The organism is Paracoccus sp. L-17 (assembly GCF_056857655.1).
This window is the reverse complement of record NZ_JBSXNM010000033.1, coordinates 57,672-114,873: the sequence shown is the minus strand read 5'-3', so window position 1 is coordinate 114,873 and position 57,202 is coordinate 57,672. Positions and strand designations below refer to the sequence as shown.

At 60.6% G+C, this 57,202-nt stretch carries 54 protein-coding genes (2 of these 54 only partly in view); 40 read left to right on the top strand and 14 right to left on the bottom strand.

What is annotated here, in order from left to right; all coding sequences use genetic code 11:
* From AC13CR_RS07480 to AC13CR_RS07410, 15 genes are all read left to right on the top strand, one after another.
* Positions 1–1,182, top strand: the 3' portion of a protein-coding gene (locus AC13CR_RS07480) for a CaiB/BaiF CoA transferase family protein (protein ID WP_035367056.1). 30 nt of this gene lie to the left of the window's left edge; only the last 1,182 of its 1,212 coding nucleotides appear in the window; its start codon lies off the left edge, out of view; the stop codon is at positions 1,180–1,182.
* Entirely contained in the window at positions 1,179–2,345 is a 1,167-nt protein-coding gene (locus tag AC13CR_RS07475) for an acyl-CoA dehydrogenase family protein (protein ID WP_482900551.1), read from the top strand. Before AC13CR_RS07480 ends, AC13CR_RS07475 begins: the two co-directional genes overlap by 4 nt.
* Positions 2,346–2,450: 105 nt before the next feature.
* Positions 2,451–3,305, top strand: coding sequence for an SDR family oxidoreductase (locus AC13CR_RS07470; RefSeq protein WP_028095203.1), 855 nt, complete (start codon positions 2,451–2,453; stop codon positions 3,303–3,305).
* Between the two features lie 37 nt (positions 3,306–3,342).
* Positions 3,343–4,149 (top strand): ABC transporter ATP-binding protein, encoded by an 807-nt coding sequence (locus AC13CR_RS07465; protein WP_258095910.1) that lies wholly within the window; start codon positions 3,343–3,345, stop codon positions 4,147–4,149.
* A complete protein-coding gene (locus tag AC13CR_RS07460) occupies positions 4,142–6,061 on the top strand; it encodes an AMP-dependent synthetase/ligase (RefSeq protein ID WP_088652431.1) in 1,920 nt (639 codons plus the stop codon). The genes AC13CR_RS07465 and AC13CR_RS07460 overlap by 8 nt, the downstream gene beginning before the upstream one ends.
* Positions 6,062–6,949, top strand: a complete 888-nt coding sequence (locus AC13CR_RS07455) for a branched-chain amino acid ABC transporter permease (RefSeq protein ID WP_100931416.1) — start codon at positions 6,062–6,064, stop codon at positions 6,947–6,949.
* Between the two features lie 3 nt (positions 6,950–6,952).
* Positions 6,953–8,026, top strand: a complete 1,074-nt coding sequence (locus AC13CR_RS07450; protein WP_100931415.1) for a branched-chain amino acid ABC transporter permease — start codon at positions 6,953–6,955, stop codon at positions 8,024–8,026.
* 10 nt (positions 8,027–8,036) lie between these two features.
* On the top strand, positions 8,037–8,846 hold the full coding sequence (locus AC13CR_RS07445) for an ABC transporter ATP-binding protein (RefSeq protein WP_100931425.1): 810 nt from the start codon (positions 8,037–8,039) through the stop codon (positions 8,844–8,846).
* Positions 8,847–8,879: 33 nt separating this feature from the next.
* Positions 8,880–10,118, top strand: coding sequence for an ABC transporter substrate-binding protein (locus AC13CR_RS07440; protein ID WP_338054574.1), 1,239 nt, complete (start codon positions 8,880–8,882; stop codon positions 10,116–10,118).
* A 97-nt stretch (positions 10,119–10,215) separates the two neighbouring features.
* Positions 10,216–11,466 carry an ABC transporter substrate-binding protein gene (locus AC13CR_RS07435; RefSeq protein ID WP_088652428.1) on the top strand — a complete coding sequence of 417 codons (1,251 nt, stop codon included), beginning with the start codon at positions 10,216–10,218 and terminating at the stop codon, positions 11,464–11,466.
* 78 nt (positions 11,467–11,544) lie between these two features.
* Positions 11,545–12,321 carry an enoyl-CoA hydratase/isomerase family protein gene (locus AC13CR_RS07430; protein WP_088652427.1) on the top strand — a complete coding sequence of 259 codons (777 nt, stop codon included), beginning with the start codon at positions 11,545–11,547 and terminating at the stop codon, positions 12,319–12,321.
* Between the two features lie 11 nt (positions 12,322–12,332).
* Positions 12,333–13,115 carry an enoyl-CoA hydratase/isomerase family protein gene (locus AC13CR_RS07425; RefSeq protein WP_028095212.1) on the top strand — a complete coding sequence of 261 codons (783 nt, stop codon included), beginning with the start codon at positions 12,333–12,335 and terminating at the stop codon, positions 13,113–13,115.
* 42 nt (positions 13,116–13,157) lie between these two features.
* Entirely contained in the window at positions 13,158–13,916 is a 759-nt protein-coding gene (locus AC13CR_RS07420; RefSeq protein ID WP_028284925.1) for an electron transfer flavoprotein subunit beta/FixA family protein, read from the top strand.
* Positions 13,916–14,842, top strand: a complete 927-nt coding sequence (locus AC13CR_RS07415) for an electron transfer flavoprotein subunit alpha/FixB family protein (protein WP_482900550.1) — start codon at positions 13,916–13,918, stop codon at positions 14,840–14,842. Before AC13CR_RS07420 ends, AC13CR_RS07415 begins: the two co-directional genes overlap by 1 nt.
* Positions 14,843–15,063: 221 nt before the next feature.
* Positions 15,064–16,221: an acyl-CoA dehydrogenase family protein gene (locus AC13CR_RS07410; protein WP_482900549.1), complete on the top strand. Its 1,158-nt coding sequence runs from the start codon at positions 15,064–15,066 to the stop codon at positions 16,219–16,221.
* Between the two features lie 21 nt (positions 16,222–16,242).
* Here AC13CR_RS07410 and AC13CR_RS07405 read toward each other — a convergent pair whose 3' ends face one another.
* A complete protein-coding gene (locus AC13CR_RS07405) occupies positions 16,243–17,409 on the bottom strand; it encodes a CaiB/BaiF CoA transferase family protein (RefSeq protein ID WP_482900548.1) in 1,167 nt (388 codons plus the stop codon).
* Positions 17,410–17,442: 33 nt separating this feature from the next.
* Positions 17,443–18,588 carry a CaiB/BaiF CoA transferase family protein gene (locus AC13CR_RS07400; RefSeq protein ID WP_482900547.1) on the bottom strand — a complete coding sequence of 382 codons (1,146 nt, stop codon included), beginning with the start codon at positions 18,586–18,588 and terminating at the stop codon, positions 17,443–17,445.
* 104 nt (positions 18,589–18,692) lie between these two features.
* Here AC13CR_RS07400 and AC13CR_RS07395 point away from each other — a divergent pair, with 104 nt between their 5' ends.
* The 10 genes from AC13CR_RS07395 (at position 18,693) to AC13CR_RS07350 (ending at position 27,802) form a co-directional block, all read left to right on the top strand.
* Complete coding sequence (locus tag AC13CR_RS07395; RefSeq protein ID WP_482900546.1) at positions 18,693–19,070, top strand: Zn-ribbon domain-containing OB-fold protein; 378 nt, start codon at positions 18,693–18,695, stop codon at positions 19,068–19,070.
* A gap of 3 nt (positions 19,071–19,073) precedes the next feature.
* Entirely contained in the window at positions 19,074–20,225 is a 1,152-nt protein-coding gene (locus AC13CR_RS07390) for a thiolase (protein ID WP_482900545.1), read from the top strand.
* Positions 20,226–20,248: 23 nt separating this feature from the next.
* Positions 20,249–21,106, top strand: coding sequence for a MaoC/PaaZ C-terminal domain-containing protein (locus AC13CR_RS07385; RefSeq protein WP_482900544.1), 858 nt, complete (start codon positions 20,249–20,251; stop codon positions 21,104–21,106).
* 10 nt (positions 21,107–21,116) lie between these two features.
* Positions 21,117–22,253 (top strand): CaiB/BaiF CoA transferase family protein, encoded by a 1,137-nt coding sequence (locus tag AC13CR_RS07380; protein ID WP_482900543.1) that lies wholly within the window; start codon positions 21,117–21,119, stop codon positions 22,251–22,253.
* Between the two features lie 62 nt (positions 22,254–22,315).
* On the top strand, positions 22,316–23,035 hold the full coding sequence (locus tag AC13CR_RS07375) for a transglutaminase-like domain-containing protein (RefSeq protein ID WP_482900542.1): 720 nt from the start codon (positions 22,316–22,318) through the stop codon (positions 23,033–23,035).
* Positions 23,032–23,481 (top strand): MaoC family dehydratase, encoded by a 450-nt coding sequence (locus AC13CR_RS07370; protein ID WP_088652416.1) that lies wholly within the window; start codon positions 23,032–23,034, stop codon positions 23,479–23,481. Before AC13CR_RS07375 ends, AC13CR_RS07370 begins: the two co-directional genes overlap by 4 nt.
* The gene (locus AC13CR_RS07365) at positions 23,468–24,592 is read left to right on the top strand and encodes an acyl-CoA dehydrogenase family protein (RefSeq protein WP_088652415.1); all 1,125 of its coding nucleotides are present in this window, start codon (positions 23,468–23,470) and stop codon (positions 24,590–24,592) included. Before AC13CR_RS07370 ends, AC13CR_RS07365 begins: the two co-directional genes overlap by 14 nt.
* Positions 24,589–25,740, top strand: coding sequence for an acyl-CoA dehydrogenase family protein (locus AC13CR_RS07360; protein ID WP_088652414.1), 1,152 nt, complete (start codon positions 24,589–24,591; stop codon positions 25,738–25,740). The genes AC13CR_RS07365 and AC13CR_RS07360 overlap by 4 nt, the downstream gene beginning before the upstream one ends.
* 28 nt (positions 25,741–25,768) lie before the next feature.
* A complete protein-coding gene (locus AC13CR_RS07355) occupies positions 25,769–26,578 on the top strand; it encodes an enoyl-CoA hydratase/isomerase family protein (RefSeq protein ID WP_088652413.1) in 810 nt (269 codons plus the stop codon).
* Positions 26,579–26,605: 27 nt separating this feature from the next.
* The gene (locus AC13CR_RS07350; protein ID WP_482900541.1) at positions 26,606–27,802 is read left to right on the top strand and encodes a phenylacetate--CoA ligase family protein; all 1,197 of its coding nucleotides are present in this window, start codon (positions 26,606–26,608) and stop codon (positions 27,800–27,802) included.
* Between the two features lie 71 nt (positions 27,803–27,873).
* On the opposite strand, the gene AC13CR_RS07345 is transcribed toward AC13CR_RS07350, so the two are convergent.
* The gene (locus AC13CR_RS07345; RefSeq protein WP_482900540.1) at positions 27,874–28,839 is read right to left on the bottom strand and encodes an NAD(P)H-dependent flavin oxidoreductase; all 966 of its coding nucleotides are present in this window, start codon (positions 28,837–28,839) and stop codon (positions 27,874–27,876) included.
* 193 nt (positions 28,840–29,032) lie between these two features.
* Here AC13CR_RS07345 and AC13CR_RS07340 point away from each other — a divergent pair, with 193 nt between their 5' ends.
* The 8 genes from AC13CR_RS07340 to AC13CR_RS07305 all read left to right on the top strand — a co-directional run bounded on the left by AC13CR_RS07340 (position 29,033) and on the right by AC13CR_RS07305 (position 37,243).
* Entirely contained in the window at positions 29,033–29,833 is an 801-nt protein-coding gene (locus tag AC13CR_RS07340; RefSeq protein ID WP_482900539.1) for an enoyl-CoA hydratase/isomerase family protein, read from the top strand.
* On the top strand, positions 29,830–31,020 hold the full coding sequence (locus AC13CR_RS07335; protein WP_482900538.1) for a CaiB/BaiF CoA transferase family protein: 1,191 nt from the start codon (positions 29,830–29,832) through the stop codon (positions 31,018–31,020). Before AC13CR_RS07340 ends, AC13CR_RS07335 begins: the two co-directional genes overlap by 4 nt.
* Before the next feature lies 1 nt (position 31,021).
* Entirely contained in the window at positions 31,022–32,197 is a 1,176-nt protein-coding gene (locus tag AC13CR_RS07330; protein WP_482900537.1) for an acyl-CoA dehydrogenase family protein, read from the top strand.
* Between the two features lie 17 nt (positions 32,198–32,214).
* Complete coding sequence (locus AC13CR_RS07325; protein ID WP_350080640.1) at positions 32,215–33,357, top strand: acyl-CoA dehydrogenase family protein; 1,143 nt, start codon at positions 32,215–32,217, stop codon at positions 33,355–33,357.
* Between the two features lie 28 nt (positions 33,358–33,385).
* Positions 33,386–34,162, top strand: a complete 777-nt coding sequence (locus AC13CR_RS07320) for an enoyl-CoA hydratase/isomerase family protein (protein WP_482900536.1) — start codon at positions 33,386–33,388, stop codon at positions 34,160–34,162.
* Positions 34,159–34,725 carry a TRAP transporter small permease subunit gene (locus AC13CR_RS07315; protein WP_482900535.1) on the top strand — a complete coding sequence of 189 codons (567 nt, stop codon included), beginning with the start codon at positions 34,159–34,161 and terminating at the stop codon, positions 34,723–34,725. Before AC13CR_RS07320 ends, AC13CR_RS07315 begins: the two co-directional genes overlap by 4 nt.
* A 10-nt stretch (positions 34,726–34,735) precedes the next feature.
* Positions 34,736–36,043, top strand: coding sequence for a TRAP transporter large permease (locus AC13CR_RS07310; RefSeq protein WP_482900581.1), 1,308 nt, complete (start codon positions 34,736–34,738; stop codon positions 36,041–36,043).
* 66 nt (positions 36,044–36,109) lie between these two features.
* The gene (locus tag AC13CR_RS07305) at positions 36,110–37,243 is read left to right on the top strand and encodes a C4-dicarboxylate TRAP transporter substrate-binding protein (protein ID WP_482900534.1); all 1,134 of its coding nucleotides are present in this window, start codon (positions 36,110–36,112) and stop codon (positions 37,241–37,243) included.
* Positions 37,244–37,311: 68 nt separating this feature from the next.
* Here AC13CR_RS07305 and AC13CR_RS07300 read toward each other — a convergent pair whose 3' ends face one another.
* From AC13CR_RS07300 to AC13CR_RS07265, 8 genes are all read right to left on the bottom strand, one after another.
* Complete coding sequence (locus tag AC13CR_RS07300; RefSeq protein WP_482900533.1) at positions 37,312–38,457, bottom strand: thiolase; 1,146 nt, start codon at positions 38,455–38,457, stop codon at positions 37,312–37,314.
* Entirely contained in the window at positions 38,454–38,849 is a 396-nt protein-coding gene (locus tag AC13CR_RS07295) for a Zn-ribbon domain-containing OB-fold protein (protein ID WP_482900532.1), read from the bottom strand. Before AC13CR_RS07295 ends, AC13CR_RS07300 begins: the two co-directional genes overlap by 4 nt.
* Position 38,850: 1 nt before the next feature.
* Entirely contained in the window at positions 38,851–39,627 is a 777-nt protein-coding gene (locus AC13CR_RS07290; protein ID WP_482900531.1) for an SDR family NAD(P)-dependent oxidoreductase, read from the bottom strand.
* Positions 39,628–39,687: 60 nt separating this feature from the next.
* Positions 39,688–40,101 (bottom strand): PaaI family thioesterase, encoded by a 414-nt coding sequence (locus AC13CR_RS07285; RefSeq protein WP_036051569.1) that lies wholly within the window; start codon positions 40,099–40,101, stop codon positions 39,688–39,690.
* Between the two features lies 1 nt (position 40,102).
* Entirely contained in the window at positions 40,103–42,070 is a 1,968-nt protein-coding gene (locus AC13CR_RS07280; protein ID WP_482900530.1) for a TRAP transporter permease, read from the bottom strand.
* Between the two features lie 68 nt (positions 42,071–42,138).
* On the bottom strand, positions 42,139–43,284 hold the full coding sequence (locus AC13CR_RS07275; protein WP_482900529.1) for a TAXI family TRAP transporter solute-binding subunit: 1,146 nt from the start codon (positions 43,282–43,284) through the stop codon (positions 42,139–42,141).
* Between the two features lie 49 nt (positions 43,285–43,333).
* Positions 43,334–44,560 carry an acyl-CoA dehydrogenase family protein gene (locus tag AC13CR_RS07270; protein ID WP_482900528.1) on the bottom strand — a complete coding sequence of 409 codons (1,227 nt, stop codon included), beginning with the start codon at positions 44,558–44,560 and terminating at the stop codon, positions 43,334–43,336.
* 16 nt (positions 44,561–44,576) lie between these two features.
* Positions 44,577–45,689, bottom strand: coding sequence for an acyl-CoA dehydrogenase family protein (locus AC13CR_RS07265; RefSeq protein WP_482900527.1), 1,113 nt, complete (start codon positions 45,687–45,689; stop codon positions 44,577–44,579).
* Between the two features lie 320 nt (positions 45,690–46,009).
* On the opposite strand from AC13CR_RS07265, the gene AC13CR_RS07260 reads away from it, so the two are divergent.
* Positions 46,010–46,492, top strand: coding sequence for a MaoC family dehydratase (locus AC13CR_RS07260; RefSeq protein WP_057796790.1), 483 nt, complete (start codon positions 46,010–46,012; stop codon positions 46,490–46,492).
* Between the two features lie 28 nt (positions 46,493–46,520).
* Positions 46,521–47,345, top strand: coding sequence for an IclR family transcriptional regulator (locus tag AC13CR_RS07255; protein WP_482900526.1), 825 nt, complete (start codon positions 46,521–46,523; stop codon positions 47,343–47,345).
* 40 nt (positions 47,346–47,385) lie between these two features.
* Here the strand turns inward: AC13CR_RS07255 and AC13CR_RS07250 are convergent, their stop codons facing one another.
* From AC13CR_RS07250 to AC13CR_RS07240, 3 genes are read right to left on the bottom strand one after another with little or no spacing between them, the layout of a single operon-like run.
* Positions 47,386–48,534: an acyl-CoA dehydrogenase family protein gene (locus tag AC13CR_RS07250; protein ID WP_482900525.1), complete on the bottom strand. Its 1,149-nt coding sequence runs from the start codon at positions 48,532–48,534 to the stop codon at positions 47,386–47,388.
* Positions 48,531–49,589, bottom strand: coding sequence for an acyl-CoA dehydrogenase family protein (locus tag AC13CR_RS07245; protein ID WP_482900524.1), 1,059 nt, complete (start codon positions 49,587–49,589; stop codon positions 48,531–48,533). Before AC13CR_RS07245 ends, AC13CR_RS07250 begins: the two co-directional genes overlap by 4 nt.
* Entirely contained in the window at positions 49,589–51,019 is a 1,431-nt protein-coding gene (locus tag AC13CR_RS07240; protein ID WP_482900523.1) for an MmgE/PrpD family protein, read from the bottom strand. Before AC13CR_RS07240 ends, AC13CR_RS07245 begins: the two co-directional genes overlap by 1 nt.
* Before the next feature lie 509 nt (positions 51,020–51,528).
* Here AC13CR_RS07240 and AC13CR_RS07235 point away from each other — a divergent pair.
* The 5 genes from AC13CR_RS07235 to AC13CR_RS07215 all read left to right on the top strand — a co-directional run.
* Entirely contained in the window at positions 51,529–52,956 is a 1,428-nt protein-coding gene (locus AC13CR_RS07235; RefSeq protein WP_482900522.1) for a hypothetical protein, read from the top strand.
* Between the two features lie 224 nt (positions 52,957–53,180).
* A complete protein-coding gene (locus tag AC13CR_RS07230) occupies positions 53,181–54,041 on the top strand; it encodes a CoA transferase subunit A (RefSeq protein WP_482919990.1) in 861 nt (286 codons plus the stop codon).
* Positions 54,038–54,805 (top strand): CoA-transferase, encoded by a 768-nt coding sequence (locus AC13CR_RS07225; RefSeq protein WP_482900520.1) that lies wholly within the window; start codon positions 54,038–54,040, stop codon positions 54,803–54,805. Before AC13CR_RS07230 ends, AC13CR_RS07225 begins: the two co-directional genes overlap by 4 nt.
* A 45-nt stretch (positions 54,806–54,850) precedes the next feature.
* A complete protein-coding gene (locus AC13CR_RS07220; protein ID WP_482900519.1) occupies positions 54,851–55,822 on the top strand; it encodes a TAXI family TRAP transporter solute-binding subunit in 972 nt (323 codons plus the stop codon).
* Positions 55,743–57,202, top strand: partial view of a TRAP transporter permease gene (locus AC13CR_RS07215; RefSeq protein WP_482900580.1) — the 5' portion only. The gene runs 652 nt beyond the window's last position; only the first 1,460 of its 2,112 coding nucleotides appear in the window; its start codon is at positions 55,743–55,745; its stop codon lies beyond the right edge, outside the window. The genes AC13CR_RS07220 and AC13CR_RS07215 overlap by 80 nt, the downstream gene beginning before the upstream one ends.

Sequence of the window (57,202 nt, the reverse complement as noted above, 5' to 3'; positions counted from 1 at the left end):
ATAGAACTTGGTCACGTAATTGCCGGACCACTTGCGGCAGCTTTACTCTCGGATTTTGGTGCAGATGTCATCAAGATCGAAGCCCCCAACCGGACGGATATGATGCGCGACCTTGGACCCAAGGCAGAGGATGGGGTGGGCGTCTGGTGGAAGACTTTGGGCCGCAACAAGAAAACACTAGGCCTGGACTGGAAGTCCGACGAGGGCCGGGACATCCTGCGCAGGTTGGTTGAAGATGCCGACGTGCTGATCGAAAATTTCCGTCCGGGTGTGCTAGAACGTGCTGGTGTTGGGCCAGACGTCCTGCACGATTGGAACCCGGACTTGGTTGTCTTGCGGGTTTCAGGTTACGGACAGGACGGTCCGATGCGCGACGTGCCAGCGTTTGGACGTGCTGCGGAGGCCATGAGTGGTTTAGCACATCTGACCGGTTTTCCCGACGGGCCGCCGATGCACCCCGGGTTTCCGGCAGCCGACAGCACGACAGGGCTGATGGGCGCTTTGGGAGTCATGATCGCGCTATTTGCTCGCGAAAAGGGCATTGCACGCGGTCAGGTCGTCGATCTTGCGGTGTTCGAGGCGTTGCTTCGGTTGATGGACTATCCTGTTCCCGCATTGACGGGCGCGAAGCTCTCGCCGCGGCGCAATGGGCTGCGCCAGCCGATGGACTTTGCTCCGGGGGGGATGTTCCGAACGTCCGATGGGGTGTGGCTGACCGTTTCCGCAGGAAGCGCGGAAACCGCGCAACGACTGTTGCGGGCAGTCGGCGGGGACGCCCTTGCCGATGATCCGCGGTTTGCGACACTTGGCGAGATGTCGCAGCACATGGCGGTGGTCTTCGATGCGATCAATGATTTTGTCATGCAGCACACAGCTAAGGAAGTGGAGGCGGTATTCGCCCGCCATGATGCCGTTGCCTCGCGTGTGTTGAGTGTCGAGGAAATCACGACGAACGAGCAGATAAGCCATCGCGGGGATATCGTGTCGGTCGCTGGCGAACAGACTCAGGTCATTGGCCCGGTCCCTCATCTCAGCGCGACGCCCGGTCAGCTTCGTTGGCTGGGACGACCGCCTGGCGCAGACAGCCAAAGCATTCTGCGTGATCTTGGTTTTAACGATGAGCGGATCACGGCCCTATGTGAGGCTGGGCTCGTAAGATTGGAAGGAGGGCGCGCGCTATGACATTTCGATTGACCGCCGACCAACAAGAGATTCGCGACCAGATTCTGCGGATTTGCGGAAGGTTCGACGACGACTATTGGCTGGATCGGGATCGCAACGGTGGTTTTCCCCATGAACTGCACAGGGCAATGGTCGATGGCGGCTGGCTAGGTATCGCCATGCCAGAAGCTGTCGGCGGCGCGGGTCTGGGGATCACCGAGGCGACCATAATGATGCAGGCAATCGCCGAGTCGGGGGCCGGCGCGAGCGGAGCCTCGGCCATCCACATGAACATTTTCGGGCTCAACCCGGTGGTGAAGTTCGGGACCGATGAGCAGCGCGCGCGTATGCTTGGCCCTCTGATCGCGGGTGACGAAAAGGCGTGTTTCGCCGTGACCGAACCGACGACGGGGCTGGATACCACAAAGCTGAAGACCATGGCGGTGCGGCAGGGGGACAGATATGTCGTGCACGGACAAAAAGTCTGGATTTCTACCGCGCAGGTGGCCCACAAGATGCTGCTTCTGGCCAGGACAACGCGGCTTGAAGATGTGAGCAGCCCGACCGAAGGGCTGAGCCTGTTCTATACAGATCTCGACCGAAATTTCGTTGACGTGCGAGAGATCGAAAAGATGGGTCGAAAAGCTGTCGATTCGAATGAAGTTTTCATCGATGGGTTGCCGATTCCGGCTGAGGACCTGATCGGGGAGGAAGGCAAAGGCTTTAGACAAATTTTGCACGGGTTGAATCCCGAACGCGTCCTGGTGGCCGGCGAATGTATCGGTATTGCGCGCAACGCACTGGCGCGCGCGGCGCATTATGCAAACGAACGTGTGATTTTTGACCGCCCAATCGGCCAAAATCAGGGTGTTCAGCATCCGCTCGCCAAAGCCTGGGCGCGGGTGGAATCTGCCAATCTCATGGTGATGCACGCTGCAGCCCTCTACGATGCGGGAGAATCCTGCGGCGTCGAGGCGAACGCTGCCAAGCTTTTGGCCGCCGACGCCGCGGTCGAGGCGACCGAAGCCGCGCAAATTACATTTGGCGGATTCGGATACGCCAAGGAATATCACGTGGAGCGACTGGTACGGGAGGCTCTGCTGTTCCGCATCGTACCGGTGACACCGCAGATGCTTTTGTCGTTCATAGCAGAAAAAGCCCTTGGGCTTCCAAAGTCTTACTGATCGGAGATGACGGGCGGGGCTGGTGGGAAAAGGTGTCTTGACCATTTTTCTAACACCCGTTAGATTACTGGCAACTGCCCCTAATGGGGAATGGGAGGAGGCGTCATGAATAAGACGCAGTTTGGGTCTTCGAGGGAGGACCTATCAAAACGTGCAACCGTTTACGCAAGCGGTTTATTCACCGGCAAAATCGTTGTGGTGACCGGCGCTGGAGGCGGATTGGGGCTGGCAATTGCGACCCTGTTCGCAAGGCTCGGGGCCAATCTGGCGATCAATGGACGCAACGAAGAGAAACTGGCTTTGGCCAAGGAGTTCCTTGAAAGTTTCGGGGGCGAAGTTTTCGCTGTGCCTATGACCATCCGGGAGCCTGAGCAGGTCGAGGATTTTGTCGCCAAGACGAACCAGGAGTTCGGGGCGATTGACGTTTTGGTGAACAATGCTGGGGGTCAGTTTCCGCAAGCTGCGTTGGAGTTCAGTCCAAAGGGCTGGAATGCGGTCATAGACACCAACCTCAACGGCACCTGGTGGATGATGCAATCCGCGGCGCGCCACTGGGTTGCCAACAAGCAACCAGGCTCCATCGTCAACATCGTGGCCGATATCTGGCGCGGCATGCCCGGCATCGCGCATACCTGTGCGGCCCGGGCAGGGGTAGTTTACCTGTCCAAGTCGGTTGCGGTGGAGTGGGCCCCGCACGATATCCGAGTGAACTGCGTCGCGCCGGGTTGCTGCGAAAGCAACGGTTTCGGGAACTACCCTCCGGAGGGTTCTGCGACATTTCAGGACTCCAACCCGATGCGGCACGCCGGGGACGAATGGGATGTCGCTGAAGGGGTTGTCTATATGGCGGCCAATTCAGGGAAATTCGTAACCGGTGAAGTTCTGAACATCGACGGTGGGCAGCAATTGTGGGGGGATCCATGGCCAACGGGGCGGCCGGACTACTTCCGGATTACCTGATGTTGGCCGTGAACCTTAGGGGGACAATGAGATCTAGATGACGACAAAGATTAAAACAGCAATCGGAGCCGATGATGGGGCGATACTGGAGTGCAGCGGGATCGAGCGACGGTTCGGCGGCATCGTCGCTGTCACCGGTGTTGACCTCGTTATTCGACAAGGGGAAATCTTTGGACTTGTCGGTCCGAATGGCAGCGGCAAGACAACGCTAACAAACGCAATTACCGGATTTTACCCGCCAAACGAGGGCAGGGTCCGGCTGGCAGGAAACGACATTACGGGTACGGCGCCTCACAAGGTTGCCAAGCTCGGCGTTGCAAGAACGTTCCAAAATCTTGCTCTGTTCAACGGGATGAGCGTTCTGGACAACATCCTGCTCGGGCGGCACATCCACATGAGCCCAGGCGTTTTGCGTACGGCGCTATATTGGTTGGCAGCACAGCGTGAAGAAATCGAGAACCGTAAAATCGTCGAGGAGGTGATCGAGTTTCTACAGCTCGAGAGCATTCGGCATGAGTTGGTCGATGGTCTTCCGATCGGGTTGAAAAAGCGGGTCGAGCTGGCGCGGGCATTGGTGGCCGAGCCACAGATGCTGATTCTCGATGAACCGATGGCCGGCATGAACCAGGAAGAGAAAGGGTATATGTCCCGTTTCATTCTGGATGCCCGTGCCGAACGCGGCGTCAGCGTTCTGCTGATCGAACATCATATGGATGTCATCACCGGCATTTGTGATCGGATGCTGGCCCTGAATTATGGTGAAATGATCGCCAGTGGCATCCCCAAGGAGGTTGTGAAGGACCCGCGGGTCATCGAGGCATATATCGGAGGGTCGCATGACTGATTTGACGAAGAAACAGTCTTCGGGCAGCGACACGATCGGCGCAATTCTGGCGCGGAACGCCTCGAAACACGGTTCGGAAATCGCGCTTCGCGAAAAAGAGCGTGGGATCTGGAAGGAAACCACATGGGCGGAATACGCCGAAGAGGTGCTGGCCTGCGCGGCCGGGCTTGAGAAAATCGGCGTAACACCGGGCAAGGCGGTGCTTATCCTGGGCGACAACCGGGCGCGGCTGTATGGCGGAATGCTGGCTATTTCGTTGCTGGGTGCCTATGCAATGCCTGCCTATCCCGGCGCGACGCTCGAAGAACTCCGGCACTTTCTTGGCGAAGTCGAAATCGTCGCGGCCATCGCCGAAGATCAGGAACAGGTTGACAAGATCCTGGAGCTGAAGGACGCGGGCGCCGAGGGGATCGACCACATCATTTATGACGAAGCGCGGGGCCTTGGTTTCTATGAGGTCGAAGGGCTGATGTCCTGGGATCACCTGATCGAAGTCGGTCAGCACGATCTGAATGAAGCCCCCGGCCTGCGCGAAGAGCTTTACGGTCGTGCAAAACCCGAAGATCCGGCCATCTTCATGCATTCGTCAGGGACCACGGGCGAGCCGAAAGGTATCGTTCTAAGTCAGAAAAATGTTCTTGCTGCCGCTAAGAACGGGCATGCAGCGGGCGCATTCGACGAAAACGAGGAAATCCTGGCCTATCTGCCGATGGCCTGGGTGGGCGATTTTGCCATTACCGTCGCGGCGGCCCTGCTTTGGCGGTTCACCGTGAACGTGCCGGAACGTCAGGAAACGGTTGTGCGCGACATGCGCGAAATCGCTCCGACATTCTATCTGGCGGCGCCAAGAAGCTGGGACCAGATGCTGACGACGATCCAGGTCGGTATCGAGAATTCGACCCCGGTCAAGAAATGGTTGTACCATTTCTTCATGGATCGGGCCATCGCAGCTGAAATGAACAAGCTGAATGGCAAAAGCGGCGGTGTACTTGAGCCATTGGGCCGGCTTCTGGGCGAGGTGATGGTTTTCGGACCGATCAAGGACCAGTTCGGGATGAGCCGCCTAAAGAATGCGTTCACCGGCGGTGAAGCGATCGGGGAAGACACCTTTGTGTTCTACCGCGCCCTGGGGATCAAGTTGCGTCAGCTCTACGGCCAGACCGAGAACAGCGCGATCAACGCGATTCAGGCTCCGGGCGAGGTCCGTCTTCATACGGTTGGCAAACCGGCGCCTGGCGTCGAGGTCAGCATTGCCGAAGACGGTGAGATCCTGGTGCGCTCGGACAGCGTGTTCGAAGGGTATTTCAACAAACCCGAAGCGACCGCCGAAGCGCTTGAGGGCGGGTGGCTGCATACCGGCGATGCCGGCTATCTGGAAGACGACGGACACCTGGTTGTTCTGGGCCGTGTCTCCGAGGTCATGCACACCGCCGACGGTGAACGTTACGTTCCAAACTACATCGAGAACCGGTTGAAATTCAGCCCGTATATCAAGGATGCGGCCGTGATTGGCGCCGGGCTGAAGGAACTGACGGCGATGGTCTGCGTGGATTTCGAGGCCGTGGGGCACTGGGCCGAAGTGAACGGCGTACCTTACGTGTCATATGCCGATCTTTCTCAGCGTGAAGAGGTCGCGACGTTGCTTCGCGAGGCGTTCCAACGGGTCAACAAGGCCGTCACCGAGCCATTGCGCCTGCAACGCTTTGTCAGTCTGCCGAAAGAATTCGACCCGGACGATGGTGAAATCACACGGACACGAAAACTGCGGAGGAAGGTCGTTCAGGAACGCTATGCCGACGTGATCGCGGCGCTCTACGACGGTTCAAAAGAGGTCCATGTAAGCGCGCAGGTGACTTACGAGACCGGGGAAGTAGGGAAGGTCGAAAGAAGCCTTCCCATCAGGGAGGTATAAATGGACTGGGTCTTTCTATCAGAGCTTGCGATCAACGGAGCCTTGACGGGTCTGCTGTATTCGCTATTCGCCATCGGCCTTGTGCTGATTTACAAGGCATCTTCGGTGCCCAATCTGGCGCAGGGCGGGTTGACCATGGTCGGGGCCTATGTGGTCTTGGCGCTGGCGCGCGATGTGGGTTTACCCTTGTGGCTGGCCATCCCTCTGGCTGCGGTTGTCATGTTCGGCCTTGGGTTCGGCATTGAGCGTGTTGCTCTGCGCCGTCTCGCAGGTCGGCCGGTCGTCATGATCTTGATGCTGACACTCGGCCTCGACATTTTCCTGCGGGGTACAACGCTTGCGATTTGGGGCGGGACGTCACGTTCGATGGAGTTGGGCGTCAGCTATGATCCACTGTTTTTGGGCGACATCTTCATCAGCCGCATCCATCTGGTTGGTGCCGGTGTTGCGCTCGCCTTGTTTGTCGCATTCATGCTGTTTTTCCGAACCCGGACCGGGATCAAGTTGCGGGCGATCGCGGATGATTACATGGCTTCGTGGTCGGTAGGTATCTCGGTTGAGCGCGGCGTTGGGTTGTCCTGGGCATTGGCATCCGTTGTTGCCGTCGCCGCTGGCGTCATCTGGGGTGAGATTCAGGGTGTCGATCAGGCGCTGTCGCTGTTGCTTCTCAAAGGACTGACGGTTGCCGTTCTCGGTGGTCTCGACAGTATCCTTGGCGCCGTAATCGCAGGCATCATCCTAGGTGTCGTCGAAAACATTGGCGCTGATTTCCTCGATCCGCTTGTCGGAGGCGGAAGCCGTGAGCTTATCGTCGCTGCCGTGCTCATTCTCACGGTCATGATCCGTCCGCACGGACTATTCGGTCGTCACGACATCGAAAGGGTGTAAGGGATGTTTTACAGACTTTCCGGCGTCCATCACGCCGACTACGTTTCGGACAGCCGTATCTTCAAGGTGCCTGCCGACAGAAATCTGACAGCATTCATCTTTCTGATCGGTCTTGCCGCGCCGTTCATCATCCCGTCGCTTTACCTGAACAGCTACTTGCTTCCCTGGCTGATCTGGACGGCCGCCGCTTTGGGGCTGAACCTGGTGACAGGTTGGGCGGGGCAGCTTCACCTGGGCTATGCCGCGGTCATGGCTGTCGGCGCCTATTCGGCGATCCATGCCGCGCGTTTCGGGGTGCCGTGGGAATTCGCCCTGATCATCGGCGGGTTGACGTCATCCGTGATCGGCAGCCTGTTTGCTTTTGCCGCTTTGCGGGTCAAGGGACTGTATCTCGCCCTTACCACTCTTGCGATGCAATTCGTGATGGACTGGGTTCTGACCCACTCTCCGGCGATCTCGGGGGGCTCACACGCGTCGCTCCAGTCACCGACATTGGCGCTGCTCGGGCAAGAGATTACCACTGATACTGGCTTCTACTATGTCGCCTTCGGCTGGTGTGTGTTGGTGACGATCTTCATGCTTAATCTCAAGCGTACTGGACTCGGTCGCGCCTTGGTCGCTGTCCGGGAAAAAGACTTTGCGGCCGCGATCCTGGGTGTGAACAGTTTCTACTACAAAATCCTCGCATTCGCGACTTCTTCGTTCATCGCAGGCGTCAGCGGTGCGTTGCTTGTTGCCACCTTTTTCTTTCTCGCCGCACCCGAGCAATTCTCGGTTGCCGTTTCGATCCAGGTTCTTGCGATGGTGATTGTTGGCGGCCTTGGCAGCATTATCGGTTCCTATTTCGGTGTTGCCCTGATCCTTCTTGTTCCGGGTATCGTGAATGGTCTCGTCGTCACGCTGAGTGACGGGCTTGGCATGCAGATCGATGTTGAAACACTCGCTCACATCCCGAACGCAGTCTATGGCGCACTGATCGTCATTATCCTTCTGATCGAACCACTCGGTTTGGGAAAACTCTACGGCAACATCAGAGACTATCTGATGGTTTGGCCCTTCGATCAGTTCAAGAAATAGGGGAATGCCGATGCAAGAAAAAGTTGAAGCCCAGAACATTCTATCCATGAACAGCGTCGAAGTACTGTACGACAATGTAATACTGGCGATCAAAGGTGTTTCGGTCCAAGTCCCAAAGGGCGAGATGATCGCACTCTTGGGATCGAACGGAGCTGGAAAAAGTACCACGTTGAAAGCGATCAGCGGTCTTTTGAAGGCCGAGCGCGGACGCATCAGCCGAGGTGAGATAACGTTCCAGGGAACGGACATTACCGAAGCGCCCGCGCAAAAACGCGTCGAGATGGGCATCTGTCATGTCATCGAAGGGCGGCGGGTCTTTGAACATCTGACCCCCGACGAGAACCTGACCGCCGCCGCGCCGCGCGGAATGTCCCGATCGACGCTGAATGCGGAAAAGGACAAGATTTACGCCTATTTTCCACGGCTTGCCGAACGCAAAAATTCCCAAGCAGGCTATTTGTCGGGTGGTGAGCAACAGATGCTTGCCATTGGGCGGGCCCTCGTGACCCAGCCGAAGCTTTTGATGCTTGATGAACCAAGCCTCGGGCTTGCTCCGTTCCTGGTCGAGGAAATCTTCGGCATCCTGCAAAAGATCAATAAGGATGAGGGCCTGTCCGTCCTGCTGGTGGAACAGAACGCCCTGGCAGCTCTGGAGATCGTTTCGCAAGGGTATCTTATCGAAAACGGCCGCGTCGTTATGCACGGCACGGCCGAGGCGCTCAAATCCAACTCCGACATTCAGGAGTTCTATCTAGGCGGCGGAGAGACCGATTTTCACAACGTCAAGCACTACAGCCGACGCAAACGTTGGCTGAGCTAACGTACTATTCGAAAACTGTTCAGGGAGGAAAAAATGAAGAGACTTACCAAAGCGCTGGCAGTATTTTCAATGGTTGGCGGGGCGCTGTTCGGCACCCAGGCGCTGGCCGAGCCATTCAAGATCGGCATCTGCTACGATCTCAGCAAGGCCTATACCTTTGCCACGCCGCAGGTTTCGCAGGCCGCGATGGACCTTGCCAAGCTCATCAACATGAAGGGCGGCATCGGTGGGGAACCGGTCGAAGTCATCGTGCGTGACCACGGGAACGAACCGCAGCGCGGAATCGAGTGCTACTCGAAACTCAGCCGCGAGGGCGTCTTTGTTTTCGATACCCTGTCCACTCCGGTCTCTCTGGCTATCCTGCCGCGGGCCATGGAAGACGGGCGTATCCTGATGCAGTCGCTTGTCGGCCGAGGCGATGCCGTCGACGGCACCGTTTTCGAATGGGTCTATCCGATCGGACCGACCTATTGGGGACAGGCGGCCAATGATGTTGCCTACATAAAGCAATTGCATGATGGCGACTTGTCGGACGTGAAGGTGGGGTTTGTGTATTTCGATTATCCTTTCGGACAGGAGCCGATCGAGATTCTCAAAACCTTGTCCGAAAAAGAGGGTTTCAAGCTTGAGCTTTACCCTGTGCCACTGCCTGGCAGTGACCAGGCCGGTGTGTGGTCCAAGGTGCGCCGGGACAACCCAGATCATGTGATTGTCTGGATGCTTGGCGGTGCGCATGTGGTTGCGTCGAAGGAAATGCAGCGCAATCGCATCCCGATGGACAAATACATTTCCGTCAACTGGCTGAACGAAGTCGATATCGCCAATATTGGCGACGAGGCCGCCAAGGGTATCAAGCGCGGTACCAATGTTGTGGGCGGTCAGGACGTCGCGCTGTATCAGGAGATCATGACCGAGCTCTACGACAAGGGCGAGGGTTCGGGCCCGATTGAGAAGACCCAGGACGTTTTCTACAACACCGGTCTGGCCATGTATTCAATCATGTTCGAAGCCGCGCGCAAGGCGGCAGAACTCGAAGGCCTTCCGATTACCGCAAAGTCCTACAAAGCGGGACTGGAGTCGCTTGAGGGATTCGACGCGAACGGGCTGATGGCCCCCATTACGGTGACGGCCGAAGATCATGGCGGCGGTGGCAAGACCCGGATCGAGATGTGGGACGGGGAGACTTGGGTGCCGCAAACCGACTGGATCTCTGAGTACACGGACGTCGTGTGGGACGTGGTGAAAGAAAGTTCGTCACAATACGAGCAGTGAAAGACTGGTAGCAGGAAGGGCGACGCTACGCGGGGCGGCAGCGGCGTTTACGAAACGGTATCACCGCCCCAAACCAAACCAACGGGAGAGAGAAAACATGAAAGTCAAACAGCACATTAAGGCAGTAGTCCTTGCTACTGCGCTGGCAGCAAGCGCGACTGTGGCCGCAGCGCAGGACAAGGAGCCGATCCGCTTCGGACTCTGCTTCGACCTTAGCAAATCCTACACTTTCATTTCGCCGCAGGTGGCTCAGGCCGCCCAGGATCTGGCGATGTACACCAACGAAAATGGCGGTATCGAAGGGCATCCGGTAGAAATCATCGTTCGCGATCACGGCAACGAACCGCAGCGCGGTGTGGAATGCTATGAGCAGCTCAAGCGCGAAGGTGTGTTCCTATTCAATTTTCTGTCCACGCCGGTCACGAACGCGGTTCTGCCGCGTGCCATGAAGGACGGCAACGTTCTGATGCAGTCCTTCGTTGGCCGTGGCGATGCAGTTGACGGGGAAGTGTTCGAATGGGTTTTCCCGGTCGGTCCGACGTACTGGCAGCAGGCGGCAAATAACGTTGCCTTCATCAAGGGCCAGATGGGCGGTGACCTGAGCAAGGCGAAGATCGGGTTCATCTATCTGGATTATCCCTTCGGTCAGGAACCAATCGAGATCCTGAAAACGCTTTCCGAGAAGGAAGGGTTCGAACTGGAGCTTTATCCCGTGCCGCTTCCCGGTTCGGATCAGGCCGGTGCCTGGAGCAATATCCGCCGTGATAAGCCAGATTACGTGATCAGCTGGCTTCTGGCTGGCGGGCATGTGGTTGCCTCGAAGGAAATGCGCCGCAACCGGTTCCCGATCGACCGTTACCTGTCGGTCAACTGGCTCAACGAGGTCGATATCGCCAACATTGGCGCACAAGAGGCAAAAGGCATTTTGCGCGGAACCAACGTGGCCGGTGGCCAGGAAGTTCCGATCGTCAAGACGATGCTGGAAACCTACTATGCCAATGGCAAGGGCAGCGGACCCGAGAATCTGGTGCGAGACGTGTACTATAACATGGGTATGGCGATTTATTCGGTCGGTTTTGAAGCCGCGCGTATCGCGATTGCCGAAAACGGTTGGCCGATCACACCGGAAAGCATGAAGAATGCCTATGAATCGATCGAGAACTTCGATGGAAACGGCACCATGGCCCCGGTTACAGTGACCGACAAAGATCATGGTGGTGGTGGCAAGACTCGGGTCGAGCAGTGGAATGGCGAAACCTGGGTTCCGCAGACCGACTGGAGCGCCGACTATCTCGACGTTGTGTGGGATGTCATCAAGCACAGCTCCGCGACTTTCAAAGTCGAGTAGGACACAGCTTCCCCGCGGTAAACATATCGCGGGGAAGCTTTACGCACCCAAGTTGTTCAGAGAAACGAAGCAGGTATCATGAGTCCCATTAACGTGAAGATTGAAGATGGCATTGCGACCGTCTGTATCAACCGGCCAGAACGCAAGAACGCGCTTTCTGTGGCGGCGACGAACGGGCTGACCGACGCCTGGGAGAAGATCGAGGCGGACGACAGCGTTCGCGTGGCCATTCTGACGTCGGCCGATTGCGGCGTTTTCAGCGCCGGATTGGATCTGAAGGAAGCTACACAAATCGCACGCGACGAGGGCGTCGATATTCTGACCAAGATGCGCGACCCGTTTCACGAGACCATGCGCGCCTGCAAAAAACCGATCATCGCGGCGATGACGGGGTCGCTGATGGCGGGCGGAATGATGCTGACGCTGAATTGCGATCTGAGGGTCGGTCTCAAGGGAACCAAGGTCGGCATTACCGAAGTAAAGATCGGTCGTGGATCGCCTTGGGCATCGCCAGCATTGTCCATGCTGCCGCAGCCCATCCTTATGGAAATTGTTCTGACCGGCGATTTGATGCCGATCGAGCGCCTGCACGAATACGGGTTCACCAACTATATCGAAGACACTCCCGATGCTGTCCGCGCACGGGCCTTCGACCTTGCCAAACGCATTGCCAGCGCGGCCCCGCTTTCGGTGATTGCGGCCAAAGGCGGCGTTCGCGCGACCATGGACCTGGGCTGTGCGGGTGGCCTGAAAGAGGGCAAGCGCCTGCACGAGGTGGTTTACGCCAGCAACGACGCGATTGAAGGCCCAAAGGCCTTTGCTGAAAAGCGAGCACCCGTCTGGACCGGGACCTGATGGAGACTTGAATGACTGAGCTTATTCGCCTGGACAGGGAAGGCCCTGTCGGAATCCTGCGTTTTCTTCAGCCGACAAAACGCAACCCTTACAGCATCGGGTTCGTCGAAGAACTGGTGGCGCTCCTGCGCGAAGCCGAACGGGACGCTACGATCCGTGCCGTTGTCATGACCGGCGGCGATCATTTCAGCAGCGGCGGCGATCTTGTCGGGTTTCAGTCCGAGATCGCCAAAGGCGCGCGGGCGACGTCGGAAATGGTGGACCTGGTTCACGATGGCGGACGCGCGGCCTATCTGTTTCGCAAACCTCTGATTTCTGCGGTATGCGGCGTGGCTTTTGGCGCGGGCCTCAGCCTGGCCTTGTCGGCGGACATTGTCGTTGCCGCCGAAGATGCCCGGCTGTGCGAAGTATTTGCACGCGTCGGCGGTTGTCCCGACACGGGATCAAGCTGGCTGCTTCAGCAGCGCGCCGGTGCGGGCGTGGCCCGGATGCTTGTGCTCACGGGCCGTGAAATCGACGGGCGCACCGCCAGGGACCTGCGCGTTGTCGAAGAATGCGTGCCGGCCAACCAGGTCGAGGTACGGGCGCTGGAAATTGCCCGCGAGATTGCAACGCACCCGATGTTTGGCGTTCAGACCGCCAAGCGTGTGATGCGCGCCGCAGCCGAGTGCAGCTATCTCGAGGCGCTGGATATCGAGCGCGATGCCCAAAGCGTTTTGCTGTGCGCGCATGACTTTCCCGAGGCCATGAAAGCGTTTTCGGAAAAAAGAACTCCAGAATTCAAAGACCGTTAGCTCGGTTGAAACCTTATCGCAAAACTCAAGGAGACCTCGCCAATGAAGGTACTCGTGCCTGTGAAACGCGTGATCGACTACAACGTGAAGGTTCGTGTCAAAGCGGACGGAAGCGGTGTCGATCTGGCCAACGTTAAGATGTCGATGAACCCTTTCGACGAAATCGCCGTCGAAGAGGCGATACGCCTGAAAGAGGCCGGCAAGGCCGAAGAGGTGGTCGCGGTATCCATCGGCGTCAAACAGGCGCAGGAAACCCTGCGCACCGCACTGGCCATGGGTGCCGACCGCGCCATCCTGGTCGTTGCAGCGGATGACGTGCACCATGATATCGAGCCGCTGGCAGTGGCCAAAATCCTTGCCAAGGTCGTGGAAGAGGAACAGCCTGGTCTGATTCTCTGCGGCAAGCAGGCGATCGACAACGACATGAATGCCACCGGCCAGATGCTGTCAGCCCTGCTGGGCTGGTCGCAGGGTACCTTTGCCTCGGAACTGGACATCGACGGTGACAGTGCCGTCGTGACCCGCGAAGTTGACGGCGGCCTGCAGACCATCAAGGTCAAGATGCCCGCGATCGTCACCGTGGACCTGCGCCTGAACGAGCCGCGCTATGCGTCGCTGCCCAACATTATGAAGGCCAAGAAAAAGCCGCTGGATGAGAAAACCGCCGATGATTACGGCGTTGATGTCACGCCGCGTCTGGAAATCGTCAAAACCTCCGAGCCCGTGGCACGCGCGGCCGGTATCATGGTCGGCTCGGTGGACGAGCTGGTCGCAAAACTCAAAGAAGCGGGGGCTGTGTAATGGCTGTTCTTCTTCTCGCAGAAGTCACCGATGGTGAACTGGCAATCGACGCAACCGCCAAGGCCGTGACCGCGGCCAAGGCCCTGGGCGATGTGACCGTTCTGTGCGCGGGCGCCTCTGCTGCTGCCGCAGGCGACGCCGCCGCCAAGATCGACGGTGTGACCAAGGTTCTGGTCGCCGAAGACGCATCGCTGGGTCACCGCCTGGCCGAACCGACCGCCGCGCTGATCGCATCGCTGGCCGGTGATTATGAACATATCGTCGCCCCGGCCACCACGGACGCCAAGAACGTCATGCCGCGCGTTGCCGCGCTGCTGGACGTGATGGTCTTGTCGGATGTCTCTGGAGTTGTGGACGGGTCGACCTTTGAACGTCCGATCTATGCCGGCAACGCCGTGCAGACGGTCAAATCCAAAGATGCCAAGAAGGTGATCACCTTCCGGACTTCGACCTTTGGCGCGGCCGGAACGGGCGGTTCCGCCCCGGTCGAAACCGTGGGCGCGGTGGACAATCCGGGCCTGTCCGAATGGCTCGAAGACAAGGTCGCCGCAAGCGACCGCCCCGAGCTGACCTCGGCCGGCATCGTGGTGTCGGGCGGCCGTGGCGTTGGTTCCGAGAAAGACTTCAAGATCATCGAAGCGCTGGCCGACAAGCTGGGCGCGGCGGTCGGCGCCTCCCGCGCTGCGGTCGATTCGGGCTATGCGCCGAACGACTGGCAGGTGGGTCAGACCGGCAAGGTCGTGGCACCGGATCTGTACATCGCCGCCGGCATATCGGGCGCGATCCAGCACTTGGCCGGGATGAAGGACAGCAAGATCATCGTCGCGATCAACAAGGACGAAGAAGCCCCGATCTTCCAGGTCGCCGACTTCGGACTGGTCGCCGACCTGTTCCAGGCCGTCCCCGAACTGACCGAGAAGCTGTAAGGGCCACGGCCCAACCCGCCAAAACGCATCAAAGGCCCGCCGAACCCCCGGCGGGCCTTTTTGGTACGAGCCGAATGGGCGGCGAGCGGATCGGACGGACCAGGATGCGCGCGGTCCTAAGCCTTGTGACGCCTCGTCAGAACGGCTCCGGTTCATTGTCAAGAAGCAAAACACTTGTTAGATTTTGGCTCAACACAAGCTTGAATCGATAGGAATAATTCATGTCTTTGATCAAGAACTCCCCTAGCTGGGTAGTGGATGAACACAAGATGTTCGCCGATAGTACACGCAGGCTTTTCGATGCAGAGATGGCTCCGAAGATTGAAAAATGGGCGGAGCAGGGAATTGTTGACCGCGACTTCTGGAAAACAGTCGGTCAGCAGGGTGTCATGGGTGGCTCGATTGCCGAAGAATATGGTGGGTTCGGTGGCGGCATCGGGTTCGACGCGATTACCGTCTACGAGCAGGGGCGCACCGGTGATACGGGTTGGGGCTATGGGATTCAGTCCATCGTAATCCATTATCTCAACGCATATGGCAGTGAGGAACAGAAGAAAAAGTGGTTGCCGAAACTGGTCAGCGGCGACAGCGTTGCGGCGATTGCCATGACCGAGCCTGGAACGGGCTCTGACCTCCAGAACGTACAAACCTATGCGGAAAAGGATGGCAACCACTACAAGATCAACGGTTCGAAGATCTTTATCACAAACGGGCACACGGCGGATCTCGTTGTTATCGTGGCAAAGACCGATCGCAACGCCGGCGCCAAGGGCGTTTCGTTGATCGTTCTGGAAACCGAGGGCGCCGAGGGCTTTCGCCGGGGACGGAACCTGAAGAAACTGGGCATGAAAGGTTCGGATACGGCTGAGCTGTTCTTCGAAGATGTACGCGTGCCTACGGCGAACCTGCTTGGTCCGGAAGAGGGGCAGGGGTTCTACCAGCTGATGAAGCAGCTGCCTTGGGAGCGGCTGATGATCGGCATTACCGCGCTCGGTTTTATTGATTTTGCGATCGATGAAACGGTCAAATATGTTCAGGACCGCAAGGCATTTGGAAGCCGGATCATGGACTTCCAGAATACGCGCTTCAAACTGGCGGAATGCAAAACCAAGGCCGAATTGCTACGTTCCTTCGTCAATGACGGGCTCGCGCGTCTTGAAGCGGGCGAACTTGATGCGGCCACGGCTTCGATGGCGAAATGGTGGGGCAGCCAGACGCAGAACGAGGTCATGCATGAATGCCTGCAACTGCACGGCGGTTATGGTTTCATGATGGAATACCCCATCGCGCGTCTTTATGCCGACAGCCGGGTCCAGATGATCTATGGCGGCACCAACGAGATCATGAAGGAACTGATCGCACGCTCGATGGATGTTTGATCCGTCCGGTGCCGGGTGGGGCTACTCCCTGCCCGGCCCCAGAATTTCGTCGCTGTGTTCCCCAAGTCGCGGGGCCGGGCGATGATCATGTTGCGCAGGGGTCGCCGAAAAGCGAACCGGCGGGCGTGTCGTCCAGATCGCACCTTCGGTCGGGTGATCAATCCGTTGAAAGAACCCGGTTGCGGCAAGATGGGGATCGTTCGGCAAATCTGACAGGTTGCGCACTGGCATGGCGGGTATGTCGGCCTGCTCCATGAGGTCAAGCCAGTCATCTGTGGTCCGGGTCAGCGCAATGTGCGCCACCATATCGTATACTGCGCCGATGTTGCGGCTACGGGCGTCCATGTCCGTGACCCAGACATGGTCGATCATGTCATTGCGCCCAACCGTCTTGAAAAACCGCGCCCATTGGGCGTTGGTATAGGGCAGGATCGTGACGAACCCGTCCGCCGTCTGGAGCGGGCGGCGGTGCGGCACCAGCATGCGGGCATATCCGAAATTCCTCGGTACCTCGTCGAATGTTGCGCCGTCCATGTGCTCGGCCAGCAGAAACGCCGTCAGCGTTTCGAACATCGGCACCTCGACATGCTGTGCCTGGCCCGTGCGTTCCCGATGAAACAGGGCTGCCATGACGGCATAAGCCGTGGTAACACCGCCAAGCTTGTCGGCAAGAATGGTCGGGGAATAATCGGGTTTTGCCTCTGGATCGCGAAGGGTGGGCAGGCTGGCCAAACCCGAAACCGACTGGACGGAATCGTCGAATGCTGGCTTGGCGGCATAGGGCCCGTCCTGTCCGAAACCGGTGGCGGATACCGTGATCAGGTTCGGGTTTTCCTGGCGCAGGGTTTCGGGATCCAAAAACAATCTGGCAAGCGCCGCAGGCCGGATGCTCGAAATCATCACATCGGCATCGACGAGCAACTTGCGCAGACGGTCGCGGTCGGCTTGCGTCTTAAGATCGAGTACGACGCTGCGCTTGTTGCGGTTGGCCCCTAGAAACGCAGCGCCCATCAACCTGTGCCGCGATGGCTGAACCTGGCGCAGAAGATCGCCCTCGGGCGCTTCCACCTTGATCACATCCGCTCCCAGATCTCCCAGCATCTGCGTGGCCAGAGGACCGAAGATGATCGACGTCAGGTCGATGATCCTGACGCCTTGAAGGATCCCCGGTTTGTTCTCAGCGGTCATTTGGTTGTCCACCCTTTTAGTTGCCCACCGTTTTTATGAACGACGGCCGAACTCGGCGCGAAGGGCTTTGCCTTGCGCATCGAAGGCCGGGCAGGGGCCCAGTGCCGTTTCGCCGAGGCTGCGCCGGATCGGGGGAGTCGGTACGTTGATCTCGCCCGAGGGTGTGCCTATCACGGATCGGTCAAGCTGCGGGTGATCGGACAGGGCCGCCACGTCGTTCACCGCGCCCGAGGCAATGCCCGCAGCGTCAAGCCGCTTCAGCATCTCGGCGCGGTCATGCGAGGCGAACACGGCCTTGATGAGAACTTCGAGCGCGGGTTTGTTTTCAATTCGCGACGTGTTGTCATGGAACCGGGGGTCGGTTGCCAAAGCCGCATCGCCCAGTATGTGTTCACAGAACCGTTGCCATTCGCCGCTGTGCTGAACGGTAATGACGACAAGCTGGCCGTCTTTGCACTGATAGGCCCCGTAGGGACAGATGACCGTGTGGTTCAGCCCGACACGCGGTGTCGGCTTGCCAAGGTAATCGTGATACAGCAGTGGAACCGACATCCAGTCGGCCATCACATCAAACATTGCCACGGAAACGCCGCTGCCCTTGCCGGTGCGATCACGCCCGACAAGCGCTTCGCAGATTCCGGCATGGGCTGTCATACCGGTGGCGATATCGCAGACCGACACGCCCACCCGTCCTGGTCCGTCGGGTGTACCGGTCACTGATGCCAGACCGCTTTCGCATTGCACCAGAAGGTCATAGGCCTTGGCGTTGCGCATCGGGCCGTCTTCGCCATATCCGGTGATGTCGCAGGTCACGAGACGCGGAAACCTCTCTCGCAGACTTGCGGAATCGAGCCCGAGCTTGGCCAGCGCGCCCGGCAGCAGGTTCTGAATAAACACATCTGCGTTTTCCAGCATCCTGAGCAGGATTTCACGGTCTTCGTCGGCTTTAATGTCCAAGGCGACCGATTCTTTGCCTCGGTTCAGCCATGTGAAATAGGCGCTTTCACCGTTGGCGGCGGTATCGTAGGCGCGGGCGAAATCGCCTGCGCCCTTGCGTTCGATCTTGATCACGCGCGCGCCGGCGTCGGCCAGCCGCGAGGAGCAAAAAGGCGCGGCGACTGCCTGTTCCAGCGCAACGACGAGTTTGCCGGAAAGGGGGGCTAAGTCTGAACCTGGCATGAGTTTCTCTCAATTGATCCTGAAAGGTTGACTAAATCTAACAATTGTTAGAAACATAATCAATACGATTAGACAAAGACTGGATCGCTTGAAGGAGAACGCCGGTGCAGGACGCCATAGGACCAGACCAGTTTTTCCAGCGCGCGCTGGCAGAGGGAGAGATCCTGCTGCCCAAGTGCGACGACTGCGGGGCCTATCACTTTTTCCCGCGAGTCCTGTGTCCACATTGTCATGGCGCCGCGATTTCGTGGAAGCAGGCCACCGGCAAGGGACGGGTCTACACCACAACCGTCGTGCGCCGCAGCCAAAACCGCGGCGGCGACTACAACGTGTGCATGGTCGAGCTTCAAGAGGGCGTTCGAATGATGAGCCGGGTCGAAGGCATTGCCCCGGGTGACGTCGCCATCGACATGGCTGTAACCGCTTTCGTGGGCGAGGCCGAGGGCGCTCCGGCCGTGCTTTTCAAGCCGTCGGAGGGATAAGCCATGACCACAGAACTTCGGGGGAAATCCGCCATCGTGGGAACCGGTCATGCCGGTTTCGGAGAAGCCCATGGCCTGACGGCCTATGATGTCATGGCGCAATCCGCGCTTGCGGCGCTTGGCGATGCCGGGCTGAAACTGTCCGACGTCGACGGGCTGTTCTGCACCATGATGGAAGACAGCATGCCGGCGCTTATGGCGGCCGAGTATCTGGGCATCCAGCCCCGGTTCAACGATGGCACGATGTCGGGCGGTTCGTCCTTCGTAAACTACCTGACGTCCGCGACCATGGCGCTGGACGCCGGTCTGTGTGATGTCGCGCTGATTGTTTATGGCTCCAACCAGCGCACCGCATCGGGCAGACTGGTGACCGCTTCACGTCCGCCGGCCTACGAGGCGCCGTATAACCCGCGCTATCCGATCTCGGCCTATGCGATGGCGGCGGCGCGGCACATGCATGAATACGGCACCACCCGCGAACAGCTGGCCGACGTGGCCCTTGCCGCGCGGGCCTGGGCGCAGCACAACCCCGAAGCGTTCGAGCGCGGCCCGCTGACCCGCGAGGACGTGTTGGGTGCGCGCATGGTGGGCGATCCATTGACCGTGCGCGACTGTTGTCTTGTCACCGACGGTGGCGGCGCGATCGTAATGGTCCGCGCGGACCGCGCCCGGGATTTCCCGAAGGCGCCTGTCTATGTGCTGGGCAGTGCTGCGGCAAGCTCGCACCGGCAGATTTCGCAGATGAAGGATTTCACCGTGACCGCGGCCCGCGACTCGGGCGCGCGCGCCTTTACGGCGGCCGGCGTGACCCCTGCGGATATCCAGGCGGTCGAGCTCTATGATGCCTTCACCATCAATACCATCCTGTTTCTCGAAGATCTGGGGTTCTGTGCCAAGGGCGATGGCGGGGCCTTTGTCCAGGGCGGGCGCATCGCGCCTGGCGGGGTCTTGCCGGTGAACACGAATGGCGGAGGCCTGTCCTGTGTGCACCCCGGGATGTACGGTATCTTCACAGTGATCGAGGCTGCCCGTCAGATCCGTGGCGACGCGCCGGGCATTCAGTTGAAGGATATTGATCTGGCGCTGGCGCATGGCAACGGCGGTGTGCTGTCCAGCCAGGTCACGGCCATACTTGGATCGCAAAACACGCTCTGACGGCAACTAAGGGAGGAAAGCAAATGCCATTGGATTTCGATGCACTGTCGAACTGGGACTTTGAGGAAATCGAACAGACGCTGACCGAGCGGGATACCATCCTGTATGCACTCGGCCTTGGGTTCGGCGAGGATCCGACCGACAAAAAGGAACTGGCCTTTGTCTATGAGGACGGTCTGAAGGCGGTTCCCTCTATGGCCGTTACCCTGGGGTATCCGGGCTTCTGGCTGCGCAATCCGAAAACCGGCGTGAACTGGCAGAAAGTGCTGCACGGAGAACAGTGGCTCGACATCTACAAGCCGCTGCCGACACATGGCCGAATTGTCGGCCGCAGCAAGATCGACTTTATCGCCGACAAGGGCGAGGGCAAGGGAGCCGTCATTTACCAAAGCCGCGATATTATCGACGCGGACAGCGGCGAAAAACTGGCGCGCGTGGCGATGTCGGCTTTCTGTCGCGGTGATGGGGGGTTCGGCGGTGAAAACCAGGCGGGTCCGGCACCCGCAGTGCTGCCTGATCGGGCGCCTGATCATGTATGTGATATCAATACCCTGCCGCGCCAAGCCCTTATTTATCGTCTCAGCGGTGATTTCAATCCGCTTCATGCTGACCCGGATGTTGCCCGTTCTGTCGGGTTTGACCGCCCGATCCTGCATGGTCTGGCGACCTATGGGCTGGCGGCCCGGGCGATTCTCAAGACGTTGCTGGACTATGATTCTGCCCGGCTTGTCGGTCTGGATGTTCGGTTCTCGGCGCCGGTCTATCCCGGCGAAACCGTGCGGTTCGAAATCTGGGAAGAGGACGGCGAGGCCCGGTTTCGAGCATCTATTCCGGCACGCGACGTGGTTGTTCTGAACAACGGCGCGGCGCGCTTCGCCTGAGGCAGTGAAGATGGCTCAACCGCTCAAGGATATCCTGGTGCTGGATTTCAGCACACTTCTTCCCGGTCCGATGGCGACGCTCATGTTGTCCGAGGTCGGCGCCGAAGTGATCAAGTTCGAGCGTCCCGGAGTCGGCGAGGACGCGCGCCAAACCGAGCCCAAGATCGACGGAGAGAGCATCGGATTTGCCGTGTTGAACCACGGCAAGCGATCGGTGGCCATCGACCTCAAGTCAAGGGGCGCAGTGGAACGTCTGCGCCCCTTGATCGAGAGGGCCGATGTTCTGGTCGAGCAGTTCCGTCCCGGCGTGATGGACCGGTTGGGGCTTGGTTATGAAGCGGTGCGCAAGATCAATCCCGGTCTCATCTATTGTTCGATCACCGGCTATGGCCAGACCGGACCAAAGGCCAGCGCCGCCGGCCACGACCTCAACTACGTCGGTGATGCGGGTATCCTGTCGCTCAGTCGTGGACCGGATGACCAGCCAACGGCCCCGTTCGGGCTGGTCGCCGATATCGGAGGCGGAACCTATCCTGCGGTGATGAATATCCTGCTGGCCCTGATTGCGCGGCAGGCAAGCGGGCAGGGGACGCATCTGGATATCGCAATGGCCGAGGGAGCGTTCGCCTTTGCCTATTGGGCGCATGCCGAAGGTGTGATCGCCGGGCAGAAAATCGAAAGCGGCGGCAGCCGCCTGACGGGTGGCCTGGCCCGGTATCGGCTTTATACGGCTGCGGACGGGCGTCAGATCGCCGTCGGCGCGCTGGAAGAAAAGTTCTGGCAGTCGTTCTGCGATGTCATTGGTTTGCCGGTGGCGCTTCGCGATGACTGGTCCGATCCGAATGCCTGTGCCGCGGAGGTTGCGCGTCTGCTGCGAGAGCAGCCCTCGACTCATTGGGAGCCTTTGCTGGCTGCGGCCGATTGCTGCTGTTCGGTCGTGAAAACGCCCGCCGAGGCGGCGCGCGACCCGCATTTCAAAGCGCGTGACGTGTTCGGGCGAACCGTAAAAATTTCTGGCCGGGACGCGCCCGCTTTGCCGCTGCCAATTGCGCCGGAGTTCCGTTCTTCGGGAAGTTCGGTCGGAGTCGCAGCCACTCTGGGCGAAGACAATACGCGTTATGGCTTGGACCAACCAAAGACAGAGTAAATCCCGTTGACGGGCAGGTTTTGAATCGGTAATCTAACAATTGTTAGAAAAAGGAGGGGCCAATGGACAAGTCTGACGATGACCTGCCGACTGAGGCTGAGCGTTATGTCATGCCATCGCGCTTTGTGGAAAGCGATAGCTTGGAAGTGCAGGGTTTCGTGACATCGGCTTTGCGTGATCTTCCTGTGGGCGCAACCAATCGAGACAAGGCGATCCGCCTGTTCGAAGCGGTGCGCGACGATATTCGCTATGATCCCTATTGTTTTGCGCTGGATGAGGACTCTTACCGTGCCAGTCGTATCGCTGGGGCGGAAGCCGCGTTTTGCGTTCCCAAGGCAATTCTGCTGGCGGCTTGTCTGCGTGCTGTGGGTATCCCCGCCGCTCTGGGGTTCGCTGATGTGCGCAACCACCTGAATACACCCAAGTTGCAGGAGTTGATGGGGACCGATCTCTTTATCTACCACGGCTATGTTCAACTGTGGTTGGGGAATGAGGCCTACAAGGTGACACCTGCATTCAACATGGAACTGTGTGAAAGATTCGGAGTCAAACCCCTGGTCTTCGACGGCTATCACGACGCGCTCTTTCACGAGTTCGACGAACAGAATCACCGGCACATGGAATATGTGAACGACCGTGGGCTCTATTTCGACGCGCCGATGGGGGAATTCCTGATGGCGTTCAAGGAAACCTATCCGAAGCTGGAAGAATTCAACCGCATCCGGATATCCAAGGATGCGAGCGGATACGATGACGGTTTCGCAAAGGAGGGTGCCTCTTGAGGTATCTGGAAGACTTCTCGCCGGGCCAGGTCTATCGCTTTCGCAGCGCTCCGATGAGCGCGGGTTCGATAAAGGCGTTTGCCGAGGAATGGGATCCGCAGCGGCTGCACACCGACGAAAACTATGCAACCGCCATACATGGCAGCCTGATCGCCTCGGGCTTTCAGACGATGCTGGAAGTGTTTAGGCCGGTCATGTCTGAAATGATGGTCGATGTCGCCAATATCGGTGGCATGGGCTTTGACAATCTGCGCTGGCTGCGGCCGGTGCGCCCGAACGAACCCCTTGATGTCGAACTGACGGTCAACGCGGTCACGCCGTCAAAAAGCAAGCCCGACAGAGGTGTTTTGCACTATACGCTCAGCGCCAAAAACCCTGCGGGCGAGGTCGTTTTTTCGACCGACACCCCCGTGATGATCCAGCGAAAACAAAATGACACAGACTGATATCCTTTCCAGCGAACAAGAAGACCTTCGCCTGTTGCGCGAGAGCGCGCGCACGTTGTTTGAACGGGCGGGCGGAAGTGACAGAGCCCGAAAACTTCGTGATGCCGGGGGCGGTTTCGATGCGGAGATGGTCCGGGAACTCGCCGAGGCCGGCGTTTTCGGGGTGGCGGTGCCCGAAGATCAGGGCGGGCTTGGCATGGGCCTGGCCGCTGCCGGCATCATCGCCGAAGAGGTCGGTCGCGTGATTGCCCCGGAACCGGTCGTGTTGACGATCGGTCTGAGCCTCGGTCTTCTGCGCCGCCTTTGCCCGGATCATCCGAAGGTGCCACAACTCATCAGCGGCGAAACTGTGCTGGCGGTTGCCTGGCAGGAACGCGGCCCGGGCGGAGCGCCCGCCGATGCGACCTGCCGATACGCAGACGGAAAGCTGACCGGCGCCAAGGCTTGGGTGGCCGGCGCGGCCGGATCGCAAGGGTTCCTTGTTGTGACCCAGGGAGACGATGGTCAGGTTCTGGTATTGGTCGAGGCAAACGCGGACGGGTTCGTCATCAACAAGCGTGCGCAAGCCGATGGCAGTTCCTTGGGCGAGCTTTCGTTTTCGGGAACCCCGGCCGCCGAACTGGCCAGCGGAAGAGCGGTTCAGGACGCGCTGGCCGAGGCTGTCGTCGATGCAACGGCGCTTGCCGCCGCCGAGCTTGTCGGCCTGAGCGAGCGCGCCTTCGAGATCACGCTCGATTACATCAAGACGCGGGAGCAGTTCGACAAGCCGATCGGGTCATTCCAGGTCATCCAGCACCGTGCTGTCGACCTTCACGTGATGTGCGAGGTCGCGCAGGCAGGCGTCGGCGAAGCTCTGGCGCAGATGGACGGCGAAACGGATCCGAAGATCCGCGCCCGGTTGGCCAGCCGGGCCAAGTCACGTGCGGTGACCGCGGCCAAAAAAATCACTCGTGATGCGATCCAGCTTCATGGCGCGGTCGGCTATACCGACGAATTCGATATCGGGCTCTATCTGAACCGGGCGTTGGTGCTGTCGGCCTGGTTGGGCGACGATGCCTATCACAGGCGGATATGGTTCGAGGCACGCGAAGCAGAGGGGGCCGCACAATGACCGACTGGAACGCAATGACCGATGCAGAGTTCCGCAAGGAGGTGCGCCAGTTCTTCGAGGCCGAATACCCCGAAGAGCTGCGCCATCTGCCGCACCGTCCAAAGTTCGCCGAGATCGAACACTGGCACCGCAAGCTGCACGCGAAGGGCTGGGTCGCGCCAGCATGGCCCACAGAATATGGTGGCATGGGCCTGAACGCCGCCAAGCTGCTGATTTTCTACGAAGAGCAGCAACGCTGGGGCGTCAATCGTGGCCGCGATATGGGCGTGCAGATGGTCGGCCCTCTGATCATCAAGTTCGGCACCCAGGACCAAAAAGATTACTGGCTGCCGCGTATCCTGAGTTGCGATGACATCTGGTGCCAAGGCTACTCAGAGCCGGGCGCTGGGTCCGATCTGGCGAACCTGCGCACGCGTGCAGAAATTGACGGGGACGACTTTGTCATCAACGGACAGAAGATCTGGACCACGATGGCGCATGACGCTACGCACATTTTCATGCTGGTGCGCACCGATCCGGATGCACCCAAGAAACAACAGGGCATCAGTTTCCTGCTTGCTCCGATGGATCAGCCCGGAGTCGATGTTCGCACGATCAAGACCCTCTCGGGTGAAACTGAGTTTTGTGAGGTCTTCTTTGACGATGCCCGGACGCCCCGCGAGAACCTTGTGGGCGAGCTGAACAAGGGTTGGACGATGGCCAAGGCTCTCCTGAGCTTCGAGCGCATCTTCATCGGTTCGCCAAGCCTGGCCCAGAACGCACTGGGGCAATTGGAAAGCTTTGCACGGGGCCGTGGCGCGTTTGATGATCCGGTGTTTCGCGATCGATTTGCCCAGGCGGCACTGGATGTGGAAGATCATGCCGCGCTTTATGCCCGTTTTGCAGATCAGCTCAAACGTGGCGAGACGCTGGGTGCGGATGTCTCCATGCTGAAGATTTGGGTGACTGAATGCTTCCAGCGCATCACCGAGCTGATGATCGAAGCAGCCGGACCCGATGGCGGCTCCATCGGGCCGCTCCAAGTCGGCAACGTAAGTGTCGATGTTCTGGCGAGTTTCTACAAGGCCAGACCTACCACGATCTACGGTGGATCGAACGAAATCCAAAGAAACATCCTGTCCAAGGCCGTCCTGGGACTGCCTGGCTGACTCAATACCCCACGGAGGAAATAGAACTATGTCGGATCGTTATGCAAAATACGATAAACTGAAATTTGACTACCCGGCGGATCGCGTGCTGCGCATCACGTTCGACCGGCCCGAGACGTTTAACTCGGTCGATGCCGAAACTCACACCCAGATGACGGACATGTGGATCGATATCGACCGTGACCCAGACATCAATTCGGTTATCGTGACCGGTGCGGGCAAGGCGTTTTCCGCCGGTGGCGATTTCAGCCTGATTGAAAAGATGATCGGGGACTCGCACGAGATCATGAAGACGTGGAAAGAAGCCAAGGATCTCGTCTACAACATCATCAACTGCAACAAGCCGATCATTTCCGCGATCAATGGCCCTGCGGCCGGCGCGGGCCTTGTGGTTGCCATCCTGGCCGACATCTCGATCGCCGGAAAACGGGCCAAGATTGTCGATGGTCATCCCCGCCTTGGTGTTGCCGCCGGTGACGTCGCGGCGATTATCTGGCCGCTGCTGACCTCGATGGCCAAGGCGAAATACTATCTGATGACCTGCAAGCCGGTGTCGGGCGAAGAGGCCGAGCGTATCGGTCTGGTATCAATGTGCGTCGAGGATGACGAGCTGCAGCAGATCGCGCTGGATACAGCCGTCGAACTAGCCAACGGCTCGCAAAGCGCGATTCGCTGGACCAAGTATTCGCTGAACAACTGGCTGCGCCAGGCCGGGCCGATCTTTGATGCGTCGACCGCGCTGGAGATGCTTGGCTTCATGAGCGAGGACGTCAAGGAGGGTGTGTTGTCGCACCGCGAGAAGCGCACGCCGAACTTCCGTAAGGACTGCCCGCTTTAACGCCCGATTGGACGAGGAGGCATGGAAATGTCTGATGATATCTACCGAGATATAGCGCAAGCCTATGCCGCTGCGGCCGAAAAGGCTCCTGGTCTGAAATCGCGATTCACGGCTGCCGGATTCGATCCGGCAGCCGTCACATCGGTGGCGGACCTTTCGCGCCTTCCAGTGATGAAGAAGGAAGAGCTTCTGAAAATTCAGCGCGAGAACCCGCCTTTTGGCGGGTTCCTCGCCTCGGATTTAAAGGATATCGGGCGAATCTACGTGTCCCCCGGCCCGATTTTCGAACCAGCCCTTTCGGGCGGTGGCGGCCACGGCCTTGACCTTCTGTTCAAGGCCGCAGGCGTGGGGCCGGGAGATATCATCCTGAACACCTGGATGTATCATCTGGTACCGGCTGGCCTGCTGTTCGACGAAGCGGCACAGGCCGCAGGCGCCACTGTGATCCCGGGCGGCGTCGGCAACACCGAGCTTCAGGCACAAATCATCGTCGAAACCGACGTGACTTCGATCTGTGCTTCGACTGCGTTTTTCCTGACGCTGGCGGACAAGGTGATCGAAACCTATGGCCGCGACGCATGGAAGGTGAAAACCGCCTTTCTGGGCGGGGAAATGGGCGACTGGATGGCCAAACGCCGCCGGATCGAGGCCGATTACGGCGTGTCGACCTGGGCCGCCTATGCCACTGCCGATCTGGGCCTTGTCGCCTATGAGGATGGCGGCGACGGCTATCTGGTTCATCCCGACCGCGTGGTGCAGATCTGCGATCCGGTCAGCGGGGAACAGGTCGCCCATGGTGAACCAGGCGAGGTTGTCGTGACCGCGCGCGATGCTACGTGGCCGATGATCCGGTTCGGCACCGGCGACAGTGCCTTGGCGCTTGAGAGCAACGCGGATGGCACCGTCAGCCGGATTTCAGCGCTGCAGGGCAGGGTCGGCGCAGCGGTCAAAGTGCGCGAGATTTTCGTTTATCCGCGCGTGGTTGAGGAGGTTGTCATCGGCACGCCGGGCGCAAAGGCCGCGCAGGCCGTGGTAACGCGCGAGAACGATCGCGACATGATCCGCCTCTCGCTTGTGCTGGAAGACGGTGCCGACGCTTCTGCTGCGGAAGCAGCTGCCGCCGAAAGCTTCAAACTGCATGCGCGAATTCGCGCCGACGAGGTGAGCATCGTTTCGGAACTACCCGAGAATGCAGAACTGATCGTCAACCAAAAAGACGTCTGAGATCGCGTCTCGATCTTCGGCGACAACCGCAGAAACAGATGGGCGGCCGGGTGACCGGCCGCCCTCTTTCGTCAGGAACAGAGCGCATCTTTGGCGGCCTGGTATTCCCGGTCGAGACGGTCGACGTAGTCCGCCGTGGTCATCACCTCTTTCACCGCTCCGATCCCCTGACCGCTGCCCCAGATGTCACGCCAGGCCTTGGGGCGAATGTCGCCGGTGGCCAGATCGAGTTTGTTGCCGATCCCGGCCAGGTTGTCCGGATCGAGACCGACCGCCCGCACCGACGGTTTCAGATAGTTGGCATGCACGCCGCTGAAATAGTCGGTATAGACAATATCATCGGCCCCGCCTTCGACGATCATTTGCTTGTACTCCTCCGACGCGACCGCCTCGGTCATGGCAATGAAGGGGGATCCGATATACCCAAAATCCGCACCCATGGCCTGCGCCGCCAGAATTGAGCGCCCGGTCGCGATGGACCCGGACAGGGCAAGCGGACCATCGAACCATTCCCGGATTTCCTGAACCAGCGCAAAGGGTGACAAGGCCCCGGCGTGGCCGCCAGCGCCGGCGCAGACCGCGATCAGGCCGTCGGCGCCCTTGTCGATCGCTTTCCTGGCGTATTTGTTGTTGATTACATCGTGCAGTACAGTGCCGCCGCACTCATGTGCCGCCTGGTTGACGTCTTCCCGTGCGCCCATTGATGTGATCCAGACAGGCACTTTCCAGCGCGCACATATTTCGACGTCCCGCTCAATCCGATCATTCGATCGATGGACGATCTGGTTGACCGCGAATGGCGCGGCGGGCCGATCGGGATTGGCCTGATTGTGCGCGTCAAGCTCTTCGGTGATGCGCTTGAGCCAGGCTTCGAGCAGCGGCGGTTCACCTTCGGACTCGCGTGCGTTCAGCGCCGGAAAGCTGCCGATGACGCCGGCTTTGCACTGGGCGATGACAAGATCCGGCCCGGATACCAGGAACATGGGCGAGCAGATCACAGGCAGGCGCAAGCGGCCGAGAGGGGTGTCGGAGTACATTGTCTATTTCTTCTTTGCTGTTTCAACAGGGGGTGCCGAGGCCCGTAGCCGTGACGGGCGCGCATGGGAAGGGAAGCCGAAACAAACGTGCCAGCAGACCGCAAGGAAATACACAGAACGGGTGAAATTTACACATGTCTGATTTTCCGCACCGGACTATAGCCCGTCGCTCAATGCCACTCCTATCGTGTCCATGCTAGCCCATTCCTGGGAGGAGGAAGCGGTGCCATTGCTCTACAGCCGCTCGGAAAACGTTGGTCGGATGACTTTCGATTTTCCCGAGAAGAAGAATGCCCTTGATCAAGACGCACGCAAAGAGATGGAACGCATCGTTACCCAGGTGCGCGACGATGACCGTGTGCGCGCGCTGTTGATCACGGGCGCCGGGGGCGCGTTTTGCGCCGGAGGCGACATCAGCACTTTCGCCGGTTCTTCGCCTGTGGCCATGCGGGACCGCATGAAACAACAGCACCGCGTAACCCGGATGCTATATGATCTTGAAAAGCCGGTCGTCGCGGCGGTTGCCGGGCCGGCCTTTGGCGTGGGGTTCAACATTGCGCTTCTGGCTGACGTGATCCTGGCCGCGCCCTCGGCCCGTTTTTGCCAGGCCTATGCGCGCGTGGCGATCGTGCCCGACGGTGGCGGGCTTTACTTGCTGGCGCGGACGGTCGGGACGCAGCGGGCGAAGGCGATGTTCCTGACGGCCCAGGTGATCGATGCCCAAGAGGCGCACGACCTTGGGATCGTCCACGCAATCCACGAAGAAGACGCGCTCGACGCAGAGGCCGCTGCGCTGGCCGCGCGTCTGGCCGAAGGGCCGACCCGAGCCTTTGGGCTAGGCAAGTCGATGCTGAACCGTGGCATTGATTGCGATTTCGCGACCTATCTCGAGATCGAGGCAACCGCCGAAGCCCATATCATGCAGACCGCAGATCACCGCGAGGCGGTCGCCTCTTTCAAGGAAAAGCGCCCGCCGCGCTTTGTCGGATCATGAACGCGGCGCCCGATAGTGGCCCGCTGGCCGGTCTTCGGGTGATCGACCTCGGGCAGGTCTACCTTGGGCCCTATTGCGGTCTGATGTTCGCGCTCATGGGGGCCGAGGTCATCAAGGTCGAGCCGCCCGGCGGCGACAGTATCCGCGGCATCGCGGGCGGGCGCGAGAACCCCGCAGCGATGATGCTCAATTCCAGCAAACAGAGCGTGACGCTCGATCTGGGGTCCGAGGGCGGGCGCAGCGCCCTGCTGGCGCTGGCAGATTCGGCCGATGTTCTAATCGAGAATTTCCGTCCCGGTACGATGGAGAAACTGGGGCTGGGATGGGAAACACTCTGTGCCCGCAATCCGCGCCTGGTCATGGGGTCAGGAAAGGGCTACGCGGCCGATTCCGTCTATCGCGATGCGCCGGCGATGGATTTTCCTATTCAGGCCCTGACCGGGCTGATGTCGGTGACCGGGTTTCCCGATGGTCCGCCGGTGAAATGCGGCGCGGCGATCACCGATTTTCTGGGCGGTATCCACCTTTTTGGTGGCATTATGGCGGCGTTGCATGCGCGCAGCGCGACAGGGCGCGGGGACTTTGTCCAGATCGCGATGCAGGACGTCACGCACCACGCGCTGGCGTCGAATATCGCAAGCTATCTGCTGGCGCCTGACGGGTTCGCCGACCGGGCCGGCAACAGTCAGGCCGTGCTCAAGGTCGCACCCTACGACCTGTTTCCGGCGCGCGACGGGCAGGTGGCCATCATGTGCCTGAACGATCGCCACTGGCAGCAGCTGACCCGGGCCATGGGTCGCCCTGATCTGGCCGAAGATCCCGAACTGACCGCGGGACCCGCGCGCTGCGCGCGGCGTGCCCAAGTCGATGGCTGGGTGACGGCGTGGACCTCAGGTCAGACCCGCGCCGAGATTTTCGCGGCCCTGAGCAGCGCACATGTGCCGGGCGCCCCGGTGCGCACGCTCGCTGAGGTGGTGTCGGACGATGACATGCGCGCCCGCGGCATGATCCATGACCTTCCGCATCCAGACCTGGGCACGGTCCCTGTTCCAGGGCTGCCGATGCGTTTCGCGGCTCACCCACAGGTCGCCCCTATCCCCGCACCAGCCGCAGGCGCCGATACGGCGCGCATCCTGGCCGCACTGGAACAGGACCTACCCTCTGCTCAATCAAAGGACACCTACTGACATGTTCAAGCTCGATCCGGAATTGGAGGATTTTCGCAACGAGGCACGCAAGCTGGCTGAGCGCGAGTTTGCTCCCAGGGCCGCCCATTGGGACGAAGCCGAAGAGTTTCCAGCCGCGAACCGCGACAAGCTGGCCGAACTTGGCTATCTGGGAATGTTCATCCCTGAAGAATACGGCGGCTCCGGCGCGCCGGTGATCCAGGGCACGGTGTTTCTGGAAGAAATGGCGCGGGTCTGTTTCAACACGGCGCTGGTCTCGCAACTCTACCTGAACGGCCCATCCCGGGCGATCAGCGTTCTGGGCAGCGACGAGCAGAAAAAGCGGTTCCTGCCAGACATGGCGGCCGGCAAGAAATTCATCGCAATCGCCATCAGCGAGCCCGAGGCGGGGTCGGCGGTGACAGACCTGCGCACCACGGCCACAAGGGACGGCGACGGATGGGTGCTGAATGGCAACAAATGCTGGTCCACGGGCGCCCATGTGGCCGATTATGCGCTGGTCTTCTGCCGTTTCGGCAAGGCCAGCGGGGCGAAGGGGATTGGTGCCTTTGTCGTCGATCTGAAGAAGCCGGGCGCGCGGATCGGCCACATATCGCTGAAGATGGGTGGCCGGGGACTGACCGAGGCCGAGATCATCCTTGAAAACTACAAGGCCGGTCCCGAGGACGTGCTGGTCGAAGGGAACCCGGAAAGCTCGCGCTCCTTCGCGCTGTTGATGAGCAGTTTCGGACCCGAGCGGGTGGGCAACGCAGCGATGTGCGTGGGGCTGGCGCAGGGCGCTTTCGATGCTGCCAAGTCGTATTCCGAGATTCGCCATCAGTTCGGGCGCCCGATCAAGGAATTCCAGGGCCTGCAATGGAAAATCGCCGACATGGCCACGCAGATCCATGCTGCGCGTCTGATGGTCTATCGGGCCGCGACCAACCCCGCGCCGAACGGCTTTCCCGATCCGATGGATGCGACCATGGCCAAGCTTTACGCCAACGAAATGGCGCAGAGGGTCACGAACGAAGCGCTGCAGATCCACGGTCACAATGGTTACACGCGCGAATACCCGCTGGAACGTATGGTGCGTGACGCGCGCGGCTTCGCGCTTGGCGGTGGCACCGTCGAAATCCTGCGCAATACGATCGCCGCCATGGTCTACGGCCACAGCTTCGACCAGCGGCGGGGGTAGCGCGGATGCATCCCTCGTTGCTAACGACAGAACAGGTCGCTCTCAAGGATGCCGCGCGCAAACTGGCGCTCGGGGAATTCCGGGACCGTGCCGCACGCTGGGACCGCGACGGCATCTACCCCGAGGAAAACCACCATCGCCTGGGCGCGCTTGGCTATCTGGGCATGACCATTCCCGAAGAATACGGCGGTGGCGGTGCGCCGCTGGTGGATTGCTATCTCGTGATCGAGGAACTGGCCAAGGTGGATTTCAATACCGCGCTGATCGTTCACGATCAGAACGTCTCGCCCCGGATCATCGCCACCTGCGGCAGCGAGGCGTTGAAGCAGGCTTTCCTGCCCCGCTTCGCCGCGGGCGAGATCGAATGCGCGATCTCCTGGACCGAGCCCGAGGCCGGGTCGGACGCCACCGCGGTGACGACATCGCTGCGCCCGGACGGGGACGGGTTTGTGCTGAACGGCGGCAAGATCTTTACCACTTTCGGCGACAGGGCCGATTACCTTCTGGTCTATGCCCGGTTCTGCGAAAGCAAAGGCGCGCGGGGCATCGGAACCGTTTTGGTGCACCGCAAAAGCCCCGGCGTTTCGGTCCATATTCTTGAACAGAAGATGGGCGCGCGCGGCTGCAACGAATGCGAGATCCATTTCGACGATGTGCGGGTGCCGTCCGAAAACGTCGTGACCGAAGGGCTGGCCGGCAACTCCAGCGGCTTTGTCCGCCCGCTGGGTGTCTATAACGCCACGCGCGTCGGCATGGGGATACTGGCGCTTGGTGTCGCCGAGGGGGCGTTCGACCTTGCACGCGACTACATGAAGACCCGCCGGCAATTCGGCAAGGCGCTGTCCGAGATGCAGGGGCTGCAATGGATGATGTCGGACATGAAGGTGCAGATCGAGGCCGCACGGTCGTTGTGTTATACGGCGCTGTCGCTGATCGACCGCGGCCAGCCCGATCCAACATTGTCTTCGATCGCCAAGGTTCAGGCCACCGAAATGGCACAGCGCGTCACCCATGACGCCATGCAGATGTTCGGTGGCTACGGCTATTTCGGTTCGCTTCCGTTGGAGCGGATGGTGAGGGATGTGCGGATGCTGACGATCACCGGGGGAACGACCCAGATACACAAGAACGGGATTGCTCGGGCGCTGTTCACTGACTGACGAATCTTCGCCAAAGGGAGGGGCGGCCATGACAAGCGATATCACTGTGGAACACTCAGAAGGTCTGGCCGTCGTGTCGTTGAACCGGCCCGACAAGCTGAATGCGCTGACCCTCGACATGCGTGTCGAACTCCTTGACGCGTTTCGCGATATCCAAACTGACCCGCGGATTCGCGCCGTATTACTGCGGGCCGAGGGCCGCGCTTTTTGTGCGGGTGCGGATATTTCGACCATGGGCAAGGACGATGTCTGGGGTGATCGGGCGCGCTTGTACAGGGCACACCAGATGATCCTTTCCATATTCAACTGCGAGAAGCCTGTGGTTGCCGCGGTGCGCGGTCCGGCGGTCGGGATCGGTCTGAGCATGGCGCTCGCCTGCGACGTTATCCTGCTCTCCGAGACGGCAAGATTCGGTCAGGTTTTTCGCAAGATCGGGCTGGCCCCCGATGGCGGCGCGGCGTTTTTCCTTCAGAATCTGATCGGTCGGCAACGTGCGACGGACCTTGCCTTCTCAGCGCGGATGGTGCCGGCGGATGAAGCCCTGAGCCTGGGATTGGCAAGCCAGGTTCATCCCGATGATGTCCTCGACCGGGCGGCCCTGGACTATGCGACAGACCTGGCCGCGGGGCCGACCTTTGCCCTGGCCGGTACCAAGCGGCTGATGCGCGCCGCGATGCAACCGTCTCTGGAGAGCTTTCTTGAAACAGAAGCCATCATTCAGGGGCAAATCATCAAGAGCGCGGATCACGCCGAAGGCATCGACGCCTTTCTGAGCAAGAGAAAACCGGTTTTCCGTGGCGCATGACCAAGCGGATTGGCCCTTTTTACGACAGGGAAGAGATAGTGATGGAAACAGTTATTGGACGACTCGGCTGGGTGTCGCGGATTATTACCTATATTGCGACTGCCCTGGCGGCGCTGATGATGGTCCATGTGACGATTGATGTCGTTCTGAGCCAGTTTGTCGCCGAGCCGTTGCCGGCAACGGTGGACTACGTGTCATACTATTACATGGTCGGGTTGGTCTTCCTTCCGCTGCCATTCGTCGAATTCACCAACGAACACATCAAGGTTGATCTGATCCACGATCTGATCCCGGCGGCGGGCAGAACCGTTCTGGACATGCTGGCGCTGGCATTGTCGGCGGTATTCTATGGCCTGCTGACATGGCAAACCTGGATAGACGCGCTCGAGAAATACGCCGTTGGAGAGAAATCCATGGGTATGGCGGCGGTGACCGTCTGGCCCGGCCGCTTCTTTCTGCCAATCGGCGCGGGTCTGATGGTTCTGCTCTTGCTGGCAAAGCTGATCCAACGCCCCTTCACCGATGCAGGCATGGCCAGCCCCAATCACGACATGTACGAATAGGAGCACGACGGTGAGTTTTTTTCAGATCGGCCTTTGTGGCATTTTCACTGTGATCGTGCTGGTACTGTTGCGCGTCCCCATAGCGGTTGCACTGGGTATCGTGTCCTTTTTCGGGTTCTGGGCCATGTTGGGCAGCGGGGCCGCATTCGGTCTGCTGACGGCGGTGCCCTATGATTTCGCTGCGCACTGGACCCTCAGTTCGATCCCGATGTTCCTGTTGATGGGATACGTCTGTTACCAGACAGATATCACGCGCGGGATATTCAAGGCCGCCAGGGTCTGGCTGTCGTTCCTGCCGGGGGGGCTGGCGGTCGCCAGCGTGGGCGGCGCGGCGCTGTTCTCGGCGGCGGCCGGTTCCAGCCTGGCATGTGCCGCGGCCATGGGCCGGATCGCTGTGCCGGAAATGCTCAAGCGCGGCTACGATCCCGGGCTGAGCACTGCGGTGGTTGCCGCGGCCGGCACCATGGGGTCGCTCATCCCGCCGAGCATCCTTCTGATCATCTACGGCATCTTTGCCGAGGTCGCGATCAGCAAGCTGTTTCTGGCCGCGATCGTGCCGGGCGTGCTGACAATGCTGGGGTACTGGGCCGTGATCATCGTTCGTGCGTGGATCAATCCCGCGCTCGCGCCGTCGCACGACGAAAGCGCGACATGGTCCGAACGGCTGGAGGCCCTGAGCGAGACATGGCCCGTTCTCTTGCTGGTGGTGGGCGTTTTCGGTGGTCTGTTCACCGGGATATTCACACCCACGCAGGCCGGGGCTGTCGGGGCGGCGTTGTCCTTCGCGATCGCGGCGGCGCGCGGCACCCTGAACTGGAAAGTTTCCAGGATCGCGCTGATGGACACTGCGAAAATGACCGCGGCGATCTTCATCATTGCGGTCGGTGCCAACCTGTTTTCGAGGTTTTTGGCGATCAGCGGTATTCCCGCAGCGATGACGGACCTGGTGATTGACCTGGGGGCCAGCTATGTGATGCTGGTTTTTGGCACGGCCGTGATCTTTTGCCTGCTGGGCATGATCCTCGATCCGCTGGGCATCCTGCTGCTGACGCTGCCGATCCTTCTGCCGATCTACGAGGCGAACCATATCAGCCTGATCTGGCTGGGCGTGCTTGCAACCAAGCTGGTCGAGATGGCTCTGATTACCCCACCGGTGGGGCTGAACGTGTTCGTGATCAAGGGCATCGTCGGAGATGCGGTCCCGATTTCACTGATTTTCAAGGGTGTTTTTTGGTTTCTGGCTGCGGATGTGGTGGTCCTGATCATCATGGTCGCCTTTCCCGAACTGATCATGTTCCTGCCAGAGCTCGGCAACTGATTTGGCCATCCCGGCCGTGACGAACCCCGCGCAATAGCGGGGTCTTGAAAAAGAGGAGGAGACCACATGAAACTGACCAATGCGTTTGCCGCGCTGGCGGCGACGGCCGTTCTAGCGGCGACACCGGCCCTGGCCGAGAAGCGGGTGACGATATCCAACTGGACCTCGCCCAATCACGCGACATCGCGTGGCCATGCCGCCTTAGTCGAAATGACCGAATCTGAGTTTCCGGATGCCTTCGACTTCAAGCTGTTTACTGGCGGCGCCTTGCTTGGCCCCAAGCCGACACTGTCCGGCCTGCGCGACGGTGTTGCCGATGTCGGTCTGCTGGCGTTGACCTATTTCCAATCGGAAATGCCCTATGCGCAGCTCGTTGCCGATCTCGCCCTTCTGGGCGAGGACCACTATGCCATGGCCGGTGCGACCAGCGAATTCGTCATGCTGCATTGTCAGCCATGCAAGGACGAGTTTGCCAAGAACGGTATGGTGGCGCTGAGCGGGATCAGCACGGCACCCTATGTATTGCTTTCCACAACGCCGATCATCGACATCTCAGACATGCAAGGCGTCAAGCTGCGCACTGGCGGATCGGTCTGGGACCGCTGGGCGGTGCGCCTGGGTGCGGAGCCGGTGAATGTTCCCTCGAGCGAGATGTATGACACGATGAGCCATGGTGTCGTCACTGCGGCAGTGCAACCCGTCGGGGCGCTCAAGGGGCATAGCCTGATCGAGGTCGCCAAGCACCTGACGGAATTGCCGCTGGGCACCTACCATTCCGGTTCGATCTTTGCCGCAGGCCCGACGTTCTGGTCATCTCTTTCGCCCGAACAACGCGAGCAATTCGTCAAGAACATACCCGAGGCCGTGGCGCAGACCGAGGTGTACTACGAAACCGACGATCTCGACGTGCTGAAAGAGGCGGGTGGGCTTGGCCTGCAGGTACACCAGCCGTCGCCTGAGTTTCTTCAGGATCTCATTGATTTCCGCGCCGCCGACCTTGACGAAATCGCGCGCATTTCGCGCGAGGAACGCGGCATCGAAGAGCCCGAAGCGCTGATTGCAAAATACCGGGAACTGATCGTGAAATGGCACGGTCTGGTTCAGCCGCTGCAACCGATCCGGGACAATCATCAGCCTTATGCAGACCTTCTGCGTCAGGAGATTTATTCCAAGATCGACTTCGCAACCTACCCGAACTGAGCCGTTTCAGGCCTGAATACACAGCGGCCCTTCGCAAGAAGGGCCGCTTCATTCCTTCCTTCGTCTGTTCAGAGGGTGGCTTCGGTGCCCAGGATATTCGTCACCTGGCTGGACAGGACACCGCCGTTGCCGTGGGCCAGGGCCAGTTCGGCACTGCCGATCTGGCGATCGCCAGCATCGCCGCGAAGTTGCCGCACCGCCTCGACCAGCGTGAAGATGCCGTACATCCCGGGATGCACGCATGACAGGCCGCCACCATTGGTATTGACCGGCAGGTGGCCGCCAGGCGCGATGCCGCCGTTCGCCACAAACGCACCGCCTTCGCCTTTCTTGCAAAAGCCCAGATCTTCAAGAAAAAGGATCACATTGATGGTGAACGCATCGTAGAGCTGGACCACGTCGATGTCCGCGGGTTTGACACCCGCCATGTCCATGGCCGTTCGCCCTGATTGCGCGGCGCCGGTCACGGTCAGGTCCGCCATTTCGGAGATGTCGCGGTGCGTCGTGCCCTCGCCGCCGCCCAGCAGATACACCGGGGGCCTGGGGTGATCCTTGGCCGTCTCGGCCCGCCGCATCACGATCGCGCCGCCGCCATCGGTCACAAGGCAGCAGTCGCGCACCCGCAGCGGGTCCGAAACCAGCCGCGAGGCGATGACATCCTCGCGCGTCAGGGGATCGCGCATGAAGGCGTCGGGGTTCTTTTGCGCCCAGGCGCGGGCCGCCACCGCCACGTCGGCCAGCTGTTCGCGTGTGGTGCCGAATTGCGTCATGTGACGGTCTGCGGCCAGCGCATAGGACGACAGCGGGAACAACGGTCTGTAGGGGGCCTCGTAGGTGGGCAGGCCAAGCGCAGTCATCAGCTTGCCCGAGGCGGTGCGCTGGTTCGATCCGTAGCAGATCAGCACGGTATCGGCGAGCCGCAACTCGAGCAGCATCGCGGCCCAGAGCGTGTGCGACAGGAACGACGAGCCGCCCATGCGGTTGTTCATCGTGAACTTGGGGTTCAGGCTCAGTTCCTGCGCCAGTGTCAGACCCGACAGCATGTCCAGCGGCTGGCAGGTGGCAATGGCATCGACCTCGCCAGGTGCGATCCCTGCATCGGCAAGCGCGCCGTGCACCGCCTCGATCGTGATTTCCATTGAGCTTTTGCCATGGGCCTCGCCGCAGCCCGCCAGCGCCGCACCGACGATGGCAGCTTTTCCCCGCAAACTCATTTTGCATACCCTTCTGGCCGAAAAACCACGGCGGGGGCCCCTTCGGCGCCTTCGCCGATCGACGCGGTTACTTTCAGCCCGGCGACAATCTGGTCATGCGCGATACCGTCGATGCGCGACATCATTCGTACCCCTTCCTCCAGGTCCACCAGAACCACGTTGTAATCGCCGCCTCGTTCCGGTTTTCGGCGCACGACCGTTCGCGCATAGACGGTGCCCCTCCCGGTTGGCGCGATCCATCCCAGATCCGCGCTGCCGCAGGCCGGACAGATCACGCGCGGATGGAATACATGGGTGCCGCAGCCGCCACATTTCTGAATCTCGAAGACGCCCTCGGCCAGCTTCGCGGCGAAGACGGCGTCCGGCCCTGGGCCTTGTCCAATGCCGGCCATCTCAGAACCCGATGTGGAAGCCACCGTTCACGCTCAGGTGCTGGCCGGTGATATAGGATGCCGCGTTGGACAACAGGAAACAGACGGGCTGCGCGACTTCTTCAGGGGTGCTCATCCGTCCCATCGGAATCTGCGCCATATACCTGTCGGCGAATTTTTCAGAGCGGATGGTCTCGGTCATCGGTGTCTCGACCATTCCGAAACAGACTGAATTGACGTTGATGCGGTAACGGCCCCATTCACGCGCGGCGCTCATTGTCAGGCCCAGAACCCCGGATTTTGCCGCGCCATAATTGATCTGACCGATGGTGCCGCGACGCCCGGCATCGGATGAGATATTCACGATGGCACGGCGCGCGGCGCTTTCGGGGTCTTTTTCGACCCGGTCCTTGTAATAGGTCCCCACGGCCTGAAGGCAGGCGAAGACACCGGTGAGGTTCACGTCGATGACCTGTTGCCAGGTGGCCCGGTCCATCTTGTGGATCATCGCGGCGCGTACGATCCCGGCGTTGTTCACAAGCCCGTTGATGTCGCCGAATTCGTCGAGGGCGAATTTCACGAGCTTCCCGGGAAAGTCCGGGTCGGCCACATTCCCCACGATGGCGCGGGCATTGCCACCGATCTGTTCGACGGTTTCCTTGACGCCGTCCTCGTTCAGATCGTTCACCACGACCTTGGCGCCCAGCTCTGCCGCCAGCGCCGCCACACCGCGGCCGATACCCTGTCCGGCGCCTGTGACGATAACCACTTGATTGTCCAATGCCATCGGGTTGATCACTTCTGTCTCCTTTTGTCCTTCGTTTGTTTGGTCTCGCTCACCATCGGTTCACTCAGGTGGTCACGACGGTGGTGCAAGCCGCTTGATCACGGCATCGCCATGGGCCAGATGGTGCCCGTCCTGATTGAAGATCTCGCCCTGTACAAAAACCAGTTTGCGTCCGCCCCCGACAATGCGCGCGCGGGCCGTCAGCGTGTCTCCTTCGGTCGCCGGGGCGACGAAACTGGTGGTAAGCGAAAGCGTAAGGCAGCGATGACCGGGGCGGCCATCCCCCGCGTAGGCCGCGCAAAAGGTGACCGCGTTGTCCAGCATGGTCGCGTAGACACCGCCATGCACCGAAAAAGCGCCGTTCAGGTGATCGCGTCCGATGGCCAACCGCAGCTCGGCTTTGCCATCGGACCACGAGACGAAGCGCACGCCGAGCAATGCGTTGAACGGGGCGGGGATGTCCGGTCTGCCGTCTTGTGCGCTCATATTACGCTGTCTCCTGCTTGGCCGAGACCATCACCAAAGCGACAGCCACTGCCGCCATAGCGGCACCTGCGCCCACCGCGCCGAGGATCGGAACCGCCAGACCCGCGTTCGAGGGAAAGGCGAAGGCCAGACCGGCAATACCAAGAAGGACGCGGGCGATTGTTCCTGGCAGCCCGGTTTCGATCCGCCCGACGCCAAACAGATACCCCTGAATACCGGCGCAGACCAGCAGAATGCCGAGACCGGCGCGCAGAACCGTAAGCAGGCTTTCGAGTGGACCGGCTTGCAGGATGAACGCCGGATCAAGGACGAAGAAGAAGGGAATTATATAGACGATGGTCCCAAGCTTCATCGCTTCGAAGGCCGTCGCAAAGGGTTTGGCCTGGGCGATGGCCGCCGCGGCGAAAGCCGCGAGCGCGACGGGGGGGGTGATATAGCTCAGCATGCTCCAGTAAAGGATAAATAAATGGACGCCGATCGGATCGAGCCCGCCGGCGACCAGGGCGGGTGCCAGCGACACCGCCAGAATCACATAGGCGGCGGTCACGGTCATGCCCATTCCAAGAATGAAACTGGTCAAAGCCCCCAGCAGCAGAAGCAGAAAGATGTTGCCGCCCGCGATGAACAGCAGATCGTTCGAGATCGTTCCGGACATCCCGGTCACCGCCAGTCCGCCGACGATCAGCCCGACCGCCGCAAGAATGGCAACAAGTTCGACGAACAACTGTCCCGTGGCGATCAGAAAATTCATCAGCTCCTTTCGCCCCCAGCGTGATTTTGAGAGCAGCTGGTTCAGGACAAGAAGCAGCGCGGTCGCATAGAATGGAGCGATCGCCTCGCGCTTGAGGTAGAGCAACATCCAGATCAGCAGCCCGAAGACGGCGAGAAAGTACCAGCCTTCGCGCAGCACCTTGCCGATCCTGGGAAGGTCGGCGCGCGGAACGCCTTTCAGTCCGTTGCGCGCCGAGTATGCGTCGATTTGTGCGAACAGGCCGAAAAAGTAGAACAGCGAAGGAAGCACCGCCGCCACAACGATGTTGGTGTAGTCGGTCGCCAGGAATGTCGCCATGACAAAGGCCGTGGCGCCCATGATAGGGGGCATCAGCACCGCCCCCGTCGACGCCGCCGCTTCGATCCCCGCCGCATAAGTGGGCCTGAACCCCACCTTTTTCATCGCTGGAATGGTAATTGATCCGGTCGTCAGCACATTGGTGATCACGCTGCCGCTCATCGAACCGGTCAGCCCGCTGGTCAGAACTCCTACCTTGGCCGGCCCGCCCCGGACATTTCCGAGCGCGGCAAAGGCGATGTCGATAAAAAACGGACCTGCGCCGGTATGTTGCATCGCAACGCCGAAGATCATGAACCCCACGACAAGATTGACAAAGCTGCGCATCGGTATGCCCAGCACACTTTCGCCGCTCATCGCGTGGAAGATCGCCGTTTCGACGGGCGAGCGCTGGAAGCCCTGGATCGGGCCGGGCGCATAGTTGGCGATCATGGGGTAGATGGAAAATACCAGGATTACCGCGAACAGCGTCCAGCCGCCGGTGCGGCGCGCGGCCACGAGCAGCAGGAACCAGAAGGCGAAGCTGGCGATCACGGCATTAAGAGGAGCGGCGAAATCCCACCCTTTGTTCACCACGCTGCGCCCGTAGTAGGCAAAGAAGGCGCAGGTGATCAGGGCCAGCAGGGCCAGAAAGTAATCCCACCATCGCGTCGATCCGTAAGGATCTGACTTTGAACAGGGAAAGACAAGGAACACCAGTGGCAGCGTCAGCAGAAGCATCACGTAGAGGTAGTGAATTTCAAGCAACCGGACGTTCATGAAGAAGCCCAGATTGAACAGATGGTTGACCGACGCCGCGGTCAAAAGCAGCGCCGAGACGACGAGCGACCAGCGAACAAACGCGGGCAGGGTGCCCATACCGGTCGGTTGCGCCGGCGCTTCCTGTGTTTCCTGTGCCATGCCCGTATTCCAGTTTTGTGCTGCGTTGCTTTGTGCGCGGCGCCTGTGGGGCGCCGCGCTGTGTCGCATCAGCGGAAAAAGACTTCGTGGCCGGCCGCTTCCAGTGCGTCGGCACGGGCTTTCATCCATGCAGCGGCAAATTCTTCTTCACCCTCTGGAGCGTCCCCGACAAATGTGCCCCAGGCCCGCAAGAGCACCTCTTGCCGTTCCACCAATTTGTCCTGGTTTGCCTGGGCTTCCGGTGTCCACAGACCCTTTTCCTTGAAGTAGGCAACGCTGCCATCGCTCCATGGCATCACCCAAGACAGGATCTGGCGATCAATCGCATACGCATTGGCACCGGGGGCGGCATCCTTGTAATCGTCGAACCCTGCGTCAAGCGCGGCTACGATGTTGCGCACCTCGGTGGAATCCTGATCGGAGTTAGTGACCAGGATCGGATAGGGGTACTGCGCCATGGGCAGTGGGGAGGCGGGGTCGATGCCCGGCCCCACAGACACCATATGCGGTGTCACGAAGGGCGTTACGCTGGTGTAGCGTTCCCATGCTTCTGTCTGGTCCGCGGGTGTTTCAAGCCATTTCAGGCCGCGCGGGCTTGACTCGATCTGGTAGTTTACGGTGGTCGTCGTCAGTGCAAAGGCGGCATCCACACGGTCTTCGAGAATGCCCTGGAGCGTGTTCACATAGCCCGAGAATTCCACTGCCTCCACGTCGTCCCATGTCAGGTCCGCAAAGGCCAGCAGCCCCTCCATGTTGACATCGATCGCCGGCGAACTGACGGCGCGACCGACCCGTTTGCCCTTGAGGTCCGTAATCGTCTCGATGCCGGCATCGGCCGCGACGGCGACACCCAGACCGTAGTCGCCGACAGCCTGAAGCACCGCGCGGATCGGCTGCGGGCCCCATTCCGGCGAGGCGAACAGGAAGACGCCTTCGCCGGCGAAATAGGAGGCGATGCCGCACAGGCAATAATCGACCGTCCCGTTTTTGAGCGGCGTCATCCGCGAGACGTCGTTTCGCCCCGGAAGCACGCGGACCGTCGATCCGTATTTGCTGCGCATCATGTTGCCGATGGCTATGGAATGCGCATGACCGGCCGATCCCGTGTCATAGGCCGACCAAGCGATCACGTCAGGCAGATCGATGTCTTGCGCGCCAGCCGAGGTGGCCATTGCCAGGCATGCGGCAGCGATCCCGGTTATCTTGAACTTCATGATATTCTCCTCCTTGTTGGTCGTCGGTCCCGGATGGCGCCCATTCAGATCAAAGCTCTGAAAACGCGACATCCTTGTCGACGCGTATTTCAGGCGGCAGCCCGAGAATGCGTTCGCCGATGATCGTGCGCTGGATCTCGTCCGATCCCCCTGCGATCCGGTTGCCCGGCGCGGTCAGGTATTCGTTTCGCCAGCGCGCCATGTCATCCCCGGCCTTGGCTGATATGCCCGCCGAAGTTCCCGCCAGATCCATCCCGAAAGCGCCCATTTCCTGCCGCAGCTTGCCCAGCAACAACTTGCCGATCGAGCCCTCTTCACCCGGTGCCTGGCCGCGCGAAAGCGACGTCATGACCCGGTAAGAGGTGAATTCCAGTCCGCGTTGACGCGCGATGAAATCGGCAATGCGCGCGCGCACCTCGCCGTCCTCGATGGCCGGGCGACCGTTCCGTTCGACACGGGTAGCCAGTTCAATCAATTCCTCGGCCCGCGCGCCGCCGCTGGCCCGGCCGACGGAAATACTGAACCGTTCGTTCATGAGTGTGGTCAGCGCCACCTTCCACCCTTCGGATACACCGCCCAAGCGGGCGCTGTCTGGCACGCGCAGGTTGTCGATGAACACTTCGTTGAAACTGGAGCTGCCCGAAATCTGGCGAATAGGACGGGTTTCGATGGCCGGGTCGGACATGTCCACAAGGAACATGGTCATTCCCTTGTGCTTGGGCACCTGTGGATCGGTGCGCGCCAGCAGGATGCCGTGAGTGGAATAATGCGCCCCCGAGGTCCAGACCTTCTGACCGGAGATCACCCATTCGTCGTCTTCGCGGCGTGCACGGGTGCGGATACCGGCCAAATCGGACCCGGCGGCGGGTTCGGAAAAAAGCTGGCACCAGATATCTTCGCCCGTGAGAGCCCGGGGCAGGAATCTTGTTTTCTGGTCTTCGGTGCCGTGGATCATGACCGTAGGCCCAACCAGCCCGATCCCGATCAGAAAGACGTTGGGCGGGACGGCGTAGCGCCCTTCCTCTTGATTCCAGATCACTTGCTCGATCGGAGTGGCGTCACGCCCACCGAAAGCGCGGGGCCATGTCAGCCCCGCCCAGCCTGCGTCGGCCTTTCGTGCCTGCCAGTCGCGCGCACGGGCAACTTCGTCGGCGTCGCGGGCCATGAAATGGTCCTGGGCCTTTTCGCTTCCATTGCGGCGGGTCGCGTTGGCATCAAGCCAGTCGCGCGCCTTGGCGCGGAACGCGGCTTCTTCCGGGCTGTCGCTGAAATCCATCTGCACTTTGTCCTTGTCAGTTCGCGGCCCTTTGGCCGTCCGCCAGATTGCAAAGCAGCCGCTCGCGCCACAAATCGGCCAGGCCGAGTTCGGCCTTCAACTGCCATCCTCGCCGCAGAAACAAATGCGGGTCGGCCGCCCAGGTGAACCCGATCCCACCGTGAAGCTGCACCGATTCCTCAGTGGTGAATTGCACTGCATCGAGAGCCGCGAGGCGTGCGACCGCCGCCGCTTCGGACAGCCGTTCATCCCCGCTCGCCAGCGCCCAGGCGCCGAAAAAAGCATTGGACCGTGCCAGCTCGATCTTGGCGAACATGTCCGCGAGCCGGTGCTTGACCGCCTGAAAACTGCCGATCTGGCGTCCGAACGCCTGCCGCTCGCAGGCATAGTCTCTGGTCAGGAAAAGCGCCCGCTCGGCCAGGCCGATCTGTTCGAAGGCGGCCAACACTGCGGCGCCGTCCAGAAGAGTCCGGATCGCTGCGGGATCGGAACCGGGAAGCAGTTCAACCGGCGTGTCGTGAAAGACGATCTCGGACGTCGGACGGGTGCGGTCGATCGCATCCAGCGCGCTGATCGACACCGACGGGTCCGAAAGATCCGCCAGATAAAGGCGCGCGGTGCCGCCTTCGTCCAGGGCGGCGACGATCGCGAATGACGCATCGGATGCGAACGAAACTGGCGATTTCCGTCCCGAAAGGCGATCCTGCAGCACTTTTGCCGAGACCCGTTCCGGTGCAGACCCTCCATCCTCGGCAAGCGCGGCGGTAACGATCATGCGGCCTTCGGCGATCCGGGGAAGCAGATTTTCCCTTTGGCTTTGCGTGCCCAAGTCCTGAATCGCGGGGATCGCCAGGCCAAGAACCGGGCCAAAAGGTATGGCGGCCAGGCTACGGCCGATCTCTTCGGCGACAATGGCTAGTTCGATCGCCCCCATCGCCGCCCCCCCGTAGTCTTCGGCAATTGCAAGGCCCAGCCATCCGCCGTCCGCCAAGGCAGCCCAAGTTGCGGAATCGAACCCGTCGGCAGCCTCAAGACAGTCATGCGCCACCGCGAGAGTGGCGTGATCGCTCAGCATTCGTGCCAGCGTGTCGCGTATGGCATCGTGTTCGTCGGAAAAGCCGAAATTCATGCTGGTCCTCTTCGGGTCATGGCATTTGGCGCCCACTCACGAAAAGGGTAGGCCCGCGTTCGGTATGTCCCAAACGCTATCCGGCACCAGCCGCGTGAAAACACATATGTGCTGTGGCGTGGAAAAAGGGGCCAATGGAGCGAAGAATGCGATTCATCAAGAATGTGCTCAATCGACGTGAAAGCCGCAAAAACGAGGCAGTCGATTGATTGCTGCGGAGCTTGCCGCCTAACGTGAAGGAACCGGGGCGTGTTCCGGGCGCAGGACAGATGTGGCCGAACCCTCTCAGAAAATGGAACTGATCAAGGGAATTTTGCGGAATGGAAACTGTAGGACTCGGATTTTGTTACGAAGATTTGCCTGTGGGGCGCAGGTTTCGGACCATTGGGCGCACCGTGACTGAAACCGATATCACGAATTTTGTCAGCGTCACCGGCATGCTTGAGGTCTTGTTCATCAATCGTGACTTCCGGGAGAAGGAATCCAATATCCCCGGTTTCGCCGCGCCCGGTGCGCTGGTCTATACCTTCATGGAAGGGCTCTTGACCCAATCCACAATGCAACATACAGGCTTTGCCTTTCTGGACATGGAACTGAAGGTCATGGGGCCCACATTTGCCGGGGACACCATCCATTGTGAGGTCGAGGTAACAGAATCGCGCCGGTCGAAGAGCCGTCCGAACCGCGGATTGGTGCGGACGCGAAACAAGGTGTTCAAGCAAACCGGAGAACAAGTATTGGAGTATACGCCGTTGCGGATGATCAAGGCCCGCACGACGGATAAAGAGCCAGGAAAGGCATAGGCCTGTTCCGGATAGCGGCACTGGAGACATGACCATGAAAACCGCGCAATCTGACCGAGCCGAAGCCGCCGGACGCACATCGGAAGGCCCCCGGTCCTTGACGCGTATCCTTGCGTTGTTCGATCTTTTGGCGCACTGCAAACGTCACATGTCTCTTTCGGAACTCAGTATCGCGATTGATTGCCCCAAGAGCAGTTTGCTGCTGCTGCTTCGGCCCCTCACCGAGAAGGGGTATCTGATGCGCGAGGAAGACAATTACTTTCTGGGTCCGAGGATTTTTCAGTTCGCCCAGTCAATTCTGACCAACCACCCGTTCGAATCCGTCCTGCGCGGGGTGATGAATGATGTGGTTAACCAGACCGGTGAAACCATCCTGTTTGCTGTCCGGGACGGCGAGAAAGTCATTTATTCGTCGGTCGTCGAAAGCCCACAGCCCGTTCGGTATGTCGCCCAACAGGGGATCAACCGGCCATTGTTCTGTTCGGCATCGGGGCTGGTCATGCTGGCCTTTGACACGCAGCAGGAACTGGACGACTACTTTCGGCGCACTGAGTTAAAGCCGCTCACGCCCAATTCGATCACCGATGAAAATAAACTGCGCGGGATAATTTCTGAGATTCGCAGAACCGGGTATTCCAGTACGGCGGGAACCGCGCATGTCGATGCTGCGGGATTCGGGGTTCCGGTCTTTCGTGCCGGCGGACACTTGGCAGGGGCATTGGTGATTGGTGCTCCTCTGGAGCGCGCCAAGCGTAACAAGAAGCAATATGTTGCCGCTGCCAAAACGGCCGCTGAACAGCTCTCCCGAGCACTCGGCTATCGTCGGGAGCTTGAGAAAACCGGCCGGCACTAGACGTGTGCCGCCCGCCGGTGTTGTCATGCCGCAGGCGGGATCATCTCAGTCCGAGTCCCCGCGCAATGATACCGCGAAGAATTTCGCGTGTGCCCCCGCGCAGCGAGAACGACGGAACCGCGAGTTCGGTATACGCCAGAACAGCCGCATAGCTGTCGCGCCCGCCAGGCACCGCCGGGCGCGTCACAAGACTGCGGGCCAGGCGCGGAATGTCCTGTTCGAAAAGCGCTCCCAGATCCTTGACGATGGCGGCCTGAAGTGACGGGTTCTTTCCTTCGTTCAACATTCCGGCCACCGACCGTGACATTTGTCGCAGCACCATCAGATGCGCGGACAGACGGCCAATTTCGGCCTGCTGTGCTTCGGTTGCATCTTCACGCAGTAATCGGATCAGTTCCTCGATCAGGGCAAAAGACGACAGGAACCGCTCGGGGCCGCTGCGCTCGAAGGCCAGTTCGCTCATGACCTGTGACCAGCCCTCGCCTTTCTCGCCCAGCAGTGCATCGGATGGCAGAAAGGTGTTGTCGAACACCACCTGGTTGAAATGATGCTCGCCCGCCAGGTCGATGATCGGGCTGATCGACATGTTCTCGGTTTCCTTGAGATTGACCAGGAACTGGCTCATTCCGCCATGGCGGTCGTCGCTCTTGCCGGTGCGGCAGAACAGGATCATGTAATCGGCGACATGCGCATAGGTCGTCCAGACCTTGGTGCCGTTGATCCGGAACCCCCCTTCGACCTCGGTGGCGACGGTGCGCGTGGCCGCAAGGTCCGAACCGGAATCCGGTTCGCTCATCCCGATGCAGAAACAGAGCTCGCCCGCGGCGATGCGCGGCACGATCCTGCGTTTCTGATCGTCGGTGCCCTTGGCAAGAATGAGCGGGCCGCTCTGTCGATCGGCGATCCAGTGCGAAATGACCGGCGCACCGGCGGCCAGTAGCTCTTCAGACACGACATACCGCTCAAGCGCGCTGCGCGCGTGGCCGCCGTATTCCTTTGGGAAGGTCATGCCGACCCAGCCGCGCTGCGCCAGCTTTCGTGAAAAATCACGGCTGAACCCATTCCACGACTCCGCGCGTTTTATGGGCGGGAAATCGGCCAGTTCGTCGGCCAGGAACGCGCGGACCTCTTGCCGGAGGTCGTCATAGTCGGCGCCGGGCGGGGGGGGGGGGAAAGCGGTGAGGGTCATGCCTGGGTCCCTTTTGCAGCGCTGTCGGTGATGAAATGCCAGAAGGTGTCGTGGGGGCTCGACAGGGCGGCCCGCCCAAGTTCCCTGGTCCAGTCAAGCTCGGTGCCGAACTCGTCACGCCAGCCCCAGATCCGTTTGGTGAAATGGTGAAGCGCGTGTTCCTGGGTATAACCGATGGCCCCGTGAATCTGGTGGGCCAGGGCCCCGACCTTCTCGGCCGCTTCTCCGGCGCGGGCCTTGGCGGCGGCAACGGCCAGCGCAAAGGCCGGTGTGTCATAGCTGCCGGCCGCCATCTCGGCGGCCGTGCGCGAGGCTGCGGTTTCTCCGGCCATTGTCGCAAGATTGTGCTGGATCGCCTGGAACCTGCCGATTGGCCGTCCGAACTGCACCCGGTCGTTGGCGTATTGAACGCTCATCTCCAGGATGGTCTCCATCGCCCCGGTGGTGGCAAGACTGCGGATAAGTGCACCGAGCCCGCGCATCCCTCCCACGGGTCGTGGCAAGGGGGGGGCATCGGTCTCTGTCAGGGTATGATCGAGTTCGATGTCGTCGCGCGGCATCCCGGCAAGATCCTGCGCCGGGTCAACGATCAGATCCTTCACCGGCAGGGACAGGACGTGATCGGCACCGTCCAGGACGCCAATGGTCACGATCCGGTTCGCCCAGCGGGCAAAGGGCACCAGTGTCAGATGCCCGCTCGCATGGATCTTCTTGCCGCGCCGTTCCAACCGCAGCGCTTCGCCTTCGGCGATGGTCAGCCTGCCACCGGGAAGGGCCATATTCGCGGCCGCCAGCACGGCGTTTGCGATCAGGGTTTCAGCCAGAGGCAAGGGCAGGCCATGCGCCCCGGCAATACGCACAAGACCGAGCGCCTCGGCCGGTGGCACGCCGAAACCGCCTGCGTCCTCTGGCACCAGCGCCATGGTTAACCCTGCCTCCTCGATCTGCGTCCAGAGCGCCTCGGGGCATTGTCCCGAGGCGGCGTCTTCGCGCATGCGGTGGGTGACATGGTCGCGGAACAGTCGCTCTGCCATGTCATGAATCATCGATTCCATCAGACGGTCCTTTCAGACGGTATTTGATCGGCGCTGGACATTTCCTTCACGGGCTTGTCCTGCCGCGCATGGTCTTTTTGCCCGTCGGGGGCTGACGCCTCTCGCAGTGGCGGCAGATGCAGCCGCGTGCGCAGATCCCGGCGGAACGCACTGGCAGAGGGCGCCGCGCCCCCGTCCCTGCGATATTTTCCGAGGCAATCGGCGATTTTGTCGCCGATCGCGGCAGGGGTTGCCGGATCCGAGGGAGAGCCAGGGTGCGCCGCGACCGAGGTTTCGGCCAGGGTTACGTTCCCTTTGCGCAGGCGGACATGGACCGTCCCATGGTCCACGCCAGCGTGATCCCACCCCGCTTCCGGCATGGTTTGGATATGCACCATGTCCATAAGCCGGCGCACCGCGGGGCGATGGGGGCTGTCCCCTTCGAAATCCGCCAGCCCGACCTGGCCCTGCTGCAGGGCCACGGCGAGCGTATAGGCGGCGCAGAACTTGGCCTGCATTCCATCTTTGGGGTCGGTGACATGCAACGGGACCATGACGCTTTCGGGCACTGTCATTTCAATCACCGATCCTTCGGGCACCGACTCGCCGCCGCGTTCGGCGTGAAGGTGCCGCCCGGCGGCGATCATCCTGTGGGTGAGGTAGCAGCAGGGATACAGCTTGCGGGACACCGTGCCCAGATCGATCCGCGGTTCCACCGCTGCGGGGTCGGCCGCAATCCCGTCCGGGCCGGCATAAAGGTCGAAGAAGCCGCGCGCCGCGAAGATATCCGGGGCGCCTGTGATGCCGGCCTCGGCCATCCGGGTGGCCCGCAATCCGACAAGGGCGGCGTTTCCGGCCTGGATCGGTTTCGCCATGGCGCCGAAGTTGATCTGCATTCCCCCGGCCAGCGACGCGGCCAGGGACAGGGCGTTGCGGACCGCGTCGTCGTCGAGCCCAAGCTGATGCGCGACCGCTGCCGCCGATGCCAGAACCCCGATGGTCGACGTTGCGTGCCAGCCCTTGTTGTAGTGGCCAAAACCCAGGATCTGACCGAGCGCGACATTGACGGCTGTTCCGACTGCAAGCGCGGGGGCAATGCGGCCGGCCGTGTCCGGCCGGACATCCGCGGTGGCCAGCAGCGCCGGCACGATTACAACACTGGGATGGGTGACGCTGACCGTGTGGACATCGTCGAAATCGAGCGCATGACCGGCAACCGCGTTCAGGAACGCGGCCTGTTCGGGGCTGCCACCTTCAGCAGCTCCTGCCGGGACTGCCGGTCCGCCCGCGTCAAGCGCGGCCAGCCGGCGAACCACCGGTTCATGCCACCCGCCATAGATGGCGGCTATGGTATCCTCAACGCAAAGCGCGGCCTGCTCGGCGTCTGCAACGCTCAGCCGGTGCGGCGCGGCGACGAACCGCGACAAACGGATGGTGAAATCGCTGATCATCCACTTCTTTCTCTGACACTGCACATTGCCTCATCACGGCGGGCGCTATCAACTCTCGGCCCCACTCTTTCGCACATATGTGTTGGAGCGGGATACTTGCGTTGTGATCCTTGCTGCCGTTGGATATTCTGGGTGCTCATCCTTCCTCTGTTTCCGTGCCGGATCGGGCGTTGGACGTGACCGTAGAGCTTCGGAAAGAAGAACAGACGTGGTTGAGGGTATCGGCGTGAAAAGTCGGGCAGACAAGCACGCATGTGCGGAGAGACATTTCGAGGCACCGTTGTGTCATTGTCCGCCAGGCGATGTATCGTCGGAGGCCCGGAACCAAGGCGGTCAGTGCCACCACAAATCCGGGCTTGTCCGCCCTGCGCCAACAAGATGAGCACCTTGTGTGTCCTTGCCTGTGAATGGGAAATTGTCGGCATCGCATTTCCGCCGTCGTGCCATGAAAGACCGCATCTGCCGTTGCGTCACAGACACAACGAGCGCCTTCGGAAAAGGGGGGGCAGATGTCGCCTGTCGAGCGCCTGAAAGGTTCCGGCAAGCGCAACAGGTTTACGGCCATTTGTCTGCTGACTTGTCTTGGTGCTGCCATCATTCAGGATGTCTTGCCCTCCGCCGTCGCGTCCATCGCTGCCGCGCCGTTTTTCTGCATCTATCTTGCCATTTCGTTCCGCTACATCGCCCGTGTCGGATGGGTGCTGCTTTTCTTCTCTCTCGCGATCGCCCTTCTGGCGCTGGCCAATGGAATCGACCCCGGCATCTTCGTCCAGGCGGCGGGGCGCGTCGTGTTCCTGTCCGCCCTGCTGACGGCTGTCGCCTTCCTGCGCATCGCGGCCACCCAAGACCCGATCGTCGAGGTTGCCGGTGAATTCCTGACGCTGCAGCCGCCGACCCGTCGCTACGCCTCTCTGGGTGCGGGCGGGCATCTGTTCGGGGTGCTTCTGAATCTCGGCGGGCTTGGGATGATGCTGGAGATCATCATGAAAGGGCTGGCGGCGCATCGGCACGAGATGGACGAATTCGTATTCCAGGCCCGCAAGCGCAGGATGGTAAGCGCCTGTATGCGGGGGTTTTCCTCGATCGCTTTCTGGACGCCGTTCGGGATCGCTCTCAATCTGATGATTCTTACAATTCCGGGGCTCGAATGGACGACCCTGGCGCCTTACGGGATTGCTCTGGCCGCTATGCTGTTTCTTCTGGGATGGCTGTTCGACACGGTGGAATGGTGGCGCCCGCCCTCGGCGCGCGGCCGGGCACCGGCCCTGACCGGTGACTTGCCGGACTGGAGCCGCTGGGCCGTCCTGATCGTGTCCGGGCATGTGCTTTTCTTGGGCGCCGCCGTGGTCACGCTGGACCGGTTGACCCAGTACAGTTTCCAGACCGTCCTGATCACCATCGTGCCCATCTATGCACTGCTCTGGTCGGTTCTGCGCAGCGGCAGTGGCAGCCTGGCCGATATGTCGCGCCGGTTTGTGGCCCAGGCACCGGGTTTCGCGACCGAAATGAGCGTCATCGCGTCGGCGGGGTTCATTGGTCTTGTCGCATTGGAGGTCGCCCCGGTCGAATGGATTGCCGACCATTTGGGCTGGATGGCCGCGCGGCCGGTCACGACTGTTGTGCTGTTGATCATGACGGTGTTCCTGACGGGGCTGCTGGGCGTGCATCCGATGATCTCGGTGGTCCTGCTGGCAGAGGTGGTCAACCGCGTCGGCGTGGAAGGTTTGTCGCCGCTTGCTCTGGGCCTTGCGCTGGCTGGTGGCTGGAGCAGCATCATCTGCATGGGGCCGGCCATCACGGCCGTGGTCTACGCCTCTTCCATCGTGGGCGAGCGGCCGCTGACCATCGGCTTGCGGTGGAACGGGATCTTCGGTGTTGCGAGCATCCTCCTCATCACGCTCATCGTTGGCGGCGGTGTCGCGGCAGGGTGGTTCTGACCGGCCTCAATTGCCTGTCAGGAACCGGGCGCAAGCATTTCCACATATGTGTTCGATCAGGCTTTGCGCCAGCCGGAAGGTGATGGATCGCGTGCCGTCAACTAGGATGGGCCAGCGCAATCAGTATCGGAGTGGCATGCCCAACGATGGAAGGCCAAGCGAAACCCACACGTCGCAGCAAGGTCACAGGCCTGCAAGACGCAGCCCGGCTGGCACGGGGCGCTTTGGAAGAACGCCCCGAGCTTTGTCTCGGTGGTCTGTTCAAGCAAAGCCGCCCTGTCGCACTGGTGCGAGCGTTGCTGGCCGCGGGCGCGGATGGTCTGCATGTGTATTCCTCGCCGGGCGCGGGGTATGACATCGACCTGATGATTGCGGCAGGAGCGGTCGCACAGGTCTTCATTCCCGGCGTTACGCTGGAAAACCGGCTTTGCCCGAATTTCCGCCGCGCGGTCGAGGCAGGGCAGGTGACCGCGCACGCGCTGGATGCGCTGACCGTGGTGGGCGGGCTGATGGCGTCGGCTCATGGCGTGCCGTTCCAGCCAATCGACGCGCTGCGCGGATCGGACGTTCTGAAGCACAACCCGCTTTTGCGCGAAATCAACTGCCCGTTCTCCGGCCGCCGTATTCACGCCGTCGGGCCGATCCGCCCCAAAGTGACGTTCTTGCACGCGCAGGAAGCCGACCGCTGGGGAAACCTGCGCCATCTCAGCACGATGGTCTACGCCGATCAGCTGATGGCACGCGCGTCTGACATGGTCATTGCCAGCGTGGACCGGATCGTGCCGGACGAGGTCGTTCTGGACGATCCCTCGCGGGTTACCGTGCCGTCTTATTATGTCGATGCCGTGGTCGAGGTGCCCTATGGCGCGCACCCAACCGCGAGCTTTCCCAACTATGCGATGGACGAGGAACATATCGATGCCTACGCCGATCTGGGGGATGCCGCCCGGACCGGCGACAGCACGGGGCTGGACGCCTATATCGCCCGCCATGTGACCGGACCGAAAAACCAGAGCGACTACATCGAAGCGGTCGGGGGAACCGGGTATTTCGCCGTGCTCGAAGCCGAGGCACGGAACGAATGAGTGCAGCGGTTTCCCCAATTGAACAGATGGTCGTCGTGTTGGCCCGCGATCTGGCCGACGGAGAACTGGGTGCGGCGGGTGCAGCCGCGTTGGTGCCGATGGCGGCCATTGCGCTAGCCCGCGAGCTGCATGCACCGAACCTGACGGTCGGCGGCGAGATGTTCTTCAACCCCGAGCCGGGGCGTTTGTATCCGTCGATGCTGGACGATCGTGCGCTCGGCCGCTGCGAGGCCGCCGAGACCTTTATCGAGTTGTTCGGCCACAGCCATCACGGGCTGGATTTTTTCTTTCACAGTGGCTTGCAGCACGATGTGTACGGCAACATCAACCTGCACCACGTCGGCGGCACGCTGCACGCACCAAAGATGCGCGGGCCGGGGGCAGCAAACCTGTCATACTGCCACACCTCGTCGCGGTATTACATTTGCCCCACCGTGCATACGGCGCGAAACTTTGTGGAAACGGTCGATTTCATCACAATACCCGGACATCTGTCCGGGCCTGCCGCGAAACGCGACGCCGGGCTGGTCAATGAAGGACCGCGCCTGGTGGTGACACCGCGAGCGGTTATGGATTTCGACAAGACGACGCTGCGAATGCGACTGAAATCGGTGCATGCGGGAAATACGCCCGAAGAGGTCCAGCGTCATACGGGGTTCGATCTGGCGATCAGAGGCGAGGTGCCGCAAACGCAGCCACCAACGGAGGAAGAATTGCGCGTTCTGAGAGAGCGGATCGACACATCGGGGACCCTGCGTGCTTAAGCGACCGGGCTGACGTTACTTTAAAATCAAAAACGGGAGGATAAAATGATCCAACGCAAGTTGACCGGATACCGGGCGGCGGTGGGTGCTATCGCGGCCATGGGCGCGATGGCCCTTGGCGGCGCGGCATCTGCCAAGGATCTCACGATGGGCACGACCAGCCCGACGTCGAGCCATTTCACCATTTCGGTTGCGATGAGCAAGGCGATCGAGACCGGCATGAAAGACACCAGTGTCAGCGTGATCGAAACAGGGGCCAGCGTGGACAATGTGCTGCGGCTGGCGCGCGACGAAATCGACCTTGGGCTTGCCACCACCGACATTCTGATTTCCGCCAGGAACGGAACCGGCAAGTTCGAAGGTAACGCAATCCCGGATACGGTTGCGCTTTATCCCTACAGCGCCTCGATCCTACTGATCGCGGTCACCGAAGAGTCTGGTGTGACGACGCTGGACGAACTGGACGGGAAGAAGTTCAATCCCGGCATCCGCGGATCGGCGGCCGAGACCCTGACGACCGGTGTCCTTTCGATGTTCGATATCAACGCGGACTTGGTGCATGGCGCCGTTGGCGATGCGGTGGAAGGCATCAAGAACCGTCAAATCGTCGGCTACAGCAAATACGGGGCCGCAGATTCTGTCGATGCAAGTCTGCAGGAATTGATGACCAGCACCAAGATGCGCTTGATCGGCTTTACCGAAGAGCAGGAGAAAGCGGTGACAGAGGATATGGAGGGCGTCGGTTTCACGACCCTTCCGGCAGAGCTCATTCCCGGCTCCGAAGCAATGCGGGTGCCGAAGCTCAACGTTTTCTTTCTGACTCGCACCGGCGTCATGGATGACCAGACCGCCTATGACATCGCCCGCAGTATCCACCAGAACATGAACCTGCTGGCCGAAGCCTGGCCACAACTGGCGGACTACGACATTGCCGCCGATGCCGTCGCTACGATGGAGGCGGGAATTACCTATCATCCGGGTGCGGAGCGTTACTGGAGAGAGGCGGCCGGAAGCTGACCGGAATCGCGGGCCGTCACGACGGCGGCACAGCCTGATCCAGACGGGGTGCTGCGGGCACCCCGCCGTTACCGCTATCGGAGAGAACATGACGCAGACATCGACCGCAATACCCTATTGGGAACGGCGCGGAGGTCAGGCGCTTGGCGTATTGTTGGCGGCATTCGTCGCTCTGCATTTCTACAATGCCCTATTCGGGCAGTTCGAACCGCTGGTTCAGCGGCCGATCTTTATCGGCCTTGGAATTGGCGGCACGTTCTTTCTTTATGCGGCGCGGGCTTCGCGCGCCGGCGCGCGAAGCGGTCTTGAGCGGGCGGTGGACATCACGCTCGGCCTGCTGGCTTTTGCGGTGTGCCTCTATGTGATCCTGAACCGGGACCGCTTTTCGGATATCATGGTGCGCTATGGGCCGCTGGACAAGGCGGCCGCTCTGTTGGCTGTCCTGTTGACGCTGGAGGCGGCCCGCCGGGTGATCGGATGGTTCCTGCCACTGTTGGCTCTTTGCACCGTGACCTATTTCTATTTCGGTTTTGACCTGATCGAAGGCTCCTGGCGCCCGCCGCGCGTGTCGGCACGCACGGCTGTCGAGACTTTCTACAGCTCGACTACCGGACTCTTTGGCTACCTCGCAGATATCGGGGCGCGGATCATCGTGATCTATGTGCTTCTGGGGGCGCTGTTGCTGTCCACCGGGGCAACGGATGCTTTCATGAAAATGGCGACCTGGATGGCCGGGCGCTCTTATGGCGGCCCGGCAAAGGTCTGTGCCCTGTCGTCGGCGATGTTCGGGACGGTGACCGGTTCGGCTGTGGCCAATGTCATGGCGACCGGGTCGATCACAATCCCCACGATGAAGCGGCTGCGATACCCGCCGGCCTTTGCCGGGGCGGTCGAGGCAGTTGCCTCGTCAGCGGGCCAGCTTACACCGCCGGTGATGGGAGCAGCGGCCTTCATCATGGCCGAGTTCCTGAACATTCCCTATACCGACATTGTCATTGCGGCGATCGGTCCGGCGTTTCTCTATTACCTGGCGGTATGGCTCGGGGTGGATCTCTATGCGCGCCGCACAGGGTTGCAACCGACACCGAGGAGCGAAATGCCCGAACCGGCGGAATTCCTCGCGCCGGACAAGTCGATCCCGCTGTTTCTTCCCATCGCGGCGATGGTCTATTTCCTGTTCAACGGCTACACGCCGAGCTTTGCAGGTGCCGGTGCGATTATCATGCTGGTTTTGGCCTGTGTGGTGGTGCGCCCGTTCGCGCGTGACGGACGAGAGCAGGGCGTGTTGGCCTGTTGGGCCAAGCTGGCGCGCGATATCTATGAGGGGATGGTCGAAGCAGGGCGGGCGCTGGTGATGATCGCCGCGCTGCTGGCCTGCGC

Excerpts from the sequence above, each read along its gene's own strand:
- AC13CR_RS07475 (WP_482900551.1), top strand. The coding sequence starts at position 1,179 with ATGACATTTCGATTGACCGCCGACCAACAAGAGATTCGCGACCAGATT.
- AC13CR_RS07470 (WP_028095203.1), top strand. The coding sequence starts at position 2,451 with ATGAATAAGACGCAGTTTGGGTCTTCGAGGGAGGACCTATCAAAACGT.
- AC13CR_RS07465 (WP_258095910.1), top strand. The coding sequence starts at position 3,343 with ATGACGACAAAGATTAAAACAGCAATCGGAGCCGATGATGGGGCGATA.
- AC13CR_RS07460 (WP_088652431.1), top strand. The coding sequence starts at position 4,142 with ATGACTGATTTGACGAAGAAACAGTCTTCGGGCAGCGACACGATCGGC.
- AC13CR_RS07455 (WP_100931416.1), top strand. The coding sequence starts at position 6,062 with ATGGACTGGGTCTTTCTATCAGAGCTTGCGATCAACGGAGCCTTGACG.
- AC13CR_RS07450 (WP_100931415.1), top strand. The coding sequence starts at position 6,953 with ATGTTTTACAGACTTTCCGGCGTCCATCACGCCGACTACGTTTCGGAC.
- AC13CR_RS07445 (WP_100931425.1), top strand. The coding sequence starts at position 8,037 with ATGCAAGAAAAAGTTGAAGCCCAGAACATTCTATCCATGAACAGCGTC.
- AC13CR_RS07440 (WP_338054574.1), top strand. The coding sequence starts at position 8,880 with ATGAAGAGACTTACCAAAGCGCTGGCAGTATTTTCAATGGTTGGCGGG.
- AC13CR_RS07435 (WP_088652428.1), top strand. The coding sequence starts at position 10,216 with ATGAAAGTCAAACAGCACATTAAGGCAGTAGTCCTTGCTACTGCGCTG.
- AC13CR_RS07430 (WP_088652427.1), top strand. The coding sequence starts at position 11,545 with ATGAGTCCCATTAACGTGAAGATTGAAGATGGCATTGCGACCGTCTGT.
- AC13CR_RS07425 (WP_028095212.1), top strand. The coding sequence starts at position 12,333 with ATGACTGAGCTTATTCGCCTGGACAGGGAAGGCCCTGTCGGAATCCTG.
- AC13CR_RS07420 (WP_028284925.1), top strand. The coding sequence starts at position 13,158 with ATGAAGGTACTCGTGCCTGTGAAACGCGTGATCGACTACAACGTGAAG.
- AC13CR_RS07415 (WP_482900550.1), top strand. The coding sequence starts at position 13,916 with ATGGCTGTTCTTCTTCTCGCAGAAGTCACCGATGGTGAACTGGCAATC.
- AC13CR_RS07410 (WP_482900549.1), top strand. The coding sequence starts at position 15,064 with ATGTCTTTGATCAAGAACTCCCCTAGCTGGGTAGTGGATGAACACAAG.
- AC13CR_RS07405 (WP_482900548.1), bottom strand. The coding sequence starts at position 17,409 with ATGACCGCTGAGAACAAACCGGGGATCCTTCAAGGCGTCAGGATCATC.
- AC13CR_RS07400 (WP_482900547.1), bottom strand. The coding sequence starts at position 18,588 with ATGCCAGGTTCAGACTTAGCCCCCCTTTCCGGCAAACTCGTCGTTGCG.
- AC13CR_RS07390 (WP_482900545.1), top strand. The coding sequence starts at position 19,074 with ATGACCACAGAACTTCGGGGGAAATCCGCCATCGTGGGAACCGGTCAT.
- AC13CR_RS07385 (WP_482900544.1), top strand. The coding sequence starts at position 20,249 with ATGCCATTGGATTTCGATGCACTGTCGAACTGGGACTTTGAGGAAATC.
- AC13CR_RS07380 (WP_482900543.1), top strand. The coding sequence starts at position 21,117 with ATGGCTCAACCGCTCAAGGATATCCTGGTGCTGGATTTCAGCACACTT.
- AC13CR_RS07375 (WP_482900542.1), top strand. The coding sequence starts at position 22,316 with ATGGACAAGTCTGACGATGACCTGCCGACTGAGGCTGAGCGTTATGTC.
- AC13CR_RS07365 (WP_088652415.1), top strand. The coding sequence starts at position 23,468 with ATGACACAGACTGATATCCTTTCCAGCGAACAAGAAGACCTTCGCCTG.
- AC13CR_RS07360 (WP_088652414.1), top strand. The coding sequence starts at position 24,589 with ATGACCGACTGGAACGCAATGACCGATGCAGAGTTCCGCAAGGAGGTG.
- AC13CR_RS07355 (WP_088652413.1), top strand. The coding sequence starts at position 25,769 with ATGTCGGATCGTTATGCAAAATACGATAAACTGAAATTTGACTACCCG.
- AC13CR_RS07350 (WP_482900541.1), top strand. The coding sequence starts at position 26,606 with ATGTCTGATGATATCTACCGAGATATAGCGCAAGCCTATGCCGCTGCG.
- AC13CR_RS07345 (WP_482900540.1), bottom strand. The coding sequence starts at position 28,839 with ATGTACTCCGACACCCCTCTCGGCCGCTTGCGCCTGCCTGTGATCTGC.
- AC13CR_RS07340 (WP_482900539.1), top strand. The coding sequence starts at position 29,033 with ATGCTAGCCCATTCCTGGGAGGAGGAAGCGGTGCCATTGCTCTACAGC.
- AC13CR_RS07335 (WP_482900538.1), top strand. The coding sequence starts at position 29,830 with ATGAACGCGGCGCCCGATAGTGGCCCGCTGGCCGGTCTTCGGGTGATC.
- AC13CR_RS07330 (WP_482900537.1), top strand. The coding sequence starts at position 31,022 with ATGTTCAAGCTCGATCCGGAATTGGAGGATTTTCGCAACGAGGCACGC.
- AC13CR_RS07320 (WP_482900536.1), top strand. The coding sequence starts at position 33,386 with ATGACAAGCGATATCACTGTGGAACACTCAGAAGGTCTGGCCGTCGTG.
- AC13CR_RS07315 (WP_482900535.1), top strand. The coding sequence starts at position 34,159 with ATGACCAAGCGGATTGGCCCTTTTTACGACAGGGAAGAGATAGTGATG.
- AC13CR_RS07305 (WP_482900534.1), top strand. The coding sequence starts at position 36,110 with ATGAAACTGACCAATGCGTTTGCCGCGCTGGCGGCGACGGCCGTTCTA.
- AC13CR_RS07300 (WP_482900533.1), bottom strand. The coding sequence starts at position 38,457 with ATGAGTTTGCGGGGAAAAGCTGCCATCGTCGGTGCGGCGCTGGCGGGC.
- AC13CR_RS07295 (WP_482900532.1), bottom strand. The coding sequence starts at position 38,849 with ATGGCCGGCATTGGACAAGGCCCAGGGCCGGACGCCGTCTTCGCCGCG.
- AC13CR_RS07285 (WP_036051569.1), bottom strand. The coding sequence starts at position 40,101 with ATGAGCGCACAAGACGGCAGACCGGACATCCCCGCCCCGTTCAACGCA.
- AC13CR_RS07280 (WP_482900530.1), bottom strand. The coding sequence starts at position 42,070 with ATGGCACAGGAAACACAGGAAGCGCCGGCGCAACCGACCGGTATGGGC.
- AC13CR_RS07275 (WP_482900529.1), bottom strand. The coding sequence starts at position 43,284 with ATGAAGTTCAAGATAACCGGGATCGCTGCCGCATGCCTGGCAATGGCC.
- AC13CR_RS07270 (WP_482900528.1), bottom strand. The coding sequence starts at position 44,560 with ATGGATTTCAGCGACAGCCCGGAAGAAGCCGCGTTCCGCGCCAAGGCG.
- AC13CR_RS07265 (WP_482900527.1), bottom strand. The coding sequence starts at position 45,689 with ATGAATTTCGGCTTTTCCGACGAACACGATGCCATACGCGACACGCTG.
- AC13CR_RS07260 (WP_057796790.1), top strand. The coding sequence starts at position 46,010 with ATGGAAACTGTAGGACTCGGATTTTGTTACGAAGATTTGCCTGTGGGG.
- AC13CR_RS07255 (WP_482900526.1), top strand. The coding sequence starts at position 46,521 with ATGACCATGAAAACCGCGCAATCTGACCGAGCCGAAGCCGCCGGACGC.
- AC13CR_RS07250 (WP_482900525.1), bottom strand. The coding sequence starts at position 48,534 with ATGACCCTCACCGCTTTCCCCCCCCCCCCGCCCGGCGCCGACTATGAC.
- AC13CR_RS07245 (WP_482900524.1), bottom strand. The coding sequence starts at position 49,589 with ATGGAATCGATGATTCATGACATGGCAGAGCGACTGTTCCGCGACCAT.
- AC13CR_RS07240 (WP_482900523.1), bottom strand. The coding sequence starts at position 51,019 with ATGATCAGCGATTTCACCATCCGTTTGTCGCGGTTCGTCGCCGCGCCG.
- AC13CR_RS07235 (WP_482900522.1), top strand. The coding sequence starts at position 51,529 with ATGTCGCCTGTCGAGCGCCTGAAAGGTTCCGGCAAGCGCAACAGGTTT.
- AC13CR_RS07225 (WP_482900520.1), top strand. The coding sequence starts at position 54,038 with ATGAGTGCAGCGGTTTCCCCAATTGAACAGATGGTCGTCGTGTTGGCC.
- AC13CR_RS07220 (WP_482900519.1), top strand. The coding sequence starts at position 54,851 with ATGATCCAACGCAAGTTGACCGGATACCGGGCGGCGGTGGGTGCTATC.